The sequence below is a fragment of the Microcystis flos-aquae FACHB-1344 genome, from assembly GCF_014698375.1.
Taxonomy (GTDB): domain Bacteria; phylum Cyanobacteriota; class Cyanobacteriia; order Cyanobacteriales; family Microcystaceae; genus Microcystis; species Microcystis aeruginosa.
In genome coordinates this window covers 1-57,671 of sequence record NZ_JACJSW010000221.1, presented here as the reverse complement: position 1 = coordinate 57,671, position 57,671 = coordinate 1, and the positions used below count along the sequence as shown (strand labels likewise).

Here is a 57,671-nt window from a genome sequence, read left to right as displayed (position 1 = left end):
TCGCAATTTTGCCTTATTTTCTGGTTCTCTAACCACTATAAATCGCCATGGTTGCAAATTATAACTAGAGGGAGCTTGGAATCCTAAACGAAAAATTTCGGCTAAAATTTCTTCGGGAATGGCATCGGTGCGAAATTTACGAGTAGAGCGTCTTTTTTGAAATATTTCAGCAATATTCATCATCTAAACCCTTTTATGAGACGTTTTCAACGGTTTAACCTAAAAAACTTTCGGGAATCGCCGGTCCCCATTGATAGAGAATATCTAACCCACCCGCATGAAGTTCTGGCTCGGTGGTTTGCTCGAAAAGATCCCCATCGGTAAAATGTTCAATGAGGCTACCGAAAGGATCTTGCCAATAGTCAAACACTTGACTTCCCAACAAATGGCGACCAATACCCCACACAGGAGTCCATCCTTTTTCTCGTAACCAATCGTGGCCGATTTTAATAGAGTCAAAATCTTGCACCTCGAAGGCAGTATGATGGACTTTGGGGTGAGAACCTTGCAACATGGCGATGGTGTGATGATCAACCCATTCCTCTCCCCGTTGACAACGAAGAAAACCCCCGACCCGTAAACTGGGATGGCCGTAATAAATTAAATCTGTTGCTTTTAAGCCAAAAGTCTGCTGATACCAGTGATAGCTTTCCTCAAAGTCTTTGACATCAATAGCTAGATGACCTAGACGTAAAATAGGTGCGGGTTCTTTTTTCGGCCTTTGGGTGCGACCTAAACGGGTTTTCCGACTAGCGTGATTCCATTCTAGGGGTTCAGGAATCGGCAAAGGTTCCACTTCCTCGATACCATAGACCAATTCTAGGTTAAAACCGTTGGGGTCAATAATTTTGATGCGCTGACCACCGCCGGGGGTGAACAGGGTTTCCACGGTCGAAGCGGAGGCTAAAGTGGCTAGTTCATGTAAGACCGATTCTGATGTCGCTTCTAGGGCAAAACTGACAAATTTAGCTTCTTTTCCCCATTCTACGACATAGACAAACGGTTTTTTGCCTCTAGCTCGCATATACAAGGCTGTATCGGTTTTAACTGCGGTAATCAGGCCAAAATCCCTCAAAAAACGTTCGCACAGGTCTAAATCCGGATGTTGATAGGTAACGTAGGCAATATCAGCAATTTTAGTCATAGTCGGTCAACCAGTGGAGTTGTCTAATTCGGCACAAAATAGCCAGACAGATATCGGTCAAAGTGCTGCCATAGCAAGGATAAAAAGACTATTAAGAAAATCTGAACCTTGTTGTGGTTGATTATGGCATTGTGAGTACACCCACAGTCAAAGGCTAATTTTTCTTGCCCTCAATTGCTATCCCAGACTGGAGTTTGAGTAACTTGGGGGTGGAGAAAAACCTTGGGGAACTTCGGGGTTTTGCGGAAAATTTTTTTGAGAGATGTGGTCAAGGTCGTCTAGAAAAATCCGCTATCGTTGCCATAACGGGAAATTCATGTTACTACTTGGAAATACTTGGATGGTCAACAGCCACAACCACCAGGCCCGCCAAATAGGGCTAAGTGGGTAGGTGAAAAAACTCATAAAATAGCAGAGAAACCTTTGTGGAGGATGAATCAAACCTTGCCAGTACCCCTAAAAATCGATTCGCTTGGATTTAGCGCACGCCGTTAAACAGGGGAGCGAAGCTTGCACTCAAAAAGGAGGATAGGAAACTCACTGTTTTAAGTTTAATCCGTAACCAAATCATTACTTAAATTTTTCAATTACCGGCAAAGTCCTTAATTACTAAACTTGAGATAATGTCTAGAAAAGTTACCTATGGGGATATTCCCAGACAAAGAACCAAATATCTGCTTAATGCTCTGTTAAAGTTTGCTAACTACGAGGTGGATAATTGTGAAAATCTGGCGATTAAATTTAGCTGGATTAATGAGAAAAAATTGAAAATTCAAGCCGAACTTAATGCTTTAGAAATGCTGACTGAAAAATGTGGTCAAAGGCTGGAGTTATGGCAAATTCGGGATGCTTTGACGGAATATCTTAACGAAAAGTTTTTAGGTATTTTGGAAGATCATCGTCTCAATAATCAAGGGAAAATTCGTACTTTTCAAATTACTTTTTGGCAACGGGGTCATGATATTTTAACTAACCTAAGGAGCTTTGATCAAGAGTGGGCAAACAAAAGTAAACATCAATCTCCCGCAATTGCTGCTATTCTCTCCTCTTTAGATGAGGAAAAACAACAGGATTATCAGACCTATATTAAGGATTATGTGAAACGTCCACCTCTGGAGGAAAATTGTCTCAAAGTTCTTCAGCAAGAACAATCGTTGCTAAGAATTCGCGCACCTCATAATAGTGGCAAAACCCGTTTAGTTAATTGGTTAGTCCATCATCTCAAACAAGATAATTATCAACCAGTTATCATTGATTGTGAGGAGGAAAAAGCCACTATTGCCCTTAGTTGTGAAGACTTGCTGCTGTCGATTTGTCGTACCATTACCCAAGAATTAAAGATTAACGAATCTCTTCTCGATAAATTTTGGTCTCGTCCCGGAACTCCTGCCCACAAAACTCGACGATATTTAGAGGAATATGTTCTCCAACCCAGTGCTAATCCTCTGGTTTTTGTCTTTGAAAAATTTGATACAATTTTGGAAACTGAAACAATCGGTAATGAAATTTGTGGTATTCTCAGAAGTTGGCATGAAAGACGTTCTCAACCTTGGCGGAAACTACGCTTAATTATTATTCATTCAACGGAATTTTATAGCAACTACGATTTTTATGCCTCTCCCTTAATTGGTGTAGGTTATGTGGCTAGTTTATCGGATTTTAATGCGGAACAAGTTCTCTCTTTCGCTCAAGTTAATGGCATGAATTGGACGTTATCAGATGTTCACAAGGTCATGAACTTAGTGGGAGGTAATCCTTATTTAATTAAGTTAATCTTGGTAAAATTGCAAGAAGGGAATTCTCTAGAAAAGGTTCTAGATGATGCCTTGCAGGGACGAGAGCCATTTCAAAGTCATTTTTTCCTACTGATGAGATATCTGAAAAGTAATGCTAACCTACGGAATATTTTTAGGCAAATTCTTCAGAAAAAAGCTCTGACTCCGGCTCAAATGAAAGGAGAATCTGTCCAATTTTTGGAACGATTGGGACTGATCCACAAAAGTTATGATACCCTAGAGGTGCGTTGCAATTTGTATCAAGTATATTTTGACGACTTGCTTGATTAGTCTCGTTGAGATTCCAATTGAAACTGAATTGAGTTTTCAAGTTTTGCTTCTAACTTACTCTTAACCCTGACAGTAATTGGTTCTCGATTAGATTCGGATTCATTATCTACAAACCTGAGAGAATTGCCTGAGGTCAAACTGGCCGAAAGATTGAGGTTTTCTAAATATTCTTGTATCAACTCTGAAGAAATTTTATTCTGGGATTGCAAGGCTCTAATAGCAGCTATAAATGATTGGGCCGCATCATAACTGGTAGCGGTTCGCCAACTAATATCTTCTTTCCATAAAGCTTGAGCATCTCTGACAAAATTTTGGGACTTAATTAGATGGGAAAACCAAGGCACAGCCAAAACTAAATTATCAATAAATTTACCGCTATCAACCAACATTTCATGTTCATACATGGAATGGCTCCCTAAAAGAACTAGCTTATTTTTCAGTTCTGGAGTGGTGCTGGTATTCAACTGTTCAAGAGTATGGGATAATTCTACTACCACAGAAGCTGATTCCAAACTGGGAAATAAGACAATTCCTCTAACTTGATCTTGGGAAAATGCTTTTAAAACTTCTGCGTCAATATCTAGGGAAGATGATAAATCAATTACTTTAGTGATTTTACCGCCTTTTTTTTGGAAAGCTTGATGAAACTCTTGAGTAAGTTCTTGGCTATCAATCTGGTTAGAATTATTAAAAACAATTACCTTATCTAGATCATGTTGGCTGGCATAATTAGCTAAAGTTTCACCAATTTTTTCATTGGTGATAACGGTTCTAAAAAAGTATTCACTCTCAATTACATTCGAGGAACTTGTAGAAGAAATTAAAGTAATTTTGGCTCTTTCATAGATAGGTAAAGCTGCTAAGGTGGCTTCACTAGAATAATGTCCAATTACTCCAATAACTTTGGGGTCTTTAACGATTTCCTTGGCGACTATCTTAGCAACTTTTTCATCATTATTATCATTGGCAATAACGATATTTAAAAATAAATTATTCGCACTTGTCGGTAATTGGCTATTAAATAAATATTGTGCTTGAGCAATCCCTTTCAGGATTTCTTGGGAAATTTCATTTTTTTTGCCACTGGGAATAACCACCGCCAAAGTCACATAATTATTACTTAAATAAGCGATGGCATTATTATAATAAATCAATGTTTCTGCATCTTCAGCATGAGCAAGATAGGCTTTTTTGAATAACTGTTTAGCTTCCAGATAATTAGCATTTTTAAAAGCCAAAATACCCCGATCTTTATAAAAATTTTCCTGTTTAATAAGTAGCTTTTTTTCGCCTTGGCTAAATAGTTCAGGCTCCTTAGTATAGGGGATTTTATAAAAGTAAGGTAACAGCCATGACTGGTAGAATCCCAACCCAAGTAACCCTGTAACAATGCTAGTAAATATTCCCGCTGCTAACATAAATAAACGAGATTGTTTTTGACGAGTAATGCTTTCAGATGCGGCTAAAAAACGATAATCGATACTATCTAATTCTTTATCTTCTTGCCATTTTTTAGATTCCTCTAACTTTTTACCTGTCAGTAAACAATTTGTATCGGTAAAATTTGAGTCTTCCCACTTAGCAATTTCCGATTGATAAGGACGACTAGCTGCTAATACATTATATAACCATTTTTGATTAAAAATTGCCTGATAAATAGCATTAGCCACTCTAAGATAGCCCTGATTATCGACGATAACTAATCCAGATAGTAATAATTCATCATGTTCTGGTGTGTTACTCGCTTTCACCAATTTACCTTTTAAAACATTAGCATAAACCCTTAGTAAATACCCTTGGTCAGGATGATAAATAAGTCGCTCTCTTATACTTGATAAAAAAGCAGGTTCATCTTTTTTTTCCCAGTTATCAATAATGTGTTTATAAACAAAATCTCGCATCCAAGCTGATAAGAGAGACCGAGGTATTTGAACTTTAAACTTGGCCATTAAATAACACAATTTTTGAGTTAGAAAAGGTTGACCATTAGTCCAGCTAAAAATTTCTTGTAGAATTTCTTGAGGGGACACACCCAACCCTTCTAGTCCTTGCATCAAGGGTTGACAGTTATCTTCTAACGACAGTCCATTTAATTCAATTGCTTTACCAATATTGAAAGGAGTTCTTTGACTATCCTGAATTAATTGATTGGGGGTAGCCGTGCCAATTAAAACAAATGAAATACGATTAAAATCTGCATTAATAACTCGCTTTTCATGACAAGACCTAAGGTAAGCAAAAAAGTCATCAGTAGCAAAAGGTAGTTTTCTAACCACATCAATTTCATCAATAAAAATAACAATGCCGGTTGAAATTTTTCTCAATAAAATTTCTTTAATAAATTGTCTAAGTAACCCAACATTAGAAACAGATTGACTGGCAATCCAAGATTCTAAATCCGTCATGTTTAGTTTTAATTGTTCGGCAATTTCAATAATTAAGGAATGATACCAGCTAGATTGATCTACTGATGTCCCCAATTCATTTAAGTCTATACGGGAACAGGCAACTCCTTGGGCTTCAATTTGAGTTTGGATGCGTACCGTCAAACTCGACTTGCCCATTTTGCGAGAATTGAAAATATAACAATACTGACTGTTCATCAGAGCTTGGTACAATTCCAGATCAGCCCTTCTATCCACATAGCTTGGATCGGAAGGAGATAGGGTACTAGAAAACTTATAAACATTCTCGGCGGTTCCGTTTTCTTGCATATTTCGATATTTTATTGACCAGATAACCAAAACTTGGGTAAGTAATACCAGTTTGAACTACACTAACCCTGGTGATAAATCCAGAAAAAACCTCGCTCACTAATAGCCGATTATTGGTAAGCTAGTTCTACTCTGAATGAGATTGGCATATTTTCTTAGGGTAAACTCATCTAAAATGACAGGGTAAGAGCATCTCAATCAGGCTTGACAGAAAGCCTTGAGAACAGTCACAATCTCGTTATTGTTCATGGCTGCTTGTTTCCTTTTTTGGCTTCCCCTTGCAGTGAACCTGCTGGAGTCAACAGCCAGCTGTGAACCTGTGCGAGTCCCCACCCTCAGCAACGGGTTCGGAGGAGACTGAAAAGTCTCCTATCCCCTAATTCCCTACTCTAAAGCGTAGATACGACCATCCATGAGCAGACGGGTGATCCCTTTAGCTTCCAGTTGAGCGTGAGCTTTTTCGATCAGGCGACCGTCGGGAACTTTAATCACTTTTTCCTTGCGCTTGGAGAAACGACGAGCGATGCGATGACTTTCAAAGATGGGGAGGGTGCGCTGCTGGATTTCCTGAGGGGGAACCTTACCCAATTCGGCAAAATCCTTGAGGGGACGGGTGATTAATTCGGCAGCGCGATCAATGACCAAGTAACAGGTTTTGGGAAAAGCCGCCGCCGATAGGGGTAATATCTGTAATTGGGCTGTTTTAACGATAGTCGGGCCTAAATAGCTCCCCGCTAGTTCCTCCTCCTCCTCGTCTTCATCTTCATCTTCATCCTCCTCATCTTCATCCTCCTCATCTTCATCCTCATCCCAATCCTCGTCAAGCTCATCTTCCTCCTCCTCTTCCTCGATAGCTTCGACGAAAAACTCGGTTAAATTAGCGTCTTCTAGGGGTTTATCGCCATTAATTTCTATATATTCCGAATTATCTGCTTCTGGCGGGTAAGAGGTATCCATTAACAGGGTTAATTGTTCCACAGAAGCGATCGGTTGCTGAAAAGCCTGCTCATCCTTAGCTGCGATGTGGGCTGCCCGCAAACTAATCACCTCGATCGCTTTTTCCGGTAAATCCGCTGCTGCTCCCTCCTCCTCGAGGCCACGAGGATTACGGGCCAAGCGTTTTTTCTGGATTAATTGCTCGTATTCCTCGCTAGAAAAAGAATTTTTGAGAAAACGACTGACCGTAGAGCTACTCACGCCATAACGCTCGGCTAAGGTGGAAGTGGTGGCCTCCGTTTCCCGATAAAGCTTAAGAATTTCTTTTTTCGTGGCATCAGTCAGTTTTCTTGGACTCATATTACTTATATAGTTATTTTTTAAGCGATAGGATTTTGCCGATGGCTAGTCAGGGGAAGCTGTTGTCTTTGAGCGGACGTACTCTTAATCATAAAACGCCCTAGCCAATTAAAACTAAGCAATTCGTTTTCTAGTCCCTGTTCTAGTCTATCCTTGACTTCTGTTTCTCACCACTACTCAAGATTAAAAAATTGACGATGATATCAAGTGCTGCTAGTCAAAAAGCCTTATTAGTTCTAGCCGATGGTACAGTTTACGAGGGTTATTCCTTCGGCTCCCAGGGAACCACCGTCGGCGAAGTTGTCTTTAACACAGGGATGACTGGTTATCAGGAAGTCCTCACCGATCCCAGTTATGCTGGTCAAATCGTCACTTTTACCTATCCGGAATTGGGAAATACGGGGGTTAACCCCGAGGATGAGGAGTCAATTCGTCCCCAGGTGAAAGGAGCGATCGCCAAAAATATCTGCCACCGGCCCAGTAATTGGCGTTCTACCCAATCCCTACCGGATTATCTGGCCGATCATCATGTTATTGGCATCTATGGCATCGATACCCGGTCTCTGACCCGCAAAATTCGCTCGGTTGGGGCGATGAATGGGGCAATTTCTACGGAAATACTCGATTATCACGATTTACTGCGGCTGGTGCAGGCGGCCCCCAGTATGGCCGGGTTAAATCTCGTTAAAGAAGTTACCACCAAGGAAGTGTACGAATGGACGACTCCCACCCCGTCCGCCTGGGAATTTGCGCCAATTGATAGTGATCAAGAACCGTTAACGGTGGTGGCGATCGATTTTGGCATCAAACGCAATATTCTCCGGCGTTTAGCCAGCTACGGTTGTCGGGTGATCGTGGTTCCCGCCGACAGTCCCCCGGAAAAAATCGCCGCCTATAATCCCGATGGTATTTTCTTTTCTAACGGACCGGGAGATCCGGCGGCTGTCACCGAAGGAATTGCCCTAGCCAAGCAACTTTTGCAAGGGGAAAAACCCACTTTTGGCATCTGTATGGGTCATCAAATTTTAGGCCTATCCCTAGGAGCAGAAACCTTTAAACTGAAATTTGGCCATCGCGGGTTAAATCAACCCTGTGGACTGCAGCAACAGGTGGAAATTACCAGTCAGAATCATGGTTTTGCCGTGCAGGAGGCTTCTTTAAATCCGCAAGTGGAGATTACCCATCTCAACCTCAATGATCGCACCGTAGCGGGTTTAAAACACAGGTCTTTGCCCTTTTTCTCGGTACAATACCACCCCGAAGCCAGTCCCGGCCCCCACGATGCCGATTATCTGTTCGCCAAATTTGTCGATTTAATGCGGCAAGCAAAAAAGGGTCGGTCGTAAATTTTTAGGATATACTAGGGTTTTGATTTTTACGGCTCTAGAGCTAGGAGGCGATTATTCCAGAAGCAATTAACTTGACCGTCAGCTTGCGAGGCACGCGTGAGGTCAGAGATAAGTACCAAATTTTCCGTTTGACGGGTCTTTTAGATGCCTTTTCCGAACCGACTTTTTGTAAGGTGATCGAAGGCTATGTGGAGCAAGGTCCCAAGGATGTGATTATTAGCCTCGCTCAGATTGATTTTATCGATAGCTCCGGTTTAGGGGCCTTAGTAAAATTAGTGAAAAAGGCCAAAACCGAAGGGGGCAGTTTACAAATTGTTACCAATCCCCGGGTAACTCAAACTGTAAAACTGGTGCGATTGGAGAAGTTTTTTTCCCTGCAACCCACCCTGGAAGCGGCGATCAAATATCTAGAAAAAGCGTAAATCGTGGAATCTCCTCTCGAAAAAATTCGCTTACAGCTAAGTGGCGAGGGGTCACAACTCCTAGAGGGTCTTGACCGATTATCGCCTGCTTCTCTGGCCTATCTAGGGGATGCTGTTTATGAATTATACATCCGCACCTATTATTTACTGCCGCCCCAGCGTCTGGGAGACTATCACGCTCAGGTGGTGGGCAAAGTCAGGGCCGAACAACAGGCTTTAGATTTAGCACAACTGCAGCCCTATCTGACGGACCAAGAAAAAGAAATTCTGCGCCGGGGACGCAATGCGGTCACGGGAAAACGCCGTCGTCTGACAGCCCAAGTCTATCAGCAGGCCAGCAGTTTAGAAACCCTGTTCGGCTATCTTTATCTGCAAGACCCCTCAAGATTACATCAACTATTAGAAAAACTAGAATTATAGCCCTCAGGGACGATTCCCGACTTTACTCTTAATCCATCCAATCATGAGCGATCGACCATTTCGTGGCAAGTCCGATAATAGTAATTTTCGCCGGCCCTCGCGGCCGAAAACCGGGCCAATTCTGGCTAAATCCCCGGCAGTAACTCCAGAAAACCAAGAAGCTGATGATCTGCTCTACGGTCGCCGGGTGGTTTTAACGGCCATGGAGGAGGAGCGCCAACTTAATCGGATTTGGGTGGTCAATCGACTCCGTTACGATCCCCGTTATCATACCCTCTTAGAAAAAGCCAAGGCCAACGGCACGGTAATTGATGAGGTGGATGATCTGCGTCTCGATCAGATTACCAATAAGGCCAATCATCAGGGGATTGCGGCCCAGATGTCCCCCTATGAGTATATCGAATTAGCCGATCTGATCGAAAAAGCTAAGGGCAGAAGTCGCCACCCCGTCATCGTCATCGCTGAAGGGATCACGGATCCCCATAACCTAGGGGCAATTATTCGCACCGCCGAAGCTATGGGTTGTCAGGGGGTAGTTATTCCCCAACGTCGCGCCGCCGGGGTGACATCGACGGTGATGAAAGTGGCGGCCGGCTCCTTGGAATATTTACCCGTCGCTAGGGTGGTTAATCTCAATCGTGCTTTAGAAGAATTAAAAGCGGCTGGTTTTTGGCTCTACGGCACGGCGGCAAAAAGTGGTAAATCCTTACACACAATTAATTTAACGGGTGCGATAGGATTGGTGCTAGGTTCGGAGGGAGAGGGTTTGAGTCTGTTGACCCAAAAGTCCTGCGATGAGTTGGTATCTATCCCCTTGGCAGGCAAAACCCCCAGTCTCAATGCTTCGGTGGCGGCGGCTATGGCTCTTTACGAGGTTTACCGGCAACGCTGGCAAAATTCCCCCGACTGAAAATCTGTATTTTTCGACACTCCCAATAGCCAAAAGGAGAAAGTATAAATAAAATAGGAAGGAAGTTTGCGAAATGTAAACGAACGTAACAAAACCACCAGAGTAGATTTAGATGGGGAACGAAATGAAAGAATTTTTGATTAGCTTACTGGAAATGTTCGGATTAGCCTACTGGGTCGAGATTAAAACCGACTATCCCAGATGTACTTATTATTTCGGTCCTTTTCTCGCTAAAGACGAGGCTGTGGTCGCTCAAGCTGGTTACGAAGAAGATTTGAAAACAGAAGGAGCGCAGGGAATTAAATTACATATAAAACGTTGTAAACCCGAAGATTTAACTATTTTTGAGGAAAAAGAAGAAAGCAAGCTCCTCAATACCCTAAAGGTATTACGCAGTCAAGCTTCTTAACAATTTTCAGTGATCGGTAATCAGTAATCAGTGATCAGTAATCAGCTTCTGAAGGCAACAGGCAACAGGCAAAAGGCAAAAGGCTCCAAGAAAGGATTCGGCGATTCTCCTACCGAAAAAGAAGGCTAGAAACTAAGTAGAGCTTGCTGAATAAATGTGAAATATAGACGAGGTAAGGGTTTTAGGGTTCTGTTTCGCTCCCACAGGTGCAAGATTTTGAGAGAATCGTGGTTCAAAACCTGGCCTCTTCATCGGCCCGCGTCCTGTAGGGGCGAAGCATTCGGGCAATAACCTATCGGTGAAACCCTAGATATTCTATCCGAATGCTTCGCCCCTACTTTTTGCCGCAAACCCTAAATATCAATGGGAGCGATTTAAAAAACAGCTATATTCTGCTTCTGTCAGCCTTCCCGCTTCGTAGAGAGTATCGGTAATTTCTGCTAGGGTTAAAACCGAATAAGCTTGATAACCATGACTACGAAGTTTCTCTTTAACAGGGCCACCATGGTCGATAAAAACCACGATATCATTAACTAATAATCCCGCCGATTTAATCTTTGCTGCCCCCTCGATCGCACTTTTGCCAGAAATTAAAATATCGTCCACCACTACCACGGTTTCCCCCACTTGAAAATTACCTTCGATTACTCTTCTTGTGCCGTGAGCTTTTACTTCTTTGCGGGGGAAAATCATCGGATGATTTAATAATAAAGATAAACCCGTGGCTGTAGGTAAAGAGCCGTAGGGGATACCGGCAATGCGGTCAAATGTCAAGGTTTTTAATATTTCTCCATAGGCTTCAATTACCTGCTGAAAAATATTAGGATTAGAGATAATTTTTCTCAGATCAATATAATAGGAAAAAGTTTCTCCCGACGCTTGCACATAATCGCCAAACAGCAAGCAACCAATATCAAATAATTGTAGAATTAAATCCTGATGAGGATGTTGTTTTAAAAGACAAACGTTAGCAGTCCAAGTATCATCTCCGCTCGATTCTTGCTGGTGATTTTGTTTAATTTTGTTGACTTCCTCGCGTAAATCCTTGACTTTTGCCCCCAAATCGGGTTGAGATAAAAAGTCTTGGGGTACAGGAATTAATAAACCCTCGCCATGACTATTTAAACCCACAGTAATTAACTCGGAGAATTTACTTTTGTCTTCCCAAATACTGCGTAATAAAATCAATCTTTCGGGGGCAAAATTGCGAATCTTTTTCAAAATCTCCGGTTGAGTGGTTCCCACTTCTAAAAACACCTGTTCGGGAGTTCCCCAAGTGCAAGCTTCTTTGACGACTTGCAGATAAAAAGGATTGTCGCGACTGGGGAATTCTTGCAGATTAATCGCGCCTTGATTGGAAGTATGACAAAGGATAAAAGCACCATGCTCGGGGTAAACTAAAAAAGGAGCAACGTGATCCTGTCCGGAGTAGGGATTGAGAGTAACCGCGTCCACCTGCCAAGTTTTAAAGATAGTCTCGGCTAAAATACTGCTAGTATTAATATCGCCGTGTTTAGCATCCAAAATTACCGGGATATGATCGGGAATTGCCGTTAAAATTCGCTGTAATAATTCTAACCCTGCCGCTCCCAAAGCTTGATAAAAGCCTAAAGTTGGTTTGTAGGCACAGACAAAAGGGGCAGTTTCATCGATAATAAACTTGAGCCACTGTTCTAAATTAACGATTAATTCTCCCGGGGTGGAGGGCATCATTTCGGGGTTAGCATCTAAACCGAGGACAAGTAGAGTCTGGTTTTGACTAATGGCGTGGTTTAACTTTTGAAAAAAATTCATCGGTTTCTAATCTCAGAATTCTGGATTAGTTTCTAATTCTACACTATTTGGCCGAAAAATAGGCTGTAAAATTGTCTGGTGCAGACTTTTTCTGGTGTCAGCGTCAAGGAATTTCTTTTGTAGAGGTTGCCATTCTTGCCATTTTTGGTGACGGATATTTCGGAAAATTTCTAGTAAGGTGGGCATTTCCTTGGCAAGACAATTAGGGAAAATTTGGCTAAGAAAAGCCGAGAGAACACAACAATCCTGCATTTCTCCGAGAATACTTTGAAGGTTTTTAATATCTTCTAGATACTCTCGATATTTGTCGCCATAAAACTGAGGGAATAACTCCATATTATAGCGGGAACGCTTGGCTTCTTTACGGAGATCGTGCAGTAATAATCCTTCTTTTTCCAATAAGTCATCAATTTCTTGACTAGAAAACTCTCGTAATCTTTTATAGTCCTCTAAATTTACCCCAACTAACCAGCCTTCATGGAGTAAAAAGCGACTCGCTTGCGGTAATAATAAGTCTGGTAAAACTGTGGCAATATCTAATTTTCCAATCGGTTGATAGGTGGGATTATCCAACCAACTGGCAAAATCTGCCTTAAAATTGAGAAATTTATCGGACTTTAAGAGTTTTTCTACCTTAGCAAAAGCCTTCTCCCTTCGGTGTTCGAGAACTTGTAAAACTTTCTTCAGTAAATCCTGTTCTTTCGGTGGTAAAATTGGCTGATAATGGCCGACAAAAGCCGATTTTAACACATCTAAATCCCGCAATTCTCCTAAAATTCTGCCCAGATTACCCACCCGTTTTTGATCGGCAGATTTCGGCATGGTTAAAGCGGGGGCAAAACCGGTTAAGGTACTGCGAAGACGGCGCATTCCCACACGAATTTGATGTAATTCTTCCGTATCCTGATCGAGTAAAACCCCAGCTTCGTGTTTAAGAACTTTATGAAAATGTTTATCAATACCGATATAGGCCCAATCGGCAACAGTTTTAGCCCGAGGATTAAATTTGTTAGTCATTTGTCTTTAGCGAGGAAATAATGTCAAGATGGTGATAGAATCTTTAAATAAAGACTGGAACTAATAGATCCCATTTATTCTACACAATAGGATGAAGCAGCCGCTTTAAGAGAAGTTTATGGATAGTTTTTGGCTAGATTATGGGGGGGAAATCGCTTTTCGCACTGGAGAGCATCTTTTCTTGACGGGAATAGCCATGGCTATGGGTAGCTTAATCGGGATTCCTCTAGGTATTTTAATTAGTCGTCAAGCTATTCTCGCCCCACCAATTATAGCGATCGTTAACACCCTACAGACTATCCCCAGTTTAGCCCTATTTGGTTTTTTAATTTCCGTGCCTTTTTTGGGAGGAATCGGCAAAATTCCCGCTATTGTTGCCCTAACTCTCTATACTTTACTGCCAATTGTTTTAAATACCTATCTGGGCATCAAAAAAGTTGATCCCGAATTAAAATTAGCCGGGTTATCCCTAGGCATGACCGACGGTCAAATCCTGCGCTATATCGAATTACCCCTGGCTAGGGCGACAATTTTGGCAGGAGTGAGAATTGCGACGGTGATTGCTATCGGTGTGGCCACGATCGCAGCTGCCATCGGTGGCGGTGGTTTGGGAGTGTTTATTTTTCGCGGTATTGCCACGGTCAACAATCAGTTAATTTTGGCGGGGGCAATTCCTGCCGCTTTTTTAGCCCTTGTTGCCGATTGGAGTCTCGGTTGGCTAGAAAAGACCTTTTCCCCTTCGCAACGCCCGAAAAAGCCCTCTAAATGGCAATGGGGCTTAGGTTTAATCGGGTTGGCCCTGCTATCTTTCCTCTTGACTCAAATTTTCCATTCATCCCCCGGCACAGTGGTGATCGGTTCCAAAAATTTTACTGAACAGGTGATTTTAGGGGAAATTTTGGCACAGGAAATCGAAAAAGAGACGAATTTAGGGGTTGATCGTCAATTTAATCTCGGTGGTACTCTGATCTGTCATGAAGCGGTGAAAGCGGGTAAAATCGACGGTTATGTGGAGTATTCTGGCACGGCTTTCACGGGAATTTTGCAAGAAAAACCCCTTAACGATGCCCGATTAGTCTCTGAAAAGCTGCAAGAGATTTATCCAGAAAAATTTAATCTAGAAGTGTTTCCCAGTTTAGGATTCGAGAATAATTTCGCCATTGTTATCCGGGGAGAAACCGCCAGTCAATACAATCTGAAAACTCTCTCGCAAGCGGCTAAATATACCCCCAATTGGCAAGCGGGTTTTGGTTATGAATTTTTGGAAAGGGAAGACGGTTACAAGGGATTAGCGAAGACCTACGGCCTAACTTTTGCCGGACCCCCGAAAGTGATGGATTTAGGGTTAATGTACCGCGCTTTAGCCGAAAAACAAGTGGATTTAGTGGCGGGAAATTCCACCGATGGCTTAATTCCCGTGCTAGATTTAGTCATCCTAGAAGATGATCAACGCTATTTTCCTCCCTACGAAGCGGTACCGATTTTTAACCGGGATAGTTTGCGAAAATATCCGCAATTGCGACAGGTTTTAGCCAAACTCACCGGCAAAATTACCTCCAGCACTATGCAGAAATTAAACTATCAGGTGGATGGCCGCGATCGTAGGGTGGAGGAAGTGGTTAAAGAATTTCTAGTCTCCCTCTCTTAACCATTTAGTGACTCCCCCGGGTTGGTCGATTAAACTAATGCCTTGGGCTTTTAATTCTGCGCGAATGCGATCGCTTTCGGCGTAATTTTTCGCTTTTTTTGCCTCTGTCCGTTGTTGGATCAGATTTTCGATATCCGCTGCACTAATTCCCTCAGAAACAGGGGTTTCTCCCTGGTCAGCGGCCATTTCTAAGCCCAAAACCCTAGACAATTTCACCAAAGTATGCCATTTTACCGCTAATTGGGCCAGATTGCTGTCCGTCTTACCCGCATGGGTTAAATTATTACCCTCCTTGCGTAATTCCTTAGCGATTTCAAATAACACCGCTAAACCACCGGCAAAGTTAAAATCGTGATTTACCGCCTCTTGAAAGCGATTTTCTAGCTCTTGGTCAGTAATTGCGGGATTATCTTGCTGAAGATGCTTATAACCAAAGGATAAACCCTCTTGTAAAGTATGCCAGCCATTAGTGGCCGCCTGCAATCCCTCATCGGAAAAATCAATCGGTTTGCGGTATTGGGCGCCTAAAATTAATAATCTCACGGCTAAGGGGTCATATTTTGCCAATAACTCGCGAATAGTGATGAAATTACCGAGGGATTTCGACATTTTTTCCCCAGCCACCTTAACCATGCCATTATGTAACCAATAGTGGGCCAGAGGTTTACCTGTTGCCGCTTCACTTTGGGCAATTTCGTTTTCGTGGTGGGGAAAAATTAGATCACTTCCCCCCACATGAATATCGATAGTTTCTCCCAATTGTTCTTTGACCATGGCCGAACATTCAATATGCCACCCCGGACGACCTTGACCCCAGGGAGAATCCCAACTAGGTTCCCCCGATTTTGCCCCTTTCCAGAGGGCAAAATCAAAGGGGTCTTGTTTCTTAATTGCTTCCGGGTCGTCGGTTTCTACCCGGCCGCTGGCGCCGGCTTGCAGATCATCCAGTTTTCGCCCTGATAGTTTGCCATAATCAGAAAAACGACGGACGGAATAGTAAACATCGCCATCGCTGGGGTAAGCATAGCCTTTTTGTTCTAATTCATAGACTAGGCGCTTGATGCCGTCGAGGGTATGAGTGGCCCGGGGATAAGCGTCCGCCGGTCTGACTCCTAATTTTGCCATATCTTCAAAGTAGGCCTCGATAAATTTCTCGGCCACGGCTGCCATGGTGGTATGTTCATTTTTAGCCCGATTGAGAATTTTATCGTCAATATCAGTGAAATTCTGAATATAGCGCACTTGATAACCGAGATACTCTAAATAACGCCGCACCACATCCCAAACCACACAGGTACGCGCATGACCCAAATGGCAATAATCATAGACGGTAATGCCGCAGCAATACATGGAGACCATGCCCGGGATGAGGGGGGTAAAGGGTTCTTCGCGACGACTGAGGGTGTTGTAGAGGATTAAGGTCATGGATGGAGAAATTTTTTTCTGGGGGAAAAGGCTAGTCCAATTTTATAGCAGTTATTTTCAGTTATCAGTGATCAGTTATCAGTTATCAGTTATCAGTTATCAGTGATCAGTTATCAGTGTAAGTATCTAAGCACAATTAATTACACATCTAAGCCACTACTCCGTCAGACTTCTGCGGTGGTGAGCAAACAGAGAACTGAAAACTCAAATCCGATCCCTAATAGCTGTATCCCGTCTCCTGTCTCCTGTCTCCTGTCTCGACTAGGAAATTAATTTTGCACGACTACTTATCAGTAGACCTCTTGCATAAATCCGAAAACAAACGATAGAAACAATAATGGGAGGGACTTTCAGTTAATTATTTATTAGTAGTTGATAATCTTCAAAAATGTTGCTGTACAAGGATCGACTTAAGACTTTTGCAAGAGGTCTATTGTAGGGGTAATTCATGAATTACCCCTACACCTATTACCTAGTCCAGTAACCCACCACCACCATTGACAGTGATTGGAATGATGAACTATGACTAGGGAGCTAGTTAAGAGTGGATTAGAGATGAAGATTGATTGAATGAACCAATCATAGTTAAGACCATTTGAAAAGAGGGTCTGTAGGCGCACGGATCTTCCATTATGAATATAGTATCCTGTCAAGCCGCCTTTGTCAAGAGAAAATTTAACAACATCCAGACAAACGTTATTAGACCTCTTGCATAAATCCGAAAACAAACGATAGAAACAATAATGGGAGGGACTTTCAGTTAATTATTTATTAGTAGTTGATAATCTTCAAAAATGTTGCTGTACAAGGATCGACTTAAGACTTTTGCAAGAGGTCTAGTGACCGCTAACCACTTTCCCTGATTTCCCTACTATATTTTGTGTTTTTTGTCAAGGGGTTTTTGGGGTTTTAGTAAAGATGTGACGGGATAGGACTGTTTTGATCAGGACTATTATTGATGAAATCGATAGAATAACGATAGGGGAAGCTTGCTTGTTTGCCTCAACCGACAATTTTTGTTGTTAATAAACTTTGACCAGACCCTAACTATGAATGAACCACCTAATAGCGCTGGCGATGAAATCCAATTACCCCGGGGAGAAAGAGTTGACCAGCTAAGAAATCTCATCGAAACCCTACGCATTGCCGATGAAGTGGCCAATCGCGGTTATTTGATTACCAGCGCCGAAGTGGCCGATTTAATGGATATTAATCCAGGGGCCGTTACCAGTCGCGGCGACCATTGGCCGTGGCGAAATTGGGTAATCTCCCGGGTCAGACGCGAGGGAAACCAAATTCTTTGGCAGTTGGAAAAAGTCGATTAGGATTAATGGCAACCATCAGTTAATTTCTCTCTTAACTTTTGTCAATTAGCAATTAGGGTTTGCTAAATAAATCTAAAAACCTTGTTGGGTAAGACTTTTAGACTTTTGGTCAATCAAAAAGTCCCAGATCTGGGAGGGATCGGGGGGAAAATTCCTGGACTTTTTCCCTGAAAATTAGGTAATTTACCAGATGAAAATGGGTAAAAACCTACACCCCACACCCCACCTGCCCCCCCGATGTCGGGGGGGTTGGGGGGGCCACACCCTGTCCCCACGAAAACCTTTTTCAGCAAACCCTAATTATCTCGTCATTTTCCCCCAGCAGATGACGCGCAAAACGTCGAGCTAGGGGCGGAGCCGATACGAGTGTACTGGTAAAGCCAGAAAATACCTGCAATCCCACTTTATCGGCGATCGCTCCCACTAGGGGCCGTCCCGAGGGAGCAAAGGCCACTAGGCAATGATGACAGCTGCCGGGGAGAGAGGCTAAAGAGGGCAGCAATGTCCCCACGGCGGCGCGTATTGCTTTTTCCCCCGCCAGAGGGTTTAAACTCCCGCCTGGATCGGTGATAATGGCGCTAATTTGCCCTAGATAAAGACTTTGATCCCGGAATTGTACCGCCCCCGTTTCTAAAACACTGGCAATTATTTCTGGGGTTTCTCTCTGCCAAATGCCCTGATTTTCTAGTTGGGTAATTTTTTGCTCTAATACCAATCTGGCAGGAATTGCGGGCATAACTAGGGTGTTTAATTTGATCTCAGTGGGGGGAATTTTGATCACCTGGGCATGGGTAAAATAGACGGGAGCAGCAATACCAGATTTTTGCAGTAAAGACCGGGTTAATCCCCCGGCACAGACGATAGTTTCCCCAGCATGATAATTATTTTTAGGAGTTTTTACGCCGGTAATTCTCGATGCAGTTTCAATTAATTCGATGACAGCTTCCCGAATAATCGTGCCTCCCAGACGTAGAAAAGCTTGTTGATAGGCAAGATTAGTTTTTTCGGCGTTAATGTGACCGTGGGGTAGTCGTAAAACTCCGGAGATAGCAGCGAGATTTAATAGAGGTTCTAAAGCGATCGCTGCTTGCGGATCGAGAATTTCGGGAGTAATAGCAAAGATAGCAAATTTTTCGGCCACAGCGACTGGATCATCTTCGGGGTTCACGGTGAGAATTAGCTCTATGTCCCGGTATTCGTTATCTATGCCCAATTCCTGCGATAAATTGCGCTGAATTTCTCGACCTTCTTGATATAATTTTCTCTGGATTTCTGTGGTAGCTGACCAATAGGCTAAACCCCCGTAACTGTAGAAAGTGGCGTTGAGGGGATGGGTTTCTTTTTCTAATAAGAGGACTCGACTGCCTAGGTTAGCTAGTTCATAACTTAAGGCGGAACCGGTGATACCACCACCGATAATTATATAATCATAAGTTGTGGTCATAATTGGGCTAATTTTCCCTCGATTAATCTATTCTATCATTATACTTGCTCAGTTCCCTGGTTCTGATTTAAGCAATAGTTGCTATAATTAGAGAAAAAGTTGAAAGCGGGACTGGATAACTATGCAACAGTTAGAAACTAAGGGGATAACTGACTCATGGATTAAAGCTAGTTGGGAAGAATACTTAGAAGCAATTAAAAACTTCCCAGAGAATCAAGGAAAAAGTTATTATTACAATGGCTATTATCGATTAGAAATGACTCCTATTGGATTTGAACACGCTAGAGATCATCACGTTGTCTTTTTGGGGGTGAGTCTCTACGCTATCCTCAAAGAAATTCCTTTTCAAGGACTCCCCACTTGTTCCTATCGCAAAAGAGGAATTAGAGAAGTGCAGCCAGATATATCTTACTATCTAGGAGAGAAAGCTAATCTAATTTCCTACGGTACTTCGATTATTGATTTAAATCAGTATCCTCCACCAGATTTAGTCATTGAAATCTCAAAATCTACCCTCAATGATGACTTAGGTAATAAACGCTTACTCTACGAAGAATTAGGGGTTAGTGAATACTGGAGTGTTAAGGTAGATGATCCTCAAATATTCGCCTTTGAAATAATCGATCGAGGGAGCAAAAGAATTGATATATCAAAGGTTTTACCTAATTTAAAACTCGCGGTTTTAGAGTCAGCTTTACAACAGGCACGCACCAGAGATCAAAGTCAGGTGGGACGTTGGTTAATCACTCAATTTCAAGGTTAACTCCATAAAATTGAGGCTAAGATTATGCAAAAGCTAGAAACTACTATCTCGACAGATTTATGGATTAAAGGCAGTTGGGAAGAATACTTAGAAGCAATTAACAACTTCCCAGAAAATCAAGGAAAAAGTTATTATTACAATGGCTATTATCGATTAGAAATGACTCCTATTGGTAACGATCATGCCAGCGATCATGCTATTTTGATCTTCGCTGTTAGTCTCTATGCTACCCTAAAAAATTTGGCCTTTAATGCCAAAGATAATTGCAGTTTTCGCAAGTCGGGTTATCGAGAAGTTCAACCAGATATATCTTATTATTTTGCGGAGAAAGCTAATCTAATTTCCTACGGTACTTCGATTATTGATTTGAATCAGTATCCCCCACCAGATTTAGTCATTGAAATCTCAAAATCTACCCTTAATGATGACTTAGGTAATAAACGCTTACTCTATGAAGAATTAGGAGTTAGTGAATACTGGAGTGTTAACGTCGATTATCCCCAAATATTCGCTTTTGAAATAATCGATCGAGGGAGCAAAAGAATTGATATATCAAAGGTTTTACCTAATTTAAGACTTGCGGTTTTAGAGTCAGCTTTACAACAGGCACGCAGCAAGGATCAAAGTCAGGTGGGACGTTGGTTAATCAGTCAATTTCAAGGTTAAATCTTACTGTTTTTTGGCAGCCGCTTTCTCCAATAAAGACTCGGCAAAAGCGATGGCATCTGCTGCCGAATTTCCTCCCGTTAATTGTGCCAATTCTTCCCTTCTCGTCTGACGATTATCGAGAGAAGTAACCCGGACAACCGTGCGAATTTCCGAGAGATTAGTAGGATTATCTTCGGCAATCATTTGTTTATAAACTCGAAAATGGTGATCAGCTAAAGCAGCCACTAAAGGTTGATGGGTAACGCACAAAACTTGATATTTTTGACCTAATTGATCTAATTTATCGGCAATTGCTTGGGCAACTTTTCCCGATACTCCCGCATCAATTTCATCAAAAATTAGGGTTGCTGCTGCCGATTGGGATTGGGAAAAACAGGACTTTAACGCTAGGAGAAAACGACTCATTTCTCCTCCGGAAGCGGTACTGGATAAAGGTTGGATTTTTTCCCCCGGATTGGGACTAAAATAAAATACCACTTGATCGACTCCCAGACTGCTAGGATTACCCGGGTTAATCCGACAGACAAAAATCACCTTTTCCATGGCTAAAGGTTTTAATTCCTGTACCAATTGTTTTTCTAGTTGACTAGCGGTTTGTTGTCGCAAAAAGGTCAACTGGGTGCTAGTTTCTCGATAGATGTTTTCCTGTTGCTGACAAATTTTTTCTAATTCTTCAATGGATTGTCCTTCTCCCGTCAACTCCGCTAATTCCTGCTGTAATTTCTGATAATAATCGAGCGCTTCGGCTAAACTTGGGCCATATTTGCGACAAATGCGCTTAAGTTGGACAATTCTCTCTTCTATCTCGTTCAATCTCTCCGGATCTGCCTCTAGACTATCCCCATAAACGTTGATTTCCTGTCCCGCTTCCACCACCTGATTTAATGCCGATCGCACCATCTCTAAAATTGGCTCTAAACTCCTATCATAAACCATCATATTTGTCAAGATATTTTCAGCTTTTCCTAACAAATCAGCGACGGCCGGTTGATCGCGATCATTTTGGTAGAGTAGTTGATAGACTTGATAGCTGGAATTTTGCAAATCGACACCGTGGGAGAGTCGGTTTCTTTCCTGTTCCAACTGTTCCAACTCGTCAGCGTCAGTTAAATTAGCTGATTCTAGTTCTTTTAGTTGATATTCTAGTAAATCTAATCTTTGTAGGCGATTTTGTTCCGATTGCAACCTATTATTTAAACTATTCTTGCTTTCTTGCCAGTTAACGTAGGCTGTGGCTACTTTTTCCCGCTGCTGCAGCAGCGATTCACCCCCGTAGAGATCTAATAATTCCCTCTGTCGATTAGCGTCCATTAACTGAACTGTTTGACCTTGAGCGGTGATTTCTACCAAAAAATCTCTTATTTGCGCCATTTGTTGGCGATTAGCGACGACTCCGTTAATCCGAGAACGAGAACGCAAGGAATTATTAGTAATCACTAATTCCCGGCTGATGGTCAGACTATTATCCTCTAATGGGTCAATTTCCTGACTTTCTAGCCAAGCAATTAATTCTGGAGTCAGAGAAAAAGTCGCTTCTAGGGTTGATTGTTGGCTTCCCTGACGGATGACGCGATGATTGACTTTACCACCGAGAACAATATCGATCGCATCTAATATAATCGATTTTCCTGCCCCCGTCTCACCGGTCAGTACATTTAATCCGTTCCCGAAAGTTAATTCTAAGCGATCGATGAGGGTAAAATTTTCAATTTGTAGGCAGGATAACATATATCGGTAATCAGTAATCGGTAATCAGTTGGTATTCTCATTATCCTTCAGCATTCCCTAATTTTCCCCGAAACGGTAGCCCTTCCCATAGACAGTATTAATTAGAGGTGTTTCTCCGGTCGCTTCGATTTTACGACGCAGCAAGCGCATCAGGGCAGGAACCACATTACTATTAGGTTGCTCCCCTTCTGACCAGAGATGCTGATAAATCTGTTCATGGGTGAGAAGTTGACCCGGATGGGTCATAAATAAAGTCAACAATTGTACTTCTTTTGCTGATAAGCTAATCGTGCGACCGTGACGATAGGCCACTTGATTTTCGCTATCGAGTTCTAAATCAGCAGATTTTAGTTTACTGCTATTACTAGCTTCAAAATTGGGAGAACGACGCAATAAAGCGCGGACTCTCGCTAATAATTCTCGCAGTTGAAAGGGTTTGACTAAATAATCATCAGCACCGGCATCTAATCCCGCCACTCGATCGTCTATGGTATCCTTAGCGGTTAGAAATAAAACGGGAGTGGTGTCCCCTTGATTGCGTAAATATTGACAGATTTGTAATCCGGATTGCTGGGGTAACATCCAATCGAGAATTAAGAGGTCATAATTATTCTCTCGTGCCAATTCTAACCCCGTCCGACCATTATCAGCAATATCAACGTCATAGCCTTCTTGAGCAAGAATTTGTTCTAAGGGTTCGGTTAATTCTTTTTCATCGTCAACGATAAGTATTTTCATAAAAGTAAAAAAGATGGTGTCGGGTGTTGGGGTGTTGGGGTTTTTTAGTTGAATCTCCCCATTTCCCCATATCCCCATTTCTCCTAATTATCGATCTTTGGGTAATAAATTGCGCCATTCGAGAGGGATATAACTTTCAATAAATCTAGCCAGGGTTGGGTAATGACGCTGATACAAAACTCCCATATAGATAATACCAAGTCCTAGGGCGGTTAGGGCAAAGGGAAAGAAAATTGAATCGGCAAAGAGACGATAGGAGAGATAGGAAAGATAAGCAAATACTCCGACACCTCCAAAAACCACAAATAATCTTCTTTTTAGCAGGACGGATAATAACATCAATCCCAAGTTAATTAGACAGTACAAAAATCGTTGCGCTTCATTATCATCGATGAGGAGAGATAGACTAAACCAAAACATAATTAATCCGAATAGGTATAGCCAAAAAGCAAAATCTCTCCGACTGCGACGCTGACGTACATCAATTAAATAGGCAGTTATTAAACAGGCAATTCCAAACCAAAAGGATACCCACAGTCGCAGTCTCCATGTATATTCGTTCTCTCCAAATAGCAAAGGGGTTAAGTCCATTGACATATACCACAGACTCAAGGCGATCGGTGCAGTTAAGAAAGGAAATTTAACAAATCGCAAAGTTATTAATCCTGCGATAATCGTGCCTAATTCCATTAAAAACCAACTGCCTTTAGTCCAGGTATAGAAATCTGGATAAATGGCCATATTTCCTGCTTGCCAGTATCCTGTCCAGCGTTGTAAACCGTAGATTGCTAAGGGATTCATTGCCACTGCCATGGTAAATAAAAGGCCGCCTGGTATTTTGAGATTTTGCTGAAAATAGAGATTTTTCCCCGCAAAAATAAAACAAACTGCATAAAATAGGGCGATAAAAAATAGGCCTGCACCGCCGAAACTCTCCCAAGCTTTGTTCATCAACCACCCCAGGGCGGAGATAACAATTAATGCCCCAAAATAATAGGCCACATTAGCAAAATTAAAGCGAGGGCGATTAACTTCATCTTCTTGGGGATAACGGGATAAAAAAGCCGTCCATAAATTTTCAGCTTGGCTGGCAGTAATTAGGTTTTGTTGTACCGCCCAATCAAAATCTTCTCTTTCTAGTCTCATAATATTCTCTAGTCCTTAAGCTAAGATGTATTTTAACCGCCTATCCTAAGGATAAGGGAATAGGGCATAGGCGCAGATGTTAAATCCTGTAGTAAAACTTAATATTTACCGCTAGAAACATCCGAAATCCGCAAAATAGAGTATAATTCAGTCTAGATTAACTATTATCGAAGCAATTATGATAACTAAATCAGAACTCTATGAACAAGATTTTCAATTATGGCTGATAACAACAATAGGTCAGTTAGAACAAGGAGATTTTCAGGCATTAGATGTATCTCATTTGGTTGAGGAGTTAAAAGAATTGGGTAAATCAGATAAAAATGTCTTGGAAGGAAATTTAATGATTTTGCTGGCTCATTTACTGAAATTAAAAGTACAATCCTCCGCCACTGAAAGCATGAAATCTAGCTGGTATAGCTCCATTGTCGAACAGAGGGAACGAGTTATCGCCTTACTAGAAAACACCCCTTCTTTGAAATCTCATCTAGCAATCGCCATCGATAAAACCTATCCTAAAGGTCGCAAAATTGCCATCAAGGAAAGTAAATTGGCTGACTTTGGAATTGCGATTCCTCCAGAGGAAGCCTATCCCCTAGACTGCCCTTTTTCCTTAGAACAGATTCTTGACGAAGATTTCTATGGCTGATAATTCATATTTAATCCATCGGCTAAGACGCTTTCAAAATGCTTCTAAAAAGTCTTCAAATCTCAAAAACTGGGAAGCTATACAAGTCACATCTGTCTCCCGATACTAAGCGATTCGACTGACTTTAAATAGAGCTTACAAGCTTTTTTGCCCAACCCTAGTTAGGGTTTGCTGAATAAATCTAAAAACCTTGTTGGATAAGGTTTTTAGACTTTTTCCCCCCAAAAAGTGCCGACCATTGGAGTGATCGGGGAAAAATTCAGTTACTTTTTCTCTGAAAATTAGGTAATTGACCATCTGAAAATGGGTAAAACCCCACACCCCACACCCTACCCCCACGAAAAACTTTTTCAGCAAACCCTAGTTAATCAGCTTTCAAGAATAAGTAAAAATTATAAATTTAAGGTAAATAATTAAAATATTTAAATATTTGGAGCGATTAGTTAAATGTAACAAGTAAGTTACAACATTTTGATTTTCCCAGAATTTGCCAAAATTTGGCTGTAAATCGGGGTTGCCTACATTTAATAATATGGTATGATCGTGGTATGCTGTGGGCTTAGTTTAACCTTTAAGCTTTAAATCAACGGAAAACCAAGGCAATCAGGGGACTGTGTTGATACTCTTGCCCAAAAAAAGCCGCCAGTGATGAAATTTTTTTATGTTGCAATTTTTGAAGTTTTGTAAAGGCTATTGACTTAAAGCCAGAATTGTGTAGGTTAAGAAGTTTAGTACAAATGGTCAGAGTCCTTCTTCCTGCTCCGGCGCTCATAGACAGTCTTAACGAGTAATTTAGATAGTCAACAGCTTAACTTACCCACTGATAACTGGTAACTGATAACTGGTAACTGATAACTGATAACTGTCTCCTGTCTCCCCAAAACGATAAAAACTGGCGCAATGTGGACATCGATCGAAAGACTAAGCTAAACTGGTAATGACTATGTATTAGGGCGGAGGTCAACGGATACAACTATGGACAATTTGGAGGTAAAACAAAAACCGATCCGGTGTTTAGAAGATGCGATCGAAAGGTGTCAAACTTTAGGAATGCGGGTTAGTCGTCAGCGTCGCTATATTTTAGAATTGCTGTGGCAAGCGCAGGAACACCTATCAGCGAGAGAAATTTATGATCGCCTCAATCTGCAAGGAAAAAACATCGGTCATACCTCAGTGTACCAAAACCTAGAAGCCCTATCGGGTCAAGGCATTATCGAATCTGTGGAACGCTGGGACGGCAGACTCTACGGTAACATCAGCGATTCTCACAGTCACGTCAATTGTCTGGACAGTCAACAAATTATCGATGTGCATATCCAACTTCCCCCGGAATTAATTAAACAGGTCGAGGCATCGACGGGGGTAAAAATTACCGATTATCGCATCGATTTCTATGGCTATAAACAAAACCAATGAGCCAGATAACTGTATAATTGCCTCTGTGAATAGTATCCGTTGACAGGCTGCAACTCTTGTGATTGATCGCCCTCTCACCTTAATTATCATCGATAATGACCCGATTTTCCGCTTGGGTCTGGTGCAGGCCTTGTCGCAGATAGAAAATATTAGTATCGTCACCGAAGGGGATTTAGAAACAATTTTCGCTTTGACTCTTAATCCGGCCCCCGAAATTATCCTTATCGATCCTCTCTTTGATTGGTCTTACTGTGAAATTCTCCACTCTCGCTATCCCGAAAGTAAAATTGTTCTATTAACCTTTCCTCTCGATTCCCGACAGCAACTAATCGCCAGAGAATTAGGTATCGCCGGTTATATTCCCAAAGGCACAAACCTAGAGCAATTTATCACTATTTTGGGACAAATTTCCCGGGATGAAACCCACGATGTTGCCCCTTCTGCTCTCACCATTGCTACCCGTCCAAGTTTAGCTCCTAGCCATTGGTTAATCACTGCCGGAAAAACGGGATTAAATCGCATCGAAAGTGAATTACATTTAATTGATCTCCACCTCAATCAACAGTCTTTATCCGGCTTTGATCGCTTTTATTGGCAGGGGAGAAAACGAGAACTTTTAGCAGCCCTATGGCTAGTGAGAAAACTAATTCCCCTCGAAGGGAGCTATTACAATTCAGCTTCAGTCACACCCTCGGTAATAATTAACAATATCGATCGGGAATTACCAATTTTAAGCCGCGAGCGTCCCCTGTGTGTTTCGGCGGTTTTTGAGTCCACTTTAGCGGTCATTCGCTCCCCTTTAATTAATAGAACAAAGATTAGTTTTGAAATTGATGTTTTACAGGATAATCGGCAACGGGAATTATTGTATTTAGTTCTCGATGAAATTCGTAAAAATGTCGATGAGATGAGATATTTACAGATTAGCAGCGGGGAATTAACCAGTCGCTTAAATCTGATTATTTACGATATATGGGAGAAAGTTACGCGTAAATTTTTAGAAATTAATGCCTCGGTTTCTGACGAAATTAGTAAAGGCAGACTTAACGAAATTATTCTGGAAGAAAGAGAGACAATTCAAACAGAAATCCTCAATAAAATTCCTTTTACTCTTGACTTATTTTCCTATTTATTGTACGAAAATAGTCTAACTATTGACGGAGTAGGATACCGAGCTAATGCTCCTGAAACCATCGCCAGAGCCGAAATTCTCCTGCAAAATCTCATTCATAATATTGCCAATGCAGTGACGGTAATTATTCTCAATAACTTCTCGGAATCCGAAAGAGTCAAACAAAAACTTTACCGTTCAGAATTTCTCATCGCCAGAAAATTAGCTAAAATCCGCAATGAATTATCTTGGAAATACCGACGGCAAAAATATTGGCAAGACCCCAAAGATATATTTGAAAGTCAATATCAATTATTTCACTATAGCGAGGGAGAAATCCAATCTCTAGCCATTTATTCCCCCCGACAGGAAGAATTAAATAGTTTAACAGGCATACCCTGGTTAGTTTCGATCGCCTTAGAATTAAGAGACTCTTTATCTCCTCGTTTACGCGCTTTTTTTCGGGTGGTGGGTAAGGGAGTAGTCTATATTCTTATCCAAGTTATCGGTCGCGGTATTGGTTTAGTAGTTCGCGGGGTTTTACAGGGAGTCGGTAACACTTGGCAGGAAGTAAAAGGTAAAAAGGGATCATGAATTATAACTGATAACTGATAAGTAAGTAGTTATAATTAAATTGAAGATGGATTTTGCCTCTGATCCCCACTGCCCCTAGGGTTGATTCATAGTAGGGTTGATTCATGAATCAACCCTACCCTGCCCCTTGATAAGGGGGGTGTCTGACAACTTTTAACACCTATCTACTTAACTGAAGTGACCCTAACTTTTACAATTCCTTGTCAAAACTGTATTTATCGCGAATTTGTCCGACAAAAAACTGTCCTTTCGATGGTGCGGACTGAAAATCTTTATATACTGCCAAAGGTAGATCATGATAAAGATAGATACCACCGTGATTAAATTCCACTTTCAGAATTTTTTTTTCCTGATCGTAGTCAAAAGATTTAATCGCTGTACTTTGACTTTTTAATAAGGGGAAAGCAATCACATCGCGAATACTGGCAGAATCGGTTAATAACATGATCAGGCGATCGATGCCAATTCCTAAGCCTCCCGTGGGGGGCATTCCGTATTCTAAAGCGGTTAAAAAGTCCTCATCAACTCCCTGCGCTTCCAAATCGCCAGCCGCTTTTTTGAGTGCCTGTGCTTCTAATCTTTGCCGTTGATCGATGGGATCGGTTAACTCAGAAAAACTATTAGCTAATTCCCGTCCAACCACATATAATTCAAATCTTTCCACGAGGTCAGTTTTTGAGCGATGGGGTTTAGCTAAAGGCGAAATTTCCACGGGAAAATCTAGCACAAAAGTGGGCTGTATTAGGGTTTCTTCGACTTTTTGTTCAAAAGCTTCATTTAGGAGCTTACCGATGGTTTTACAGTCCTCTGGAACGCCAATGCCGGCATTTTCTGCGGCAATACGAGCCGACTCGAAATCCTCAAAACTATTCAAGTCAACCCCAGTTATTTCTTGGACTAATTCGTGCATGGTCACTCGTCGCCAAGGAGGAGTTAGGTCAATTTCCCTGTCTTGATAGGTGATTTTCAGCGTACCTAAAACATCTTGTGCAACGTTAACAATAATGTTTTCGGTTAACTCCATCATGTCATAATAATCGGCGTAGGCCTGATAGATTTCGATGGAAGTAAACTCGGGGTTATGTTTAGTAGAAACCCCTTCATTGCGAAAAATTCTGCCTAACTCGAAGACTTTTTCAAAACCACCCACTATTAATCTTTTTAGATGTAACTCGGTGGCAATGCGGAGATATAACTCCATCTCCAGCGTATTATGATAGGTGATAAACGGTCTAGCATCGGCTCCTCCCGCTTCACTTTGTAGCACGGGAGTTTCAATTTCAATAAAACCTTCTTGGTCTAAATATCTGCGAATGGCAGCGGTAATTTGGGCGCGACGGCGAAAAGTTTGTCGCACTTCCGGATTAACAATTAAATCTACATATCTTTGTCGATAACGTTTTTCTACATCGGTTAAACCGTGCCATTTATCTGGTAGAGGTAAGAGGGATTTGGTGAGAATTTCGTACTCGTTAACATAGATAGATAATTCGCCGCGTTCTGTGCGTTTAATTGTGCCTTTTGCCCCTAAAATATCACCTGTATCGGTCAGTTTAATCACCGTGTTAAAGGCATTCGGCACGGCGGCCATGGTTTCACTAATGCGTTTTTTATCGAGGTATAATTGAATCGTTCCCGTTTCATCTTGCAGGTTAAAAAAGGCTAGTTTACCCATAATTCTTCGGGCAATAATCCGACCAGCAATTGCTACTTCTGTGCTAATTTCTTCCCCCGGTGCTAAGTCAGCGTACTGCTCTTGTAATTGTTGAGCGTGAGCGGTGGATTTCCACTGGTAAGCGTAGGGATTTAAGCCAGCTTTTTGCAATCCTGCCACTTTTTCTAAACGAGCAGCCCGGATTTCTTCGAGGGTAGAGGAGGGTTGATTTTCAGGATTTTGTGCTTGAGATGCCATCGTTTTCTAAGAGGAACAATTCTGGGGAATTTTTTAGGTGTTGGGTTTTGGGGTTTTAGGGTGTTGGGGTGTTGGGGTGTTGGGGTGTTGGGGTTTTAGGGTTTTAGGGTTTTAGTTGAAATTCCCCCACTTCCCCACTTCCCCACTTCCCCAGTTCCCCAGTTCCCCAGTTCCCCTAATAACAGTAATTATCGTCCCATTTCTCGCTTTAATTTTTTCAATTCTTCTTCCATTTCCCATTCTTTAAATTTTAGATCGAGATTATCGTAGTTCGAGCGCTGATAGTCCGATTCTTGGGGTTGATCCCAAAAAGTGGTTTCCCAGTCACGGGACTGATTTTTAGGGGCTTTTTCGGATTTAATTTGCACTTCTTGACGACGTTGTTGGACCTGTTGCAGTAACTCTTGGGATTGACTCAGACGTTTTTTCACCCCTTCCATCCGTCCCCAAAGTTGATTACCCTGACGAAATAGGGCCGCCTCGCGTTCACTAGCAGCCTTCAGCAAGTCCTGCCGTCCAGCGGCCTTAGCCTTATCAATTCTAGCGTGCCAAGTTTGGATATCTTGGGCAGTGGCCAAAATTTGCTGTTCGAGACGTTGACGCTCATTTTCTAGGGCGCTAATCAGTTTAGCAGTATCGCGCTCCTGTTCGCGCAGTTGTTCCACCAGCGCCTGTAATTCTAATTGGGGATGACTTCTGAGAAATTCTTCCAGTTGGGTTTCAAGAAAGCGACTGACATCATCAAATAGATTGCCCATCTGTGCAATATCCTAAATTTTCAATTAAAGTCTAGGAGCGATCGATTTTAATCCCCCTCTTTTTAGCATAGGCTAGATCAACCCTAGATTTAAATATATGTGGTAAAAGTAGTACAAAGATGTTATTCGGCTGCCGGTTAGGGACGGGGAAACCAGTTTGACATCCTCGCCGCCGTAAAACGGACGGCGATTCCTCACCACGCCACTTTTTAAGGGTGGTCGCTGAACGGGGTTGACGCTTCACCGAAAAACGCTTAATTGCTTAAGTCTGACACTTTCTCCGCGTCCGTTTTGAGTGTCCGAATGCCCTCCGGCCACTTTGAACAAGTCGAAAAAATCTCATGTTCAACCTTATTTCCTAGAAAGTTTTACTCGTTCAAGGCCGAATTTGACTTCTTTTCTGAACGAAACCCCCTACTATCTGTGGTCAAGGTTCAGTTTTTAGCTTGGTTATCGCTTTTTCCATTGTAACTTAAAGCCGTCCTAAAAGGACGGGGTTTTAACCCAAATTTTCGATAATAAAACTAAGTAGCTGGTTATAATTAAATTAAAAATGGATTTTAGGTTCGATTCCCCCTGCCCCCCTTGATAAGGGGGGTGCCGATCCCCCCTGCCCCCCTTGATAAGGGGGGTGCCGATCCCCCCTTAGTCCCCCCTTAATAAGGGGGGCATCTGATAATTTTTAACTCCTACCTACTTAGAATAATATTTCCTGAAAACCTCTTAATTGTTTGACTTAAGTGACAACTTCACCAGCTTGGACAGAACGCATCGGTTATCAACGGGATTGGGTGTGGCGCGGTTGGCAAATTCGTTATAGTTTTATGCCGGCAAAAAACCCCCAAGATGCCGATAAACCCCCTTTAATTTTACTGCATGGATTTGGAGCGGCGATCGAACATTGGCACCATAATATTCCTATTCTCAGCCAAAATCATCGAGTTTACGCAGTAGATTTATTAGGTTTTGGTGGTTCGCGCAAAGTACAGGTTCCCTATACCGTTAATCTCTGGGTGGAACAGATACACGATTTCTGGCAAACTTTTATCAATAGACCGGTGGTATTAGTGGGAAATTCGATCGGTTCTTTAGTTAGTATGGCCCTAGCGGGTAAATACCCAGAAATGGTAGCCGGATTAGTTATGCTCAGTTTACCCGATGTCAGCCGTCGGCGGGAAATGATCGCCGATTGGTTATTAAATATCGTCACTCCCATCGAAAACTTTTTCACTTCTCCTTGGCTATTAAAACCGATTTTTTACTATCTGCGTCGTCCGCAAGTCTTGAAAAAATGGACAGGAATCGCCTACGAAGACAAGAAAGCAGTCAGCGACGAATTAGTACAAATTATCGCCGCCCCAACCCTAGATGAGGGGGCAGCCGAGGCCTTTATTTCCCTAGCACAAGCTGTCAATCATCCCGAATATTGTCCACCGGCAAAGTTAATTTTACCACGCTTACAAATCCCGATTTTATTGTGTTGGGGCAAGCAAGATCGGATGGTTCCCGTCCAGTTAGCCCAGGGTTTTGTCTCCCTTAATCCTAGGATTAAATATGTAGAATTTGAACGGGCCGGTCATTGTTTACAGGATGAATGTCCGGACCGTTTTAACCCAATTTTATTAGAGTGGCTAGAATCTGTTGCTGTTCTTTGAGAGAATAGGGAGAGTGATTGTTGGTGATAGTCCTATGCAAACCTTGGAATCGACGCTCAACCCTCCCGCAACTGCCTCCGAATTCGACACCACGATTCACCGGCGCAAAACCCGTCCCGTCCAGGTAGGTGGCGTTACCATCGGTGGTGGTCATCCCGTGGTCGTGCAGTCGATGATTAACGAGGATACCCTTGATATAGATGGTTCCGTGGCAGGTATCCGTCGCCTCCATGAAATCGGCTGTGAAATTGTCCGCGTCACCGTGCCGAGTCTGGTTCACGCCACCGCTTTAGCTAAAATTAGGGAAAAACTGCTCGCCACCTATCAACCTGTGCCGTTAGTAGCCGATGTACATCACAACGGCATGAAAATCGCCCTAGAAGTGGCCAAGCACGTCGATAAAGTGCGGATTAACCCCGGTTTGTACGTTTTCGAGAAACCGAAAGCCGACCGCAGCGAGTATAGTCAAGCAGAATTTGATGAAATTGGCGAAAAAATAGCCGAAACTCTGAAACCTTTAGTAGTTTCCCTGCGAGATCAAGATAAAGCGATGCGAATCGGCGTTAACCACGGTTCTCTGGCCGAAAGAATGCTCTTTACCTACGGCGACACCCCCGAAGGAATGGTACAGTCGGCTTTAGAATTTATCCGCATCTGCGAATCCCTCGATTTTCGCAATCTGGTCATTTCCCTGAAAGCTTCCCGCGTGCCAGTTATGGTAGCCGCCTATCGTCTCATGGTTAAGCGCATGGACGAGTTGGGTATGGATTATCCCCTGCATTTGGGTGTTACTGAAGCAGGAGATGGGGAATACGGACGAATTAAATCCACTGCCGGGATTGCCACTCTCTTAGCGGACGGTATTGGTGATACGATTCGCGTTTCTCTGACGGAAGCTCCCGAAAAGGAAATTCCCGTCTGTTACAGCATTCTCCAGGCCCTGGGACTGCGGAAAACCATGGTCGAATACGTCGCCTGTCCTTCCTGTGGTCGCACTCTTTTTAATTTAGAAGATGTCCTGCAGCAAGTGCGCGCAGCGACTCAACACCTCACCGGACTCGATATCGCCGTTATGGGTTGTATTGTCAACGGACCGGGAGAAATGGCCGACGCAGACTATGGTTATGTAGGGAAACAGGCCGGTTATATCTCCCTTTATCGCGGTCGCGAGGAAATTAAACGCGTCCCCGAAAGTGAAGGTGTAAGCGAGTTGATTAATTTAATTAAAGCCGATGGCCGTTGGGTAGAACCTTAATTAGGGTTTGCTGAAAAGTTTTTCCTGGTGGCAGGGTGTGGGGTGTGGGGTGTGGGGTGTGGGGTTTTACCCATTTTCAGGGAGTCAATTACCTAATTTTTAGGGAAAAAGTCCCTGAATTTTCCCCCCAATCACTCCAATCGCTGGCACTTTTTGATTTCAAAAAAGCCTAAAGATATTATCCAACAAGGTTTTTAGATTTATTCAGCCAACCTTAATTAGTTTTACCGGTAGGGGTTGACATCTATTCAACCCCCGATCATCGGCGAGGATTTGTTACAATAGAAAGCTTGCTAGAAATTGCCGCCCCAGAGAGTCCATGCTACCTACACGCGATTGTGTTCGTCAAACCCCCGCCTACACTCCGGGAGAACAGCCCCAAAGCGCGGGATTTACCAAACTTAACACCAATGAGAATCCCTATCCCCCACCGGCGGAAATTTTTGCCCACCTGCCAGAGCAATTAGAGAAAGTCCGACTCTATCCCGATCCTATCTCCAAAGAGTTACGGCAAACGGCGGCGGAATTATACGGCATAGCAGCCGATCAGATAATCGCGGGTAATGGCTCCGATGATATCCTCAATATCGCCCTGCGAACTTTTGTTAACCCTTGCGAAAGCGTCGCTTTTTTAGATTTAACCTATTCCCTTTACGAGACAATTGCCCGGGTACACGGGGCAAATATTATCGAATTTCCCACTAATGATAAATTTGCATTAGAAGGACCGATTATTTGTCCGGAAGCTAAATTAATTTTTCTGGCTTCCCCTAATCCTCCCCTCGGTAAACATCTTGATCGCGACTATTTAGAAGCAACCTGTGCTAATGCGTCGGGAGTGGTATTAATTGATGAAGCTTATGTGGATTTTAGTGATGACAATCATCTCGATTTTCTCTCCCGTTACGATAATGTCATCATTAGTCGCACTATGTCGAAAAGTTATAGTTTAGCGGGGTTAAGAGTCGGTTTCGGTTTTGCTTCCGGGGCCATTATCGAACAGATGGATAAGGTGCGTGATTCCTATAATTTAGATCGCATCGCTCAAACTTTAGCCACAGCAGCTTTAAAACACCATAATTATTTTGAGGAAGTTTGGCAAAAAGTCCGTCAAACCCGCGGCCGTTTAATTACTTCTTTGCGCGAGTTGGGATTCATTGTTTTTGACTCGGAAGCTAATTTTATCCTCGCTTCTCCCCCCAACATTAGTGCCAGTGAGTTATATAATCAACTCAAAGAGCGTCAGATATTAGTGCGATACTTTAAACATCCTCGCATTCAGAATTATGTGCGGATTTCTATCGGGACCGATGGGGAGATTGATCGCCTTTTATCTGCTATTCAAGAGATTATGGGAACAAATTAATCTCTATTTCCGTCTAGGTTTTATTAGCACTTTAAACCCTGATAACTTCTCAAAAAAAAGGCTAGATCGATCGGAACAAAGCAGCGACAAACAATGGTCTAATGGCCTGTCGTTTCTCCCGATTACTAGCCTTGGCTATCAAGATTATTAGTCCGACAAAAGGACTAAATACTAGCGCACAAATTTTTGAACTTATGCAATTTTATCCTCAAGGAATCACAGTTCAAGAATTGAGTGAGCGCTTAAATCGTCCCGTTTCTATGCTCAATCTTTGTCTAAAATCTTTGGTCGCTTCTAAAAAAGTCGTGGCCAGAAAAAATCATAATCAGTGGGTTTATACTAGACCTCTTGTAAAAATCAAAAACTGTTTTTAGGGTTAGGAGTCAGTAGTCGGGGCTCTTCTGGTTTCTGTGTGGAAATGAGGTCTATACTGATAGTTTATTTAACAAAATAGTCCTAAAAGTCTTTCCCAGTAAACATTTCACGATTTCATAAGCAAAAATTATCACACACAGTCGAGAAGAGCCTAGTCGGTCGTCAGGAGTCAGGAGATAGGAGATTATTTTATTTATTCTCCCCACACCCCACACCCCACACCCCACACCCTGTCCCCACGAAAAACTTTTTCAGCAGACCCTAATTATTAACCCTATTGCTGAATAACTATTTTAGGCTGTAGGTAGTATTCATCTTCTCTGACAACTATCTCAGCAATGCCGAGAAATTGAGCTTCTAAAGACTCGACGGCAACCAGAGAACCAATCATAACATTTGCATCGGTGAGATTAATTTTTCTGCCGTGAAACCAATCGATAACTCTCTCTGACGTCAAAGAAATCCAGTCTAGATGCGCCAAGGCAATGCGAGGTGAAATTAAACCCTCGGAATTAGCCCTTAAAGCTTCGAGATTAATACTATCGGCTAACTGAAAACCACAGCTTTCCGTGCGCGTTAAACTGGCTAAAGTGCCACCGACAGCTAACACCTTGCCCAAATCTCTGGCCAGGGAACGGATATAAGTCCCCGATCCACAGTGAATATCTAGCTCTATTTGCGGAAATTCGCCCTCTAACCAGCCTAAAACCGTAATTTGGTCAATTTTGACCTGACGAGGCTCCACTGCGATTATTTCCCCTTTGCGCGCCAATTCGTAGAGACGGCGACCATCCTTGTGAATAGCACTATACATCGGCGGAATTTGGGCAATATTGCCAATAAATTCCGCTAAATGGGGCTTAACCGCCTCTAAAGTTAAATCGGGCCAGGGACAAGTGGCGATCGCTTTCCCAGTAATATCATCGGTATCGGTGCTGAGTCCTAACTGGATTTTTGCCCGATAGGCCTTATTTTCGGGTAAATAGGGCAGTAATCGGGTGGCAGCCCCGACGGCGATCGGTAAAACTCCCGTGGCCATAGGATCTAAAGTTCCGCCATGGCCGACTCGTTTTGTCTTAAGAATTTTTCGGACTTTGGCCACACAATCGTGAGAAGTCCAATCGGGGGGTTTATTGAGATTTAAAAAGCCAAACATTATGAAGTGGGGTGGGGAGATGGGGAGAATAGATAAAAGCAATCTCCTCAATTCTAAATACTGACGGCTGATAGCTAAAAATCTGACGTATTATATAATTGCATAACTTCGCTTAAAGGTAAACGGGAACGAACACCGAGAGAAAGGTCAGAAAAATGACCAAGATCATAATGATCAACGGCAGCGCGAGCAATCATAGCGGCGTTATCGGTACAGAGTTTAAGCGGCGGAAAATAGACGGTTAAATCATGATTTTTGGCGGCAGTTTCCAGATGATTTCTTAAGGCACTATTAGCAGCCACTCCTCCCCCGATCGCGATAGTTTTTAAGCCATAATCTAAGGCACAATTGATGGTCCGACGGGTTAAACTTCTGGCTACCGTATCTTGAAAACTAGCGGCTATATCAGCTACGGGTAAATTATCTGGCTCGAATTTCTCTACTAAGCGCAAAACAGCAGTTTTTAAACCGCTAAAACTGGAATCGTAGGCATGAAAACCGCCGGTTGGTAAAGATATTTTACCTTCCGGTAAGGGAAAAGCTTGGGGATTACCATCTTTAGCCATGCGATCAATTATCGGACCTCCGGGATAACTTAAGTTTAATAATCGTGCCACTTTATCAAAAGCTTCTCCGGCTGCATCATCTCTAGTGGTTCCTAATTGTTGATATTTGCCGCAGGCCTGCACATGGATTAAACTGGTATGACCCCCAGAGACTAAAAGAGATAAAAAAGGAGGTTTAAGATCAGATTCAGCGAGATAGGAAGCATAGATATGACCTTCGAGATGATGAATGCCGATAAAGGGTTTATCGTGGACAATAGCCAGGGTTTTAGCCGCCGTCATTCCCACCATTAAAGCACCTACTAAACCGGGGGCAACTGTGGCGGCTATTCCATCAATTTCTGACCAATTTAACCCCGTTTCTTGCCAAGCTTTTTCTAGACAAAAATTAATGGTTTCTAGGTGTTGTCGGGAGGCCATTTCCGGCACAACACCGCCATAGAGACGGTGGAGATCAATTTGAGAAGAAACCACACTACTCAACACACGGTTATTGTTAACAATAGCCACAGCCGTTTCATCGCAACTGGTTTCGATCGCTAAGATAATTGTCATGAATTAATAAGTAAATCGTCAGACACCCCCCTTATTAAGGGGGGATTAAGGGGGGATCCATCTTTAATTTAATTATAACCACTTACTTAATTTTGCTTAGGTACTTAATTAAAATTAAAGTTATCGTTCAGCGATTTCCATAGCCACCACCGCCGGGGGTTTCAATAATAAAAATATCACCAGGGTTCATTTCTACAGTCGCTGTACCGGGCAATTCTTCAATAGTTCCATCGTTTCTTTCCACGGCATTACGTCCTATTCTACCTGCTTTTCCTCCCGCTAGTCCAAAGGGGGGAATCTGGCGATTACCCGATAAAATATTAGCAGTCATAGCCTCTTGAAATTTAATTCTTCTAATCACACCATCACCTCCAGAATATTGTCCCCTGCCGCCACTATCGTGGCGAATGCTAAAACTTTCTACTAACACAGGATAGCGCATTTCTAATACTTCCGGATCGGTGAGACGGGAATTAGTCATCTGGGTTTGTACGGCAGCAGTTCCCGCAAAATTTGCTCCCGCACCAGAACCGCCACAAATAGTCTCATAATATTGATATTCTTGATTGCCAAAAGTGAAATTATTCATCGTCCCTTGGCTGGCTGCCTGAATGCCTAAAGCACCGTATAAAGTATTAACTATTGCCTGGGAAGTTTCTACATTTCCTGCTACTACGGCCGCTGGATAAACGGGATTAAGAAAACAGCCAGACGGGATAATTAAATGGAGGGGTTTGAAACAGCCAGCATTTAAAGGGATTGCCTCCTCCACAAGGGTACGAAAAACGTATAAAACCGCCGCTCTTGTCACTGCTAGGGGTGCATTAAAATTATTATTTAACTGGTCAGATGTGCCAGTAAAATCAATGGTTGCTTGACAATTATCAATATCTATGCTAATTCTGACCTTGATGACAGCACCGTTATCCAGATAATAAGTAAATTCACCATCTTTCAGGACAGATATAGCTTTTCTAACCGCTAATTCCGCATTATCTTGAACAAACTGTTGATAGGCTTTAACCATAGCTAATCCGTAGCGCTCAACCATATTATGTAATTCTCTTTCCCCCTTGGCATTAGCGGCTATTTGTGCCTGAAAATCGGCAATATTTTGGGCGATATTGCGTGCAGGAAAAGGACTATTAGTTAAGTGATTAATTAATTCTTGTTCCCGAAACTGTCCCGCCGCTACCAGCAAAAAATTATCGAATAAAATTCCTTCTTCGCTAATATGGACAGAGTGGGGAGGCATAGAACCGGGGGTAATGCCACCGATATCAGCTTGATGTCCCCGGGAGGCAAGATAAAATAATATTTCCTGATTTTGGCGGTCAAAAATAGGACTAATTACTGTGACATCTGGCAGGTGAGTACCGCCATTATAAGGATTATTAGCTAGATAAACATTCCCTGGACGAATCGTCTCCCCCTTATCCTGAATTAAGCTTTTAACACTATCGGCCATAGAGCCTAAATGGACGGGAATATGAGGAGCATTAGCGATTAAATTTCCCCCCTCATCAAAGATAGCACAGGAGAAGTCTAGACGCTCTTTAATATTGACACTTGCTGCCGTATTTTGGAGAGTAATCCCCATTTGTTCGGCAATAAATTGATAGAGATTTTTAAAGATTTCTAGATAAATAGGATCGGCAACGGTAGTTATTTCTGAGCGGTGAAAATCTACAGGGAACATAGGAAAATCAGTTATTAGTTATCAGTATATCTGCTACAGAAGTTAGGTTATCGAGCTGCTATCGGTTCAAAATGTGGTTTTTATAGATAGGGTGCTTGTCTCTTGTCTTTTTTTATCCTCCTGTCTCAGGGTTTTCTGTCTCCTCACCTAAGGGAAGATTTTTGATTTTTGCAGGAGAGCCACTGATAGGGGCTGACTGATATATAATCGCAGTCAGTACCAGAGGGTGAATTATGGATAAAACCAGCTTGATCGATAAAGTGCAACAAATGGCCAATAAACGGGATTATTTACTGCAATTGCGCGATAAACCCGACATTGGCGGCCTGAGATTAGATGTTAATCAAGCTCTTGAGGAGTTGGATGAATTACTCGATGAGTTTCAAGCAACTTTTCCTGAAGAAAAACTTAGTTAACTATCCGACTCGACGGGATTGATGTTTGTCCGATTGTGCTAATTTTCCCAAGTAATCGATCGCTTTGATCAGAGCTTGGGAAGATATATCTTTAGAGCAGTATAAGTCAAAAGCTGTACTTTGATTATTTTTTTCCATTGGAAGCTTTGGCAAGGAACTATAGGCGATAAGGGTCGAATTGTTTGATCTGAATAGCGGCGCTGTGTCCATTTAAGACAGGCATCCGTACATCTAAAATAATTACATCTGGTTGATAAATTTTCGCCAATGCCATAGCCTGTTGACCATTAACAGCAATTCCCACCACCTGACAATGCGGCTGCTGGGAAATTAAAGTCTTGATTACTAAACAAGTTAGCTCGTGATCGTCGGCAATCAAGACTTTAATTAGGTCTATCGGCTTCATTATAATCATTTTTCCTTACTTGGAGGTCTCACTTGTTATCATTGTAGAGCCTGTTGATCTTTTGGACTTAACTTCACGACACTTCCCATCTCCCCATCACCCATCTCCCCAATTCATAATTCCCCCACTCCCTTCTCTCTTTGCTCTTCTCCCTTCTCCCCAACTCCCACTCTGCAATAACTACTGGCAGCCAGAAATACGTTCGGTTCATATCACACTTTGTGCTTTTTGTCAAAAAAACTTTTTTTTTGCAATAAAACTACACAAAAAAAAGATCATCATTGCTGGTGAAATTGACTAATTTACCCGTCTTAATTAGGATTACCTTGTAGGTGTGGCAAGGGTTTCAACCATTGCTGTCCAAAAAAGCACAGAGTGCGATCGCCGATCTTGTAGGGTGCGTTCCCTAATGTGGCTCCCACTGCTCCACTGATCGATTTTTGAGGAACGCACCATGCTCATTGATTGAAGTTGTGGGTTTAGGTGCGATGCCGCTCTTGTGGACCCAGTTGGGGAATGTTAGCGAAGATTTCCGATGTTTAGGTTAAAATAGAGGGGCAAAAGTTGCCCCAGGGTCAAGCCAATGACAGTTCGACAACCCCGCTACAGCAAAGAAGAATTCGCTCGACGTGGTAATGAGATTTATCAATCTCAGGTACGTTCTCAAGTGGAGGAGGGAAATCACGGGAGAATTGTGGCGCTCGACATCGAAACTGGAGCGTTTGAGCTTGCCGACGATACGATTACTGCTACCGATCATCTCTATGAGCGTGTCCCTGATGCTCAACCTTGGGTGATTCGGATTGGACATAGAGCCGTCTTCCGTTTTGGCAGTCGCAGCCAGAGAAAGCCAGTATGATGTTCGGTGTGGTCAATAATAATTGTGAAGCAATCATCAAAGTTGCAGTCGGTCGTATCGGCTCACCGAAAATAGCACTCGATGCTATCATTGACACTGGATTCACCAGCTTTTTGTCTTTACCGCTTTCTGTCATCACAGATATTGGTTTGCCTTGGCACTATCGAGATATTGGCACATTAGGCGATGGGAGCGAAGTCGTTTTTGAAATATACAAAGCTTCTGTGATCTGGGATGGTCAAGAGCAGATTATTGATGTGGCAGCTTCTGATGCAGAGCCGTTAGTGGGGATGGGTCTTTTGTATGGCTTTAAACTTCAGATTGAGGCAGTGGAAGGTAGGCGCGTTACGATTGAAGCGTTATGACTCAGCCAAAGTTATCGGTGAAGACGGTCTAACTTAACCGTTATACTGAATCGGTTTTTAATAGCATGATTAACTCCCAATCCAACTTGAAAAACCCGCTCCCCCCCACTGTTGACTTAAAACCCCCCACTGATCACTGATCACTGAAAAAAGCCCAACTTTGGGCAAAAATCTGGTTTGTGTCCCCTCTTAGCGGTAAAATTTCTACATCTGGACTGTCGAAAAGCATAAGTTTTGTAAAGTAAAATTAAGAAGGGAGACAAATTTAAGATAACCAACGTATGGAAGTAACTTTTACCGCTGCCGAATCCCTAGAAATTGTTGTTGCTGAACAAACCATCCCGATTCAGCATTATCTGCGCCAACCGCAAAGATTAGTACAGGCTATCGTTGAGACTAGCTTAACAGAACACTTGTCTGAGAATAGGTTTCGCCTAAAAATGCGTCCCCTAAACTTCTTGAATATGTACTATTTTCAGCCCACGGTTATTCTTAATGTCTGGGCTACCTCTGAGGGGACGATATTTTTGCAATCAGAAGACTGTCAGATCAAAGGTATTGATTATATCAACGATCGCTTTAGCCTCAATGTTAAAGGCAAACTCGCTCCTGTGGAAAAAAATAATCAAACCTATCTAGCGGGAAAAGCCAATCTTGAGGTGAAAGTCGCCCTACCACCGCCATTATGGTTAACCCCGCGTCCGCTGTTAGAAATCGCCGGTAATAGTCTCTTAAAAGGGGTTTTATTGCGGATTAAACAGCGTTTAATGAGTCAATTGTTGCAAGATTACCAACAATGGGCTAAACAGGATATTATTGCCCAAAATTACCCCGAAACGATTCTCGATCTCTCCCTTAGTTAAATAAAAATATGAGTTGGACAAAAGTATTATCTGTAGATTCCCTTGCCCCCGGCGCCCGTCAAGTGGTAAAAGTGGGGGAAAATTCCATTCTGTTGATTAACAATAACGGTCAATTCCACGCCGTCGGTAATCGTTGTCCTCATTTAAAATTATCGATGACGAAGGGCAAAATTACCGAAGACGGCGCGATCGTTTGTCCCTGGCATCGTAGTTCTTTTGATCTCTGTAGTGGTGCTGTCAAAGACTGGATTACCTGGCCCCCTGTGGTTAACAAAGCGATGGCGGCAGTTTCTCAACCCCAAGCTTTACCCGTTTATCCCCTTCGCATCGAAGACGGCAGCATCTGGATAGACGCTTGACATCCTCACCGAGGGGGGGTTTTGGGCAACCTAAAGAGCAGTTGCTTTAACCGACAATGGTTAATCTTTGAGAATGCCAAACGCTACCTCGCTCCCTTCCGTAAAAACCCAGTTATGCATTGTTCCCCCCGCTCCGGTGATCCCCACTCTCCTGTATATTTTTTAAACAGGATTGCGCGAGGTCATTCTGTTATTCTGACTTCCCCTCCCGACGACCGGCGACCGACTCCTAACCCCACCAAGAAACTTTTTTAACCCTAATTGGTTCCGTTTAAAAGTTGAGAACGAAGCAAATCGATCGCATCTAAATAACTTGGCATTGGTTCATCACCTAACAGACAAGCACTGCGGTCCACGCTAATCATATCATCACCCCAAAACACTTGACCGAGAGGAATAGATTTTCCTCGATCCGGTCGCCAATTGCTACTAAAATATTTAAGATTAGCGTCCACCACTGCCCCATCAAAAAGATGACCGATACAAAAATAAACATCCTGTAAAATTAGCGGTACGGAGGGGCGATGTAATTGCCCCCGCGAGTTGGGACTACGGGCTTTATAATGACTACGGGGAAAGAGTCCATAGAGATTTTTTAAAGAAGCAGAAATCAGGGGTTTATCCTTTAAATGGGTGCGTTTTAAGGTTCCAATCGTGATCCGACAATCCACTTCTTCGATAATTTTAGGGGCAAACATCGAGGGAAAACGGACAGGAAAAGGGGAAAGATTCGGATATTCTTGCTGGGGTAAACTATCAGCATCAAGAATAGTTATTCCAGGATCGAGAATAGATTTTACTCCCAAAATATCGATAATTTCTCTCAAAGAAATAGCCGAACATACTCCCTCTAATAAGATAATTTCTGCCCCTGGATTTACCCCTCTCAATCCCCGCAAAACTTGACTTAATACCGGCAGACTAACCGTTACCGGTGGTGGCACAGGATAACCTAAATTAGGTTTAATTAAAATACGTTTAGCTGTGATAGCTGCCCGGGGAGGTTGATAAACAAAATCCGCCATAGCTGAATTTTTTACCCCGGCAGTAATTGAGGATTGGGTAATCATAGAAAAGAAAATAAATCAATGGGAAGCTGACAGATTAGCTAGATCATTTAGGGAGTTTACCTGCTCTAAAGCTTGCCAGATTACCCCGGAATCGGCCCCAGGAAAATGGCTATTTTCACTAATATAACGCTTCCAGCCCTTAGTTCCGGGCTGACCGGCAAAAAGCTGTAAAAGATGTTTGCTGATCTGGTGTAATTTATAACCTTTACTCACCCATTCATCGATGTAGGGAAGCATTTTTTTGATTACTTCTTCCCGGGTAGGAGGAGTAACCGATTCCCCATAAAAATCTCGATCGACTGTGGCAAATAAATAGGGATTATCGTAGGCTGCCCGACCGATCATGACCGCATCTACTAATTGTAAATGTTGTCTAGCCTGTTCTAAATTAATGATACCGCCGTTAATTTCAATAAACAAATGGGGAAACTGATTTTTTAGGCGATAAACATCATCGTAACGCAGGGGGGGAACGGTGCGATTTTCCTTGGGACTTAATCCCTGTAACCAAGCTTTCCGCGCATGGATGGTAAAACGTTGACAACCGGCATCTGCGACAATACGGACAAAATTCGCCATATTTTCGTAACTATCCTGATGATCAATGCCAATTCTCTGTTTTACAGTCACGGGAATCGATACAGCTTGATTCATTGCCGATATTCCCCTCGCGACTAATTCCGGGTTAGCCATCAAACAAGCGCCGAAATTGCCCTCTTTTACCCGAGAACTAGGACAACCCACATTGAGATTTACCTCGTCATAACCCATATCTTCGGCTATTTTAGCGCATTCTGCCAAAAGATAGGGATTATCACCCCCTAACTGCAAAGCGAGAGGTTTTTCTGCTAGGGAAAACCCCAGCAACTTATAGCGATCGCCGTGTTGAATCGCCATCGTCGTGATCATTTCCGTGTAGAGAAGGGGACGACGGCTAATTTGTCGCCAAAAATAGCGAAAATGGCGATCGGTATAATCCATCATCGGCGCCACACTTAAAATATTGCCCATCTTTCCCTTGATTTTCTCCTTCAGGGTAGCCATTGATCGCTGATCGGGACATTCTCCTGGTTTCCCCAGAGAAGAACCGGTCTTCCTCTCAACATATTTTAGAGCCTTTTGGTAAGTAGGTAGGCGTTAAAAATTATCAGACACCACCCTTATCAAGGGGGGACTAAGGGTAGGGTTGATTCATGAATCAACCCTACTATGAATCAACCCTAGGACTAAGGGGGGATCGAACCTAAAATCTATTTTTAATTTAATTATAACCAGCTACTTAAGTTGACTATCTAAATTACTCGTTAAGACTGCGCCGGAGAAAGGACAAGGGAGCTTTTTTGACTTACCTCCGTGGGATATTTGCCCCTTTAATCGTGTCGCGAATGACGAGTTTTTGTTCTTTGGAATAACCGGCAAAAGAACGAGTAGCAAGTAACTCAATTTCTATCCCCGTACCCGATCGCAAAGATTCCACAGGTAAGGGTAATTGACCGATATCGAGAATAAATTGATTACCCTCCTGTCGGATCAAATTAGCGGGCATATCTCCTTCATAGCGAGTGACAAAATCAGTTCTGGGACTGGTTTGCAGGTCGTCTGCTTGCCAACGAGTGACGCGATAACGCACTTTAAATTTAGTGCCGATTAAATTCGATTGGGAAGCTTTATCTTCGAGAAAAAGCCTTAAATCAGTACCATTTCCTGTAATACCTTTTGCTTCTAATTGGGTGACATCTCGTTCAAAAACAGCATTATAAACGACAAATTCCGTAACATTATTGCGTTTTTGAGTGGTTCCCTCGATCCAGAGGTCACTGGGGACAGTTACCTTCATTTCCTTTTGATCATCGAGGGTTAAAGTAAAACGCTGATTAGTAAACCGGTTAAACTCTTGGGGGGCATTCCAAATTAAAATAAAAGAACGTTCCGATCGATCTACTAAAATCCGATATTGATCATCGATCAGGGAACCGGGGGCAAATAAAGACACTGCCCCGGTGCGAGTTTCCCAACTATTTTTAGATAGAATATAACCCCGTTCTTTTAACTCCGAAAGGGGAACAGTTGCGCTCGGTTGATCGGCAGTTAAAGGGCGATCGATTTGAATTAAAGTTAACTGTCCTAAACGACCCTCGCGACCGTTACGACCACTATTACCCGTCGCCCCATCGAGACCATCCTGACAGCTAAATTCTCTGGTGGTACAGCTATAATTGGCATCACCCGGCCTACCGCTGCAGGTTTGAATTGTCCAGAAGGGTTGGGAACAGCGACAACCCTTGCCCCCCTGGCCTCCCTGACCCCCAAAACCCCCAGCGCCTCCGGCTGCATTGACCGTTACTTGTCTTAAAAAATCTAAATTAGTGGCATAGAGGGTTAAAGCGCCGCCATTGCCCCCATCACCCCCATCACCCCCATTGCCACCGTTACCACCACCGGCCGCCTGGAGATTTCTGGTTACGTTGCCCGGTTGACCGCTACAGTTGCCATCGCTGCCATTGCTGCCATTTTCACCATCGACCCCTTTTTGTCCTGAAATATCGAGTTTTAGGGGAGAACCATCGAGAAAAAGGGTTAAACTGTCACTATTTTTGCCTTGGCCGCCGACCTTGCCAGCTTTTCCGCTTTGTCCCTGTTTACCGAAAGTCTGTACATCGGAACCTTGGGCTAACCAAGAACAGCGATCGCCTGTCACCGTGGCGGGCATTAGGTACGGTAAAGGGATAAAAAAGGTGAATATTAATGATTTAGCCCAAAAATTCATGATTTTAGCGAATTTATCCGCAAAGACTCCGATCAATTCCCTCTTGATGACTTTTAGATCTAGATTTTTGTTTCCCCTCTATCAATAAGGTGCGCTATCATCCTACACTTACTTTGAGAAGGAAACAGCCAATCGCGAGGGTTACGCGCGTGAAAAAAGTATTAGCTATTATCTTAGGTGGCGGGGCTGGAACTCGCCTTTATCCGTTAACGAAACTGCGGGCAAAACCTGCCGTCCCCCTAGCGGGAAAATATCGCTTAATCGATATTCCCGTCAGCAATTGTATTAACTCCCAGATTGACAAAATCTATGTGTTGACGCAATTTAATTCCGCTTCCCTCAATCGTCACCTCAATCGTACCTATAATTTTACGGGTTTTAGTGATGGTTTCGTGGAAGTTTTGGCCGCTCAACAAACCATGGAAAATCCTCAATGGTTCCAAGGCACGGCCGACGCGGTACGACAATACATCTGGACGATGAAGGATTGGGATATCGATGAATATCTAATTCTCTCGGGAGATCATCTCTATCGCATGGACTACAGCAAGTTCATCGAACGCCATCGGGAAACTAACGCCGATATCACTTTATCGGTGGTTCCCATCGATGAACGTCGGGCCTCCGCTTTTGGGGTGATGAAAATTAATGATTCGGGGCGAATTGTCGATTTTTATGAGAAACCCAAAGGGGCAGAATTGGAAAGAATGCGGGTAGATACGACGATTTTAGGCTTAAGTCCCGACCAGGCCCGTCAAAGTCCCTACATCGCTTCCATGGGAATTTATGTCTTTAAAAAGAATGTTTTAATCGATCTGCTCGATGCCAATAAAGAACAGACCGATTTCGGCAAGGAAATTATTCCCTCGGCGGCTAAAGACTACAATCTTCAGGCTTATTTATTTAAGGGTTACTGGGAAGATATCGGGACGATTGAAGCCTTTTATGAGTCTAATCTCGCCTTGACCCAACAACCCAATCCCGCCTTTAGTTTCTACGATGAAAAAGCCCCCATCTATACCCGTTCTCGCTATCTGCCACCCACAAAAATGCTCAATTGTACGGTGACAGAATCGATGATTTCTGAAGGTTGTATTCTCAAAGAATGTCGCATCCATCACTCGATTTTAGGTATTCGTAGTCGAGTCGGCAAAGACTGCACGATCGAGGATACAATGCTGATGGGATCGGACTTTTATGAGTCTTTCCCCGAACGGGAAAGTCTCGTCCGAGATGGCAAAGTTCCCATGGGTATCGGCCCCGGTTCCACTATTCGTCGGGCAATTGTGGACAAAAATGCTCGCATTGGTGCCAATGTTTTAATTGTTAACAAGGATCGTGTGGAAGAAGCTAATCGCGAAGATTTAGGTTTCTATGTTCGCAGCGGCATCGTGGTTATTTTCAAAAATGCCACTATTCCCGACGGGACGGTGATTTAATCTATCAGTTATCAGTTATCAGTTATCAGTTTTTCCATTTTTCTAGTTATTATCGCTTGGATATAGCCGCAGGCTGATGGCTTCAGCTAATTACCTAGACAATTCCCTTGAAATCCTATCCTTTTCTAGAAGTGATGGCAACATCTACCGAGCAGCTCTTCTGAAAATCAGAAAAATTTCTATATTTTTGGCTCTGATTCTAGGTTTTCAATTAACCTTAAATTAAAGCCCTAAGACTTAGATAGAAGCCATTCAAAGGATATTTATGAAAGCCAAAATTGCGATCGCTTGTCAGGGAGGTGGTAGTCAAACTGCTTTTACTGCCGGTGCCTTGAAAGCATTATTTGACAATAAAGTGCAAGATTACTTTAATATTGTCAGTCTCAGTGGTACTTCTGGCGGTGCTATCTGTGCATTTTTCACCTGGTATGCTCTCAAAAAAGGTGATAGCGTCGTTTGGAAAAGAATGATTGATTTTTGGGAAGATAATAGCACTCAAACTCCCCAAGAAAAGCTATTTAATGACTCAGCTATTAAAGCTCTAGAATTAGCCAGCAAAGGATTAATTCCCCAGTATAATCTCAGTCCTTCCTCTCCAATTACTAAAACCTTATTTTCCCTAGCTACCTACGGTTTACGCGGTCGCTTTACCAACTTTGATCAGTTACTAAGAGCGCATATTGATTTCTCGGAATTAGCCACTTGGGGAGCTAAACCAGAACCACCAATTTTATTAATGGGGGCCTGTAATGTCCTGACAGGAAAATTAAGTAAATTTAACTCGCGCGAGGAAGCGGTTAAAATTGAACATATCCTAGCTTCTGCCTGTGTTCCTAACATTTTTCCTGCCGTCACCATTGAAACTATGGCCTACTGGGATGGACTATTTTCCGATAATCCCCCCATCCGTTCTTTAATTCGCCGTGAATTTGTTGGAATCGAAAATATTCCCGATGAAATTTGGGTAATTAAAATTAATCCCACCTCTAGAGATAAGATCCCCGTGCAATCCGATGATATTGCTGATCGCCGTAATGAATTAGAAGGCAATGTTTCCCTATTTCAAGGTCTCGATCAGATTGACTTTCTCAATCAATTATTTCTCAAAGGAGCCTTTAAAGAGGAATTTTTGAGCGAGATCGGATTAACAGAACCATTAAAAATTCCTAAATCTTTCCCGGAAGATCCCGATCAGGATTACCATATTCCCATGATCGAAATGTCGGCGGAATTAGCCCATAGTCTCAACTACGAAAGTAAACTCGATCGCTCTCCTGCCAATATCCAGCGTCTGATTGCTGACGGGGAAAAACAGGGAAAACAATTTCTAGAACATCGACTAAAAGCTATGGGTTTAAGATAGTTTTTGAGGTTTCAAAAACGGCAAAAATAAGGATTAAATTGCACAAAATCCTTAAATAGACCATTCAGTTGATTATTATTCATTCTTAATTCTCCTGACGACCGGCTACTGGCTACTGACTCCTAACCCTAACAACAATTTTTGATTTTTATAAGAGGTCTAATGATCACTGATTTTCATTGACTAATACCCGTCCGGATAGATCGTAAATCATAATATCCCATTGCCCATTTTTTGCCGCTTCAAAAGCCACTTTAGAACCATCGGCACTGATGATCGGATTGCGTACTTCCGCGAGCAGATCGGGAGCAATTTCCCTTCTCTGTTGAGTTTGTCGATCGTACAGATAAATAGCCGTTTTTCCCTGACGACTAGCAGTAAAAACGATATAACGACCATCTTCACTAATGGAAGGACTAGAAGCGATCTGATCGAGAGAATTTAGTCCGGGTAAAGGCAGTAAACGGCGATCGATGGCATCAAAAAGATAGATAGCTTGGGAACCATTGCGATCGGACGCAAAAACGAGATAGCGAGAGGCAAGATAGGGAGTTAATTCACTAGCAGCACTGTTTAAAGTTCTCCCCCCTCGATCGAAAGGAAAAGACAATAAACTGGGATAACCCGCACATCCAGTTAACAAACTAATTACAGCAACAAGACTAATAAAAAAATAACGTTTCACGGTTTGGGACTGTCAACGGGACTGCCATCGGCAATATCTAACTCGATATTCGGACCGCGATCAAGAACCTCCACATCCCATTGTCCCCGACGAGCGGACTCAAAGACAAGATAACGACCATCGGGACTAAGACGGGGATTTCGCAACCAACCGCGATAATTTTGACTCAATAACTCAGAACGATCGGTAATGCGGTCATATAAAGCGATGACGGGACGACCCTCAATAATCACCACATAAGCCAGATAACGCCCCGTTTGGCTTAAACTGGGGCTATCGGTAATTTCTTGACCCGTATATAATCCCCCTAGGGCCTGGTATTGTTTTGTCTGCAAATCATAAAGCAGCATCTGATTACTACCGCGGCGATTAGACAGCAAAGCAAGCCAACGACCATCACCGCTCAGGGCAGGTTTTTCGTCATTATAGCGACTATTTAGGGTTCCTGTAGAGAAACCGGGGTTATTGAGATTACAACCGCCTATAACCCCTAAAAACAAGCAGATAAACAGTAAAAAGGGAGCTTTGGTCATCGGACCTACTCCTTAATAATCAAACCTAGTCGGATTATCATTACTCGACTCCCGTTCACTATTATCCGGTCTCTCCCAATCTTCTCGATCGCTCGTATCGTTAGGATCGATCGGTTGATAATCGACGTATTCCCCTTTAAATGGCGGATCATCCTCAATTATTGGGCGAGGACGACGTTTTTGGCTAGTGCGGGGCGGTTTACTGCTCGTCTCTTCACTAGCGGGACGACGACGGGGACGGGGACTGGTTTCTTCCCAATCATCACCGCTACGGCGCTGATCATAAACATCTCGATCGCTAGTGGGGGAACTATTGCGGGGACGACGATTAGCCGTTTTGCGACTGCTAGGATCGGCCGGCCGACGGGTGCGGGTGCTGCGGGGTTCCTCGTCCTGATAACTAGAAGTGCGGGAAGAGCGGGGATCATCGTAACCGCGTAAACGGGGATTATCTTCGTAACGTTCCTCCGGTTCGTAGGTGTCGAGGGGTTCTAATTCGGCCCGATATTCCCGACTCACAGGACGTTCATCCACAAAAGACGTGCCGCGGCGGGCCTGTTCCGTGGTTAAACCCCGCAATTTTACCGTCTCGAAGGCAAAAAACACCGCTGCCCCGGTCAGCAAAAATTGTCCGAATTGCAAAATCGGATCCAGTCGCCACCCTTGAAAAAGTAGAATCAAACCGCACAGTAAACCAACGGCGGCAAAAAATATATCATGATCCCTGGAAAGTTCCGGCCGCACCGAGCGCAGGAAGTATAACCCAGCTCCGGCCACTGCCAGAAAAATTCCCAAGATACTGGCCGAATTCAGCCCAAAATTGACCATCTTTATCTCCCTTCTCGGTGCTTAAATTCAAGAATCGAGTCTTTATCTATAGCGGTGAGCTATTAGCCGTCAGCTTTCAGCAGCAATCTTGCTGTTTTTAACTCTAGGCATCGAGCTATATTCTAACCCCAAAGTCTAGCAATATATTAACCACCCTCGTTCACACAACTATTGTTAGGGGAGTGGGGAGATTTTATCAGTGATCAGTAAACAGTAAACAGTAATCAGTAATCAGTGAACTGAAAACTGATCACTGATAACAAGGGACGAATCTAAGGCCTGATTGGTTAAGCTAAAAGCTTTGATGTGCTTAGTTTCTAACCTTCTTTTTAGGTAGGAGAATTGTCAGATTCTGTCTTTTGCCTGTTGCCTGTTGCCTCTTGCCTTCAGAAGCTGATAACTGATAACTGAAAAGGCTGACGGCTGAGATTTTAACAAAATCTTTAGGTTTTGCCTATTGACAGGATTAAATAAATGTGATATGTGGGTTTCGGGCATTTTAACGTGATTTCTTGATCACTTTTTAGCGATCGCTATCGTTGGGAAGTTAATCGCCAAAAGTCTGAAAGGAGGGATTTTCATTGATGCAGCTGATGGTGAATTGGTAAAGTGCGTAAGTACCAATCTAAGTAAGATCAGACAGAAATTTTTCTGTCATATGATAAAATTAACTTAACCTAGGCAAGAGGGAATTAGCATAGAATGTGAGTATGATCCAGGCTAAAATATATAGTCTGTTTGTATTCATAGTCCACTCAATCCATAAAATAAGGTGTGAGGATTGACCCATGTCAAAACTATTCAAGAATTTAGTAAAGGTAACTCCTTTAGTATTAGGTGCTTCCGTAGCGGCTGCTGGCAGCGCAGTGGCTCAAACTATGCCTGGTACACCTCAACTCAAGGTTGATCCAGTAGCGCAACAACAACTTGATCGCATTCAACGCGCCCAAAATAGTCAGCAGATTAATACGGGTGTTTATCAGGGTTCCATGTCCCAGGTGACTAGCGTTAACCAACTGCGGGACGTATCTCCCACCGCTTGGGCCTACGAGGCATTAAGAAGTCTTGTGGAACGTTACGGTTGTATCGTGGGTTTTCCCGACCGTACCTTCCGCGGTGATCGTGCCACCACTCGTTGGGAATTTGCCGCAGGTTTAAACGCTTGTTTAAACGTCATGGAACGTTTAATTCAAGATGGTGTCGGGGTACTCAGAGAAGATATCGATAAATTAAAACGTCTTGTTCAAGAATTTGAGACCGAACTAGCGGCTTTAGGAGCTAGAGTAGATAACCTTGAACAGCGCGTTGCTTTCTTGGAAAACAATCAATTTTCTACCACCACCAAACTCAGAGGCGAGGTCATCTTCAGTATCGCCGATAGCTGGGGGGGTCAAGCTTCCATTACCAATACCAACGGTACGGTGACTGATGGCAGCAATCAAGATCAGACTCAAACAGTATTTAATAATCGGGTACGACTCAACTTTGAAACCAGCTTCACCGGTAAAGATTTGTTGAGAACCCGTTTACAAGCGGGTAACTTTAACACCACTTTCAACCAAAACGGTCCGACGAGAACCAACATGACCCGTCTGGCATACGATGATGGCCGGGACAATGACATAACCATCGATGACTTGTTCTACCGCGCTCCCATCGGCACTCCCTTCGGTAACATCACCGTTTGGGTTGGTGCTAACCAGTTAAACCTAGATGACGTTTTCATCACTGCTAACCCCTTCCTCGCCGATAGCGGTACAGGTGCTTTATCCCGCGGTCAACGCTACAATAACATCGTTTTCCGTGGTCCTTCCGGTGTTGGTGCTGGGGTCAGATTCAACATTGGCGATGTTTTCCAAGTTACGGGAACCTACCTAGCCGAGGGTGGGACTAATGGTGCCAGCAATCCTAACCCTGGTAGCGGTTTATTTAACGGTTCCTACAGTGCGGGTGCTCAGGTTGGTTTCTCCTTCATCAAATTTGCCGATATTAACTTCGTTTACGTTTACAGTTATCAAACTGCAGCCAGTATGAGTTCTGGTTTATTCGGTAACGTCAGCAGCCCTCTCACCGAGCGTCCCTTCGGTAACGTTGGTACTACTGCTAACCGTTTCGGTCTTCAGGCGAGCGCCCAAGTTATCCCAGGAGTCTTAAATCTAGCGGGCTGGGCTGGTTACGCCGATGCTTCGGCCACGGGAGTTAATGATGCGATCGGAGACAATAACACTGGTATCTGGTCTTGGAACCTTAACCTCTCCGTTCTCGACCTCTTTGCCGAAGGTGCGGCGTTTTCTTTAGGTGGTGGTCAAGTGCCCCGTTCCGATAAAGAAAGCAGCACCTCTTACATGGTAGAAGCTCAGTATAAGTTCCCAGTCACCAAAAACATCCTGATTACCCCCGGTGCCTATGCGATCTTCAATGCTAACAACCGTAATAACGACACCATTTTTGTCGGTGTCCTCCGGACAACTTTCCGTTTCTAAGCTGAGTTGACGGACTTGGTAAATAAGAACGGTGGGATTTATAGATCTCACCGTTTTTTTGCTTTTAACTTTTCACTGGATATAACCATTTATGAGAAGATGATCGGAGCGTCCCAAACGCTGCTATATTTACTTCGCCTATTTAGTTGCTTATCTATGCACTCTCTGTCTTTCCCCCGTCGCACTAAAATTGTGGCCACGATTGGCCCAGCCTCGCAAAATAAGGAAACATTACGTCAGATGATCAAGGCGGGGGCGACGACATTTAGATTAAACTTTTCCCATGGCGATCACGATTACCATCGTCACAGCATTAATCTGATCCGTCAGTTAGCCTTTGAACTCAATCAACCCATTGGCATCCTTCAGGATCTACAGGGGCCAAAAATTCGCTTAGGTAAATTTGCCTGTGGGTCGATTACCCTGAAACCAGGGGAACCCTTTATCCTTACTTCTAGGGATGTGGAATGTAATCAGGAAATAAGTTCCATTAGCTATCCCTCGCTGGCCCAAGAAGTCCCAGAAGGTTCGAGAATTCTCCTCGATGATGGTAAAGTCGAAATGCGGGTGGAATCAGTGGATCGTTTGAAAGGAGACCTGTCCTGTCGCGTGGTGGTTGGGGGTGTCTTATCCAGTAATAAAGGGGTAAATTTTCCCAACGTCTATCTGTCGGTGAAAGCTTTAACCGATAAGGACAAAAAAGATTTAATGTTCGGACTGCTGTGGGATGTGGATTGGATCGCCCTTAGTTTTGTGCGTAATCCCCAAGATATCCTCGAAATTAAAGAATTAATCGCCAGTGCGGGTAAATCTATCCCCGTGATCGCTAAAATTGAAAAACACGAGGCGATCGAGGAAATGGAGGAAATTTTATCCCTCTGTGATGGTGTTATGGTGGCTAGGGGGGATTTAGGAGTAGAATTACCAGCCGAAGACGTGCCAATCCTGCAAAAACGCCTGATTAATACCGCTAATCAGCTAGGCATCCCGATTATCACCGCCACTCAAATGCTTGACAGTATGGCCAGTAATCCTCGTCCCACCCGCGCCGAGGTTTCGGACGTGGCTAATGCGATTTTAGATGGCACTGATGCGGTCATGCTTTCCAATGAAACGGCTGTGGGTCATTATCCCATCGAAGCGGTGGCAACCATGGCCCGCATTGCCGAAAGGATCGAACGGGAACAGATCAATAGTGCCGCTCGCTCTAACAATAAACAATCGATTCCTAACGCTATTTCCTCGGCAGTCAGTCAAATTGCCGAACAATTGGGGGCAGCGGCAATTATTACCCTGACAAAAACCGGCTCTACTGCCCGTAATGTCTCCCGATTTCGCCCAAAAACCCCGATTTTAGCCGTTACTCCCCATCGGGAAGTGGCACAGCAGTTACAGCTAGTTTGGGGCGTAAAACCGATGTTATTGCTCGATTTACCCTCCACCAGCCAAACTTTTCAAGTGGCGATGAATCTCGCCCAGGAAAATAACCTCCTCGCGGATGGTGACTTAGTAGTGATGACGGCGGGAACTCTGCAAGGGGTGGCCGGTTCCACGGATTTAATTAAGGTGGAAGTGGTAAAATCCCTTTTGGGCAAAGGTACGGGTATCGGCCAGGGTGTAGCTAGTGGCCGGGCGCGAGTAGCCCATAATGCCCGAGAAGTGGGCAGTTTTAGTAACGGGGAGATTTTAGTCGTTCCCACCACCAGCGCCGAATATGTGGATATGATGCGGAAAGCTGGCGGAATTATCACCGAAGATACCGCGATGAATAATCACGCCGCTACTATCGGTTTAAAATTGGGTATTCCTGTGATTGTCGGGGTTAAAGATGCCACGAAAATTATCCGCGAAGGGGTGATCATTAGTCTCGATGCTCAACGGGGTTTAATTTATTCTGGTATTGGCAATGGCACAGCAACTATGAAAAACTGAGTCGGTTATCAGTATTCTCCGAGTCAGGAGACAGAAGACAGGAGACGGGAGACAGGAGACAGGAGACAGGTTTTATTTATTCTCCCCATCCCCCCACACCCCACACCCAACACCCAACACCCCAACACCCAACACCCATTTTCACTTGTCTATGAGCGATTCTTACTCTCCTCCCGTCGACAATCCGGCCTATACTGTTGAACAAGCGATCGCTAATATCCAGCAAAGAGAAGACCTAGGGGCGCGTTATTATGCCGCTTGGTGGTTGGGTAGATTTCGTGTTCGTCAACCGGAGGCGATTTCGGCCTTAATTGCCGCTTTAGAGGACGAAAGCGATCGCACTCCCGATGGCGGTTATCCCCTGCGACGCAATGCCGCCAGTGCTTTAGGGAAATTAGATGATCTCAGTTGTCTTCCCGCTTTGATTGCCTGTCTCGACTGTGAAGATTATTATGTGCGCGAATCGGCTGCCCAGGCATTGGAAATGCTTCAGGATCGAAGCGCGATCGCACCTTTAAAGAAACTATTAGAGGGTGGCATCGAAGTGGCCGTTTTAGTGGCGGGAAAACCCCATTTAGTCCAACCCTACGAAGCGATTATCGAGGCATTGGGAACCCTGCAAGCGACGGAAGCGATTCCCCTCATTGAACCGTTTTTAAAGCATTTCGTCGAAAAAGTGCGTTATGCGGCTGCCCGCGCCCTCTATCAACTCACGGCTAACCCCCACTATGGCGATATTCTGATTAATGCCTTGCAAGGGGAAGAATTACAGCTGCGTCGTTCTGCTTTAATGGATTTAGGCGCTACGGGTTATCTGCTGGCTGCTCCTGCGATCGCTAATACTTTGGCGGAAAATAGTCTGAAACTGGTTGCTCTCAAGGAACTTTTAGAAAACCATCTAAAAAACAATTCTAGTGGCGAAAATATCTCCGAAATTCTCACTTTAATGGATAGTTTATTGTAATTAATAATTGGTTATTTTTTATCTAAATTAAAACTGATAAAATCCAGAGGTTTTATGCTAATTCAAAACGATTATGCTGGCTGGCTAAACGAAACAATCACTCTGTTAAAACAAAAAAACTTTGATCAAGTTGACTGGGAAAACTTGATCGAGGAGATAGAAAGTTTGGGCAGAAGTCAAAAACGTGAACTCCGCAACCGGTTAACCACCATCTTAGAACACTGCCTCAAACTTTGCTATACTGATTACGTTGAGGATTATCGAGGTTGGCAAGAAACTATGAGGCGCAGTCAACGGGAACTAGAAGAACTTTTGAGCGATTCTCCTAGTTTAAAACCCTACTGGGAGCAAGTATTTTTAGATTGCTATGCCACGGCTTTAAAAAGCTTGCGAGAGGGAGCATCTCACCTTTGTAATAAGTAGAAATGCTTAATGAACTCAATAAAAAAGTTAAAAAAGGCAACCATTTAGATAGGCAGAGCGATGACGAAGGACTTGCGGTACATTACCAGATTCCCAACTTGCACCAGTAATTTTAAGACGATGAGCAATTTGTTTAATTTTTGATTCAACAGAGCCAGAGCCAATCGAAATGCCCTCTGCCTGCAAATAACCATAATTGACAATTCGATGTTTATGCTTGTTCAAATAAATAATAAAATTCTCCACTTGCGGCTCTGACCATCCCTCAAAACAGGAGATAGCAGCATCCACTTCCCCCTTCCATAGAAAACATTTTACCTCATCAATCCGCTGGAATGACCCGCCAACTTTATAGAGGTTTTCGATTAAATGATACCAATCCAATATTTCAATTCTTTCCTGTTTCTCTCCTATCTGACCAA

At 43.1% G+C, this 57,671-nt stretch carries 51 protein-coding genes and 2 pseudogenes (1 of these 53 running past the window's edge); 28 read left to right on the top strand and 25 right to left on the bottom strand.

What is annotated here, in order from left to right:
* Nucleotides 1-180, bottom strand: partial view of a nitroreductase family protein gene (locus H6G48_RS23880; RefSeq protein WP_002741314.1) — the 5' portion only. 480 nt of this gene lie to the left of the window's left edge; the window shows 180 of its 660 coding nt (coding positions 1-180); its start codon is at nt 178-180; the stop codon falls past the left edge of the window.
* Nucleotides 181-214: 34 nt separating this feature from the next.
* Nucleotides 215-1,144, bottom strand: a complete 930-nt coding sequence (locus H6G48_RS23875) for a VOC family protein (protein WP_190723604.1) — start codon at nt 1,142-1,144, stop codon at nt 215-217.
* Nucleotides 1,145-1,767: 623 nt separating this feature from the next.
* On the opposite strand from H6G48_RS23875, the gene H6G48_RS23870 reads away from it, so the two are divergent.
* On the top strand, nt 1,768-3,210 hold the full coding sequence (locus H6G48_RS23870; RefSeq protein WP_190723603.1) for an AAA-like domain-containing protein: 1,443 nt from the start codon (nt 1,768-1,770) through the stop codon (nt 3,208-3,210).
* On the opposite strand, the gene H6G48_RS23865 is transcribed toward H6G48_RS23870, so the two are convergent.
* Nucleotides 3,207-5,924 (bottom strand): AAA-like domain-containing protein, encoded by a 2,718-nt coding sequence (locus tag H6G48_RS23865; protein ID WP_190723602.1) that lies wholly within the window; start codon nt 5,922-5,924, stop codon nt 3,207-3,209. The genes H6G48_RS23870 and H6G48_RS23865 overlap by 4 nt on opposite strands.
* A 384-nt stretch (nt 5,925-6,308) precedes the next feature.
* Nucleotides 6,309-7,220 carry a helix-turn-helix domain-containing protein gene (locus tag H6G48_RS23860; RefSeq protein WP_190723601.1) on the bottom strand — a complete coding sequence of 304 codons (912 nt, stop codon included), beginning with the start codon at nt 7,218-7,220 and terminating at the stop codon, nt 6,309-6,311.
* A 197-nt stretch (nt 7,221-7,417) separates the two neighbouring features.
* Here H6G48_RS23860 and carA point away from each other — a divergent pair, with 197 nt between their 5' ends.
* The 5 genes from carA (at nt 7,418) to H6G48_RS23835 (ending at nt 10,730) form a co-directional block, all read left to right on the top strand.
* Nucleotides 7,418-8,566 carry a glutamine-hydrolyzing carbamoyl-phosphate synthase small subunit gene (gene carA / locus H6G48_RS23855; protein WP_190723600.1) on the top strand — a complete coding sequence of 383 codons (1,149 nt, stop codon included), beginning with the start codon at nt 7,418-7,420 and terminating at the stop codon, nt 8,564-8,566.
* 74 nt (nt 8,567-8,640) lie between these two features.
* A complete protein-coding gene (locus tag H6G48_RS23850) occupies nt 8,641-8,991 on the top strand; it encodes an STAS domain-containing protein (protein WP_002793971.1) in 351 nt (116 codons plus the stop codon).
* Between the two features lie 3 nt (nt 8,992-8,994).
* Nucleotides 8,995-9,411, top strand: coding sequence for a Mini-ribonuclease 3 (locus H6G48_RS23845; protein WP_002763883.1), 417 nt, complete (start codon nt 8,995-8,997; stop codon nt 9,409-9,411).
* Between the two features lie 43 nt (nt 9,412-9,454).
* Nucleotides 9,455-10,321, top strand: a complete 867-nt coding sequence (gene rlmB / locus H6G48_RS23840; protein WP_190723599.1) for a 23S rRNA (guanosine(2251)-2'-O)-methyltransferase RlmB — start codon at nt 9,455-9,457, stop codon at nt 10,319-10,321.
* Between the two features lie 112 nt (nt 10,322-10,433).
* Nucleotides 10,434-10,730 carry a DUF1816 domain-containing protein gene (locus tag H6G48_RS23835; protein ID WP_147069117.1) on the top strand — a complete coding sequence of 99 codons (297 nt, stop codon included), beginning with the start codon at nt 10,434-10,436 and terminating at the stop codon, nt 10,728-10,730.
* A 360-nt stretch (nt 10,731-11,090) separates the two neighbouring features.
* Here the strand turns inward: H6G48_RS23835 and H6G48_RS23830 are convergent, their stop codons facing one another.
* Nucleotides 11,091-12,524, bottom strand: a complete 1,434-nt coding sequence (locus tag H6G48_RS23830) for a bifunctional orotidine-5'-phosphate decarboxylase/orotate phosphoribosyltransferase (RefSeq protein WP_147069116.1) — start codon at nt 12,522-12,524, stop codon at nt 11,091-11,093.
* Nucleotides 12,525-12,536: 12 nt separating this feature from the next.
* Nucleotides 12,537-13,541: a CHAD domain-containing protein gene (locus H6G48_RS23825; RefSeq protein ID WP_125730289.1), complete on the bottom strand. Its 1,005-nt coding sequence runs from the start codon at nt 13,539-13,541 to the stop codon at nt 12,537-12,539.
* A 118-nt stretch (nt 13,542-13,659) separates the two neighbouring features.
* Here H6G48_RS23825 and H6G48_RS23820 point away from each other — a divergent pair, with 118 nt between their 5' ends.
* The gene (locus H6G48_RS23820) at nt 13,660-15,189 is read left to right on the top strand and encodes a glycine betaine ABC transporter substrate-binding protein (protein WP_190723597.1); all 1,530 of its coding nucleotides are present in this window, start codon (nt 13,660-13,662) and stop codon (nt 15,187-15,189) included.
* On the opposite strand, the gene cysS is transcribed toward H6G48_RS23820, so the two are convergent.
* Nucleotides 15,172-16,614, bottom strand: coding sequence for a cysteine--tRNA ligase (gene cysS / locus H6G48_RS23815; RefSeq protein WP_190723595.1), 1,443 nt, complete (start codon nt 16,612-16,614; stop codon nt 15,172-15,174). The genes H6G48_RS23820 and cysS overlap by 18 nt on opposite strands.
* Before the next feature lie 1,049 nt (nt 16,615-17,663).
* Here cysS and H6G48_RS23810 point away from each other — a divergent pair.
* On the top strand, nt 17,664-17,939 hold the full coding sequence (locus H6G48_RS23810; protein ID WP_002768833.1) for a hypothetical protein: 276 nt from the start codon (nt 17,664-17,666) through the stop codon (nt 17,937-17,939).
* A gap of 286 nt (nt 17,940-18,225) precedes the next feature.
* Here H6G48_RS23810 and H6G48_RS23805 read toward each other — a convergent pair whose 3' ends face one another.
* On the bottom strand, nt 18,226-19,383 hold the full coding sequence (locus H6G48_RS23805; RefSeq protein ID WP_190723593.1) for an NAD(P)/FAD-dependent oxidoreductase: 1,158 nt from the start codon (nt 19,381-19,383) through the stop codon (nt 18,226-18,228).
* A gap of 121 nt (nt 19,384-19,504) precedes the next feature.
* Between H6G48_RS23805 and H6G48_RS23800 the strand changes: the two genes are divergently transcribed.
* Together H6G48_RS23800 and H6G48_RS23795 are read left to right on the top strand one after the other, a co-directional pair.
* On the top strand, nt 19,505-20,146 hold the full coding sequence (locus H6G48_RS23800; protein WP_190723590.1) for a Uma2 family endonuclease: 642 nt from the start codon (nt 19,505-19,507) through the stop codon (nt 20,144-20,146).
* 24 nt (nt 20,147-20,170) lie between these two features.
* Nucleotides 20,171-20,812 carry a Uma2 family endonuclease gene (locus H6G48_RS23795; RefSeq protein ID WP_190723588.1) on the top strand — a complete coding sequence of 214 codons (642 nt, stop codon included), beginning with the start codon at nt 20,171-20,173 and terminating at the stop codon, nt 20,810-20,812.
* A gap of 3 nt (nt 20,813-20,815) precedes the next feature.
* Here the strand turns inward: H6G48_RS23795 and recN are convergent, their stop codons facing one another.
* The 3 genes from recN to H6G48_RS23780 all read right to left on the bottom strand — a co-directional run bounded on the left by recN (nt 20,816) and on the right by H6G48_RS23780 (nt 24,427).
* Nucleotides 20,816-22,543 carry a DNA repair protein RecN gene (gene recN, locus H6G48_RS23790; protein WP_190723586.1) on the bottom strand — a complete coding sequence of 576 codons (1,728 nt, stop codon included), beginning with the start codon at nt 22,541-22,543 and terminating at the stop codon, nt 20,816-20,818.
* A gap of 57 nt (nt 22,544-22,600) precedes the next feature.
* A complete protein-coding gene (rppA, locus tag H6G48_RS23785) occupies nt 22,601-23,281 on the bottom strand; it encodes a two-component system response regulator RppA (protein ID WP_190723584.1) in 681 nt (226 codons plus the stop codon).
* A gap of 87 nt (nt 23,282-23,368) precedes the next feature.
* Nucleotides 23,369-24,427 (bottom strand): DUF2157 domain-containing protein, encoded by a 1,059-nt coding sequence (locus tag H6G48_RS23780; protein ID WP_190723582.1) that lies wholly within the window; start codon nt 24,425-24,427, stop codon nt 23,369-23,371.
* A 178-nt stretch (nt 24,428-24,605) separates the two neighbouring features.
* On the opposite strand from H6G48_RS23780, the gene H6G48_RS23775 reads away from it, so the two are divergent.
* From H6G48_RS23775 to H6G48_RS23765, 3 genes are all read left to right on the top strand, one after another.
* Nucleotides 24,606-25,076 (top strand): DUF29 domain-containing protein, encoded by a 471-nt coding sequence (locus tag H6G48_RS23775; RefSeq protein WP_190723580.1) that lies wholly within the window; start codon nt 24,606-24,608, stop codon nt 25,074-25,076.
* 975 nt (nt 25,077-26,051) lie between these two features.
* Nucleotides 26,052-26,492 carry a Fur family transcriptional regulator gene (locus H6G48_RS23770; protein ID WP_190723578.1) on the top strand — a complete coding sequence of 147 codons (441 nt, stop codon included), beginning with the start codon at nt 26,052-26,054 and terminating at the stop codon, nt 26,490-26,492.
* Nucleotides 26,493-26,550: 58 nt separating this feature from the next.
* Nucleotides 26,551-28,197, top strand: coding sequence for a DUF3685 domain-containing protein (locus H6G48_RS23765; protein WP_190723576.1), 1,647 nt, complete (start codon nt 26,551-26,553; stop codon nt 28,195-28,197).
* 190 nt (nt 28,198-28,387) lie between these two features.
* On the opposite strand, the gene lysS is transcribed toward H6G48_RS23765, so the two are convergent.
* Entirely contained in the window at nt 28,388-30,109 is a 1,722-nt protein-coding gene (gene lysS / locus H6G48_RS23760) for a lysine--tRNA ligase (protein WP_190723575.1), read from the bottom strand.
* 188 nt (nt 30,110-30,297) lie between these two features.
* Nucleotides 30,298-30,867 carry a TIGR04376 family protein gene (locus tag H6G48_RS23755; RefSeq protein ID WP_190723573.1) on the bottom strand — a complete coding sequence of 190 codons (570 nt, stop codon included), beginning with the start codon at nt 30,865-30,867 and terminating at the stop codon, nt 30,298-30,300.
* Nucleotides 30,868-31,607: 740 nt separating this feature from the next.
* Between H6G48_RS23755 and H6G48_RS23750 the strand changes: the two genes are divergently transcribed.
* From H6G48_RS23750 to H6G48_RS23735, 4 genes are all read left to right on the top strand, one after another.
* Entirely contained in the window at nt 31,608-32,522 is a 915-nt protein-coding gene (locus tag H6G48_RS23750) for an alpha/beta fold hydrolase (protein ID WP_190723571.1), read from the top strand.
* A gap of 34 nt (nt 32,523-32,556) precedes the next feature.
* Nucleotides 32,557-33,777, top strand: coding sequence for a (E)-4-hydroxy-3-methylbut-2-enyl-diphosphate synthase (gene ispG / locus H6G48_RS23745; protein ID WP_190723569.1), 1,221 nt, complete (start codon nt 32,557-32,559; stop codon nt 33,775-33,777).
* Nucleotides 33,778-34,096: 319 nt separating this feature from the next.
* A complete protein-coding gene (gene hisC, locus H6G48_RS23740) occupies nt 34,097-35,143 on the top strand; it encodes a histidinol-phosphate transaminase (RefSeq protein ID WP_190723567.1) in 1,047 nt (348 codons plus the stop codon).
* Between the two features lie 101 nt (nt 35,144-35,244).
* Nucleotides 35,245-35,517: a winged helix-turn-helix domain-containing protein gene (locus H6G48_RS23735; RefSeq protein ID WP_190723565.1), complete on the top strand. Its 273-nt coding sequence runs from the start codon at nt 35,245-35,247 to the stop codon at nt 35,515-35,517.
* A 275-nt stretch (nt 35,518-35,792) separates the two neighbouring features.
* Here the strand turns inward: H6G48_RS23735 and truB are convergent, their stop codons facing one another.
* From truB to H6G48_RS23720, 3 genes are all read right to left on the bottom strand, one after another.
* Nucleotides 35,793-36,674 carry a tRNA pseudouridine(55) synthase TruB gene (truB, locus tag H6G48_RS23730; RefSeq protein ID WP_190723563.1) on the bottom strand — a complete coding sequence of 294 codons (882 nt, stop codon included), beginning with the start codon at nt 36,672-36,674 and terminating at the stop codon, nt 35,793-35,795.
* Nucleotides 36,675-36,748: 74 nt separating this feature from the next.
* Nucleotides 36,749-37,795, bottom strand: a complete 1,047-nt coding sequence (gene tsaD / locus H6G48_RS23725) for a tRNA (adenosine(37)-N6)-threonylcarbamoyltransferase complex transferase subunit TsaD (RefSeq protein WP_190723560.1) — start codon at nt 37,793-37,795, stop codon at nt 36,749-36,751.
* Between the two features lie 127 nt (nt 37,796-37,922).
* Nucleotides 37,923-39,494, bottom strand: coding sequence for a hydantoinase B/oxoprolinase family protein (locus H6G48_RS23720; RefSeq protein ID WP_190723558.1), 1,572 nt, complete (start codon nt 39,492-39,494; stop codon nt 37,923-37,925).
* Nucleotides 39,495-39,727: 233 nt separating this feature from the next.
* On the opposite strand from H6G48_RS23720, the gene H6G48_RS23715 reads away from it, so the two are divergent.
* On the top strand, nt 39,728-39,910 hold the full coding sequence (locus H6G48_RS23715) for a hypothetical protein (RefSeq protein ID WP_002763844.1): 183 nt from the start codon (nt 39,728-39,730) through the stop codon (nt 39,908-39,910).
* Here H6G48_RS23715 and H6G48_RS26665 read toward each other — a convergent pair whose 3' ends face one another.
* A complete protein-coding gene (locus H6G48_RS26665; RefSeq protein ID WP_242034757.1) occupies nt 39,911-40,048 on the bottom strand; it encodes a hypothetical protein in 138 nt (45 codons plus the stop codon).
* Between the two features lie 19 nt (nt 40,049-40,067).
* Nucleotides 40,068-40,316 (bottom strand): response regulator transcription factor, encoded by a 249-nt coding sequence (locus tag H6G48_RS26660; protein ID WP_242034756.1) that lies wholly within the window; start codon nt 40,314-40,316, stop codon nt 40,068-40,070.
* Nucleotides 40,317-40,899: 583 nt separating this feature from the next.
* On the opposite strand from H6G48_RS26660, the gene H6G48_RS23705 reads away from it, so the two are divergent.
* From H6G48_RS23705 to H6G48_RS23690, 4 genes are all read left to right on the top strand, one after another.
* Complete coding sequence (locus tag H6G48_RS23705; RefSeq protein ID WP_190723556.1) at nt 40,900-41,175, top strand: hypothetical protein; 276 nt, start codon at nt 40,900-40,902, stop codon at nt 41,173-41,175.
* Nucleotides 41,172-41,540, top strand: a complete 369-nt coding sequence (locus H6G48_RS23700; protein WP_190723554.1) for a clan AA aspartic protease — start codon at nt 41,172-41,174, stop codon at nt 41,538-41,540. The genes H6G48_RS23705 and H6G48_RS23700 overlap by 4 nt, the downstream gene beginning before the upstream one ends.
* A gap of 281 nt (nt 41,541-41,821) precedes the next feature.
* Nucleotides 41,822-42,403, top strand: a complete 582-nt coding sequence (locus tag H6G48_RS23695) for a DUF1997 domain-containing protein (RefSeq protein WP_149106723.1) — start codon at nt 41,822-41,824, stop codon at nt 42,401-42,403.
* Nucleotides 42,404-42,411: 8 nt separating this feature from the next.
* Complete coding sequence (locus H6G48_RS23690) at nt 42,412-42,762, top strand: Rieske (2Fe-2S) protein (protein ID WP_002731942.1); 351 nt, start codon at nt 42,412-42,414, stop codon at nt 42,760-42,762.
* 257 nt (nt 42,763-43,019) lie between these two features.
* On the opposite strand, the gene H6G48_RS23685 is transcribed toward H6G48_RS23690, so the two are convergent.
* The 3 genes from H6G48_RS23685 to H6G48_RS23675 all read right to left on the bottom strand — a co-directional run bounded on the left by H6G48_RS23685 (nt 43,020) and on the right by H6G48_RS23675 (nt 46,542).
* Nucleotides 43,020-43,832 (bottom strand): DUF362 domain-containing protein, encoded by an 813-nt coding sequence (locus H6G48_RS23685; RefSeq protein ID WP_190723552.1) that lies wholly within the window; start codon nt 43,830-43,832, stop codon nt 43,020-43,022.
* Between the two features lie 15 nt (nt 43,833-43,847).
* Nucleotides 43,848-44,843: a tRNA dihydrouridine(20/20a) synthase DusA gene (gene dusA, locus H6G48_RS23680; protein WP_190723623.1), complete on the bottom strand. Its 996-nt coding sequence runs from the start codon at nt 44,841-44,843 to the stop codon at nt 43,848-43,850.
* 334 nt (nt 44,844-45,177) lie between these two features.
* Entirely contained in the window at nt 45,178-46,542 is a 1,365-nt protein-coding gene (locus tag H6G48_RS23675; protein ID WP_190723622.1) for a collagen-like protein, read from the bottom strand.
* A 206-nt stretch (nt 46,543-46,748) separates the two neighbouring features.
* Between H6G48_RS23675 and H6G48_RS23670 the strand changes: the two genes are divergently transcribed.
* Together H6G48_RS23670 and H6G48_RS23665 are read left to right on the top strand one after the other, a co-directional pair.
* Nucleotides 46,749-48,038 carry a glucose-1-phosphate adenylyltransferase gene (locus H6G48_RS23670; protein ID WP_061432804.1) on the top strand — a complete coding sequence of 430 codons (1,290 nt, stop codon included), beginning with the start codon at nt 46,749-46,751 and terminating at the stop codon, nt 48,036-48,038.
* 265 nt (nt 48,039-48,303) lie between these two features.
* Nucleotides 48,304-49,401 carry a patatin-like phospholipase family protein gene (locus tag H6G48_RS23665; RefSeq protein WP_190723551.1) on the top strand — a complete coding sequence of 366 codons (1,098 nt, stop codon included), beginning with the start codon at nt 48,304-48,306 and terminating at the stop codon, nt 49,399-49,401.
* A 166-nt stretch (nt 49,402-49,567) separates the two neighbouring features.
* On the opposite strand, the gene H6G48_RS23660 is transcribed toward H6G48_RS23665, so the two are convergent.
* From H6G48_RS23660 to H6G48_RS23650, 3 genes are read right to left on the bottom strand one after another with little or no spacing between them, the layout of a single operon-like run.
* Nucleotides 49,568-50,086 (bottom strand): TolB family protein, encoded by a 519-nt coding sequence (locus H6G48_RS23660; RefSeq protein ID WP_002761947.1) that lies wholly within the window; start codon nt 50,084-50,086, stop codon nt 49,568-49,570.
* Complete coding sequence (locus H6G48_RS23655; protein ID WP_190723549.1) at nt 50,083-50,619, bottom strand: TolB family protein; 537 nt, start codon at nt 50,617-50,619, stop codon at nt 50,083-50,085. The genes H6G48_RS23660 and H6G48_RS23655 overlap by 4 nt, the downstream gene beginning before the upstream one ends.
* Before the next feature lie 12 nt (nt 50,620-50,631).
* Entirely contained in the window at nt 50,632-51,447 is an 816-nt protein-coding gene (locus tag H6G48_RS23650; RefSeq protein ID WP_190723547.1) for a Ycf66 family protein, read from the bottom strand.
* Nucleotides 51,448-52,235: 788 nt separating this feature from the next.
* Between H6G48_RS23650 and H6G48_RS23645 the strand changes: the two genes are divergently transcribed.
* The 4 genes and pseudogenes from H6G48_RS23645 to H6G48_RS23630 form a co-directional block, all read left to right on the top strand.
* The gene (locus tag H6G48_RS23645; RefSeq protein ID WP_190723544.1) at nt 52,236-53,930 is read left to right on the top strand and encodes an iron uptake porin; all 1,695 of its coding nucleotides are present in this window, start codon (nt 52,236-52,238) and stop codon (nt 53,928-53,930) included.
* Between the two features lie 156 nt (nt 53,931-54,086).
* Nucleotides 54,087-55,862, top strand: a complete 1,776-nt coding sequence (gene pyk / locus H6G48_RS23640; protein WP_190723621.1) for a pyruvate kinase — start codon at nt 54,087-54,089, stop codon at nt 55,860-55,862.
* A 151-nt stretch (nt 55,863-56,013) separates the two neighbouring features.
* A complete protein-coding gene (locus H6G48_RS23635) occupies nt 56,014-56,826 on the top strand; it encodes a HEAT repeat domain-containing protein (protein WP_190723542.1) in 813 nt (270 codons plus the stop codon).
* 54 nt (nt 56,827-56,880) lie between these two features.
* A pseudogene (locus H6G48_RS23630) lies at nt 56,881-57,234 on the top strand (DUF29 domain-containing protein); the annotation flags it as partial.
* 42 nt (nt 57,235-57,276) lie between these two features.
* Here H6G48_RS23630 and H6G48_RS23625 read toward each other — a convergent pair.
* Nucleotides 57,277-57,671: pseudogene (locus H6G48_RS23625) on the bottom strand (ISKra4 family transposase); the annotation flags it as partial.

Excerpts from the sequence above, each read along its gene's own strand:
- H6G48_RS23820 (WP_190723597.1), top strand. The coding sequence starts at position 13,660 with ATGGATAGTTTTTGGCTAGATTATGGGGGGGAAATCGCTTTTCGCACT.
- H6G48_RS23835 (WP_147069117.1), top strand. The coding sequence starts at position 10,434 with ATGGGGAACGAAATGAAAGAATTTTTGATTAGCTTACTGGAAATGTTC.
- H6G48_RS23875 (WP_190723604.1), bottom strand. The coding sequence starts at position 1,144 with ATGACTAAAATTGCTGATATTGCCTACGTTACCTATCAACATCCGGAT.
- H6G48_RS23770 (WP_190723578.1), top strand. The coding sequence starts at position 26,052 with ATGGACAATTTGGAGGTAAAACAAAAACCGATCCGGTGTTTAGAAGAT.
- cysS (WP_190723595.1), bottom strand. The coding sequence starts at position 16,614 with ATGACCTTAATCCTCTACAACACCCTCAGTCGTCGCGAAGAACCCTTT.
- H6G48_RS23800 (WP_190723590.1), top strand. The coding sequence starts at position 19,505 with ATGCAACAGTTAGAAACTAAGGGGATAACTGACTCATGGATTAAAGCT.
- H6G48_RS23825 (WP_125730289.1), bottom strand. The coding sequence starts at position 13,541 with ATGACTAACAAATTTAATCCTCGGGCTAAAACTGTTGCCGATTGGGCC.
- pyk (WP_190723621.1), top strand. The coding sequence starts at position 54,087 with ATGCACTCTCTGTCTTTCCCCCGTCGCACTAAAATTGTGGCCACGATT.
- H6G48_RS23830 (WP_147069116.1), bottom strand. The coding sequence starts at position 12,524 with ATGAATTTTTTTCAAAAGTTAAACCACGCCATTAGTCAAAACCAGACT.
- H6G48_RS23635 (WP_190723542.1), top strand. The coding sequence starts at position 56,014 with ATGAGCGATTCTTACTCTCCTCCCGTCGACAATCCGGCCTATACTGTT.
- H6G48_RS23805 (WP_190723593.1), bottom strand. The coding sequence starts at position 19,383 with ATGACCACAACTTATGATTATATAATTATCGGTGGTGGTATCACCGGT.
- H6G48_RS23655 (WP_190723549.1), bottom strand. The coding sequence starts at position 50,619 with ATGACCAAAGCTCCCTTTTTACTGTTTATCTGCTTGTTTTTAGGGGTT.
- H6G48_RS23870 (WP_190723603.1), top strand. The coding sequence starts at position 1,768 with ATGTCTAGAAAAGTTACCTATGGGGATATTCCCAGACAAAGAACCAAA.
- H6G48_RS23645 (WP_190723544.1), top strand. The coding sequence starts at position 52,236 with ATGTCAAAACTATTCAAGAATTTAGTAAAGGTAACTCCTTTAGTATTA.
- H6G48_RS23690 (WP_002731942.1), top strand. The coding sequence starts at position 42,412 with ATGAGTTGGACAAAAGTATTATCTGTAGATTCCCTTGCCCCCGGCGCC.
- H6G48_RS26665 (WP_242034757.1), bottom strand. The coding sequence starts at position 40,048 with ATGGAAAAAAATAATCAAAGTACAGCTTTTGACTTATACTGCTCTAAA.
- H6G48_RS26660 (WP_242034756.1), bottom strand. The coding sequence starts at position 40,316 with ATGAAGCCGATAGACCTAATTAAAGTCTTGATTGCCGACGATCACGAG.
- H6G48_RS23795 (WP_190723588.1), top strand. The coding sequence starts at position 20,171 with ATGCAAAAGCTAGAAACTACTATCTCGACAGATTTATGGATTAAAGGC.
- lysS (WP_190723575.1), bottom strand. The coding sequence starts at position 30,109 with ATGGCATCTCAAGCACAAAATCCTGAAAATCAACCCTCCTCTACCCTC.
- H6G48_RS23695 (WP_149106723.1), top strand. The coding sequence starts at position 41,822 with ATGGAAGTAACTTTTACCGCTGCCGAATCCCTAGAAATTGTTGTTGCT.
- H6G48_RS23705 (WP_190723556.1), top strand. The coding sequence starts at position 40,900 with ATGACAGTTCGACAACCCCGCTACAGCAAAGAAGAATTCGCTCGACGT.
- H6G48_RS23700 (WP_190723554.1), top strand. The coding sequence starts at position 41,172 with ATGATGTTCGGTGTGGTCAATAATAATTGTGAAGCAATCATCAAAGTT.
- H6G48_RS23865 (WP_190723602.1), bottom strand. The coding sequence starts at position 5,924 with ATGCAAGAAAACGGAACCGCCGAGAATGTTTATAAGTTTTCTAGTACC.
- H6G48_RS23780 (WP_190723582.1), bottom strand. The coding sequence starts at position 24,427 with ATGAGACTAGAAAGAGAAGATTTTGATTGGGCGGTACAACAAAACCTA.
- H6G48_RS23665 (WP_190723551.1), top strand. The coding sequence starts at position 48,304 with ATGAAAGCCAAAATTGCGATCGCTTGTCAGGGAGGTGGTAGTCAAACT.
- rppA (WP_190723584.1), bottom strand. The coding sequence starts at position 23,281 with ATGAAAATACTTATCGTTGACGATGAAAAAGAATTAACCGAACCCTTA.
- H6G48_RS23650 (WP_190723547.1), bottom strand. The coding sequence starts at position 51,447 with ATGGTCAATTTTGGGCTGAATTCGGCCAGTATCTTGGGAATTTTTCTG.
- H6G48_RS23775 (WP_190723580.1), top strand. The coding sequence starts at position 24,606 with ATGATAACTAAATCAGAACTCTATGAACAAGATTTTCAATTATGGCTG.
- rlmB (WP_190723599.1), top strand. The coding sequence starts at position 9,455 with ATGAGCGATCGACCATTTCGTGGCAAGTCCGATAATAGTAATTTTCGC.
- tsaD (WP_190723560.1), bottom strand. The coding sequence starts at position 37,795 with ATGACAATTATCTTAGCGATCGAAACCAGTTGCGATGAAACGGCTGTG.
- carA (WP_190723600.1), top strand. The coding sequence starts at position 7,418 with ATGATATCAAGTGCTGCTAGTCAAAAAGCCTTATTAGTTCTAGCCGAT.
- dusA (WP_190723623.1), bottom strand. The coding sequence starts at position 44,843 with ATGGGCAATATTTTAAGTGTGGCGCCGATGATGGATTATACCGATCGC.
- H6G48_RS23675 (WP_190723622.1), bottom strand. The coding sequence starts at position 46,542 with ATGCCCGCCACGGTGACAGGCGATCGCTGTTCTTGGTTAGCCCAAGGT.
- H6G48_RS23860 (WP_190723601.1), bottom strand. The coding sequence starts at position 7,220 with ATGAGTCCAAGAAAACTGACTGATGCCACGAAAAAAGAAATTCTTAAG.
- ispG (WP_190723569.1), top strand. The coding sequence starts at position 32,557 with ATGCAAACCTTGGAATCGACGCTCAACCCTCCCGCAACTGCCTCCGAA.
- truB (WP_190723563.1), bottom strand. The coding sequence starts at position 36,674 with ATGTTTGGCTTTTTAAATCTCAATAAACCCCCCGATTGGACTTCTCAC.
- hisC (WP_190723567.1), top strand. The coding sequence starts at position 34,097 with ATGCTACCTACACGCGATTGTGTTCGTCAAACCCCCGCCTACACTCCG.
- recN (WP_190723586.1), bottom strand. The coding sequence starts at position 22,543 with ATGTTATCCTGCCTACAAATTGAAAATTTTACCCTCATCGATCGCTTA.
- H6G48_RS23755 (WP_190723573.1), bottom strand. The coding sequence starts at position 30,867 with ATGGGCAATCTATTTGATGATGTCAGTCGCTTTCTTGAAACCCAACTG.
- H6G48_RS23735 (WP_190723565.1), top strand. The coding sequence starts at position 35,245 with ATGGCCTGTCGTTTCTCCCGATTACTAGCCTTGGCTATCAAGATTATT.
- H6G48_RS23810 (WP_002768833.1), top strand. The coding sequence starts at position 17,664 with ATGAATGAACCACCTAATAGCGCTGGCGATGAAATCCAATTACCCCGG.
- H6G48_RS23720 (WP_190723558.1), bottom strand. The coding sequence starts at position 39,494 with ATGTTCCCTGTAGATTTTCACCGCTCAGAAATAACTACCGTTGCCGAT.
- H6G48_RS23685 (WP_190723552.1), bottom strand. The coding sequence starts at position 43,832 with ATGATTACCCAATCCTCAATTACTGCCGGGGTAAAAAATTCAGCTATG.
- H6G48_RS23715 (WP_002763844.1), top strand. The coding sequence starts at position 39,728 with ATGGATAAAACCAGCTTGATCGATAAAGTGCAACAAATGGCCAATAAA.